Here is a 46,420-nt window from a genome sequence, read left to right as displayed (position 1 = left end):
GCGGCGGGAGAAGCACGTGCTGGCGGCGGCGCTCGACCTCGCCCACGACCTCAGCGAGAGCGGCGGCGAGGACAACGACGCCGTGGCCCACTCCCGGAAGGAGATCGCCCGCCTGCGGCACCGGCACGCCTGACCACGAGTAGCAGACCTGGTCCGGGGACGGTGGTCGACGCCGTTCGATAGGCCCGCCCCCGGACCGGGCAGATCAGCGTGGGTGAGCGCGTGCAGCAGGTTGGTGGCTCAGTTCGTCCCTGCGACGATCGCCCAGAATGTCGTCCGTCCACCCCAGCCGCGCCGCGAGAACGAGCGGACAGAGGCGTCGAAGCCGATGCTCAGGACGAGCACGACGGGAATGTTGTGCGAGGAGTCCAGGAGCGAGTTCTGGCCTGTGCTTTTCTGGCACCCAGCCCCAGGGCGACGACCCGCCCTGCCAGCAGGTGGAACTCGCGGCAGGTGACGATAACGAGAGTCGGCTTCCACCACGTCGGACGGTTCCCGAACCCCCGGGGCACTCCGCGCCGCTCACCTTTGTTCGGGCGCTTTCCTGGCCTGTCCGTCATCCGGTGGGTGGCTGAATGCCTGCCGCCCATCCGCCTCGTGCGGCGGCGTACCCCAGTTGCAGCCTGGTCTCGACGTGGGCGTAGTCGAGCAGTAGGCGAATTCGCCGCTGCACCGTGCGGGCCGAGATACCGAGCTCTCTGGCCACCGCGTCATCGGTCATGCCGGCAAGCAACAGTGTCAGCAGGGTCCGGTCCTCGGGGGTGAGGCCCGCCGCAAGTGAACCGGGCACGTCTACTCCCGGTGGTCCCAGGTCGATGTCCTGGGCGCCGTCCCATACGGCCTCGAACAGAGCGACCAGAGCATCGAGTAGACCGCTCGCGCCGAGGAGGAACGCGCTCTTGACTGGAGCGGTACCGATGCCGAGGGGCACGAGTGCGATCTCCCGGTCGACGATGAACATCTTCGTGGGGACGGTGGCGGCGATGCGCGCCTGACCGCCAGCCGCCTGGGTGCGCTGGATCTCCTGGGCGAGTCGGGGCTCCTCCTGCAACATGGCTCGCTCCAGGACGACGCGATAGGTGACGCCCCGGTTCATGGCGACGTCCTCGGCGCCGTTCTCCGTGCTGCTGATGACGGCAACGGGCGCCTTCACCAGACTGAGAACCTCTCGGCGTGCGTTGAGCTGAATCTGCTGCAGACGCGCCGCGACCTCGTTAGGGCCGTGGACGATGTCCAGGACGGCGTCGGGCATCTGACTGCGTCGGGCCTCCTGGAACGTGGACTCCAAGTCGGCCACGGCGGCCTCCGCCGCACGCAGACCGTCGGCGCGGTCGGCGACCAGGGCTCCCAGTGCCACGGCCGGCCTGACCGCGGCGTACTGCTCGCCGGGCCGGCGGACTGCGAGGTGATGCTTGACCAAGGCTTCCAACAGGTCGAGGGCCTCAGCGTTCCCGAGCTCGAGACGGGTGGCGAGGTCGGCGGCGTTCGACCAGGGGACCTCGGTCAACGCCCGGTACGCGCCTGCTTCGGGATTGGAGAGTCCGAGGACTTCGAGGGACACGGGACTCCGTTCGAGGACGAGGCTTCCGACCCGCCGGGTCGTGAAGCACGACCGTTGCCAGGACGGGGGACGCGGTGACAGGAGCAGCGTAGGCGCGAGGCGCGGCGGAGAGGGCGCGGACCTCGCAACGCTCCTGTCGCGTTCCGTCATGGCCGATTCTCGACGCGCGATGCCGTTGGTCAGCCCCGTGGGGAGCGGCAGAATCGTTGCTGGCGCAGCCGGCCCGCGCACGACGTCCCCCCGATGGCCGACCGGCTGCGCCCCTCTCGCTACTTGCCGCGCCACTCGTCGACGTACTGGTCACCGACGGCGCGAAGGCTGGCTCCGATCTGGTGGTACTGCTCATCGGCGAGGTTGGCGATGGAGATCCGGATGGACCACGCCGGTCCGGCGAAGCCTCCACCGTTGAGGGCGACGATGCCGGTCTGCTCGGCGAGGCGGAACAGGATGTCGGTGGGTTCGTAGTTCTCACGCATCCACTCGGCGAATTTCGGCCCGTAGCTGGCCTCGGCCCAGAGGATCAGGTCGAGCTCGATGTAGTACCCGACACGCAGCGGGTCCTCGGGCAGCTCGATGCGCAGGCCCTCGAGCAGGGCGTTCAGCCGACCGGCCAACAGTCGTTGGGCCTCCGCCTTGTAGGTGTTGTCCGTGTCCAGGAGGCAGTAGGCGGAGAACAGCAGCATCTGGCACTGCTGGGGCAGGGAGAGCCCCGCAGTGTGGTTGAGGGCCACGGAGCGGCTGTCAGCCACGAGGCGGTCGACGAACTTGATCCGCTCCGGGTGCAGGGTGAGCGTGGAGTACCGACGGTCGAGGTGCTGCCGATCGGTCTCGGGGAGTGCTGCGAGGGCCTCGTCGAAGATGTTGTCCTCACCGACCGCGATGACGCCGAGCCGCCACCCGGTGGCTCCGAAGTACTTGGAGAACGAGTAGACGCCGATCGTGTTGCGAGGGATCTCGGCCATCAGGGACCGGAACCCGTTGATGAACGTCCCGTAGACGTCGTCGGTGATCACGATCAGCCCCGGGTTGTCGTGGGCCACGATGCTCTTGACGTAGGCGAGGGTCGAGTCGGCCAGGCGGACCGACGGCGGGTTGGTCGGGTTGACGACGAACAGTGCCTTAATCGACGGATCGCGGAGCTTGTCGAGCTCCTCGTCGGGGAACTGCCACGTGTGGTGGTGGTCCTCAGTCATCGAGGTGGCGTTGAGGTACACGCAGTCGAAGTCGTACTCCTCGAGCTGCGGGATCTCGAGGTAGGGGGTGAAGACGGGCACCATGATCGCGATCCGATCGCCCTTGCTCAGCAACCTGTTCTTGCTCAGGGTGTCGAAGATGTAGCACATCGCCGCAGTGCCGCCCTCGACGGCGAACAGGTCCCACGTGCCGTCGAACCCAGCTGGGCCACCCATCTCCTGCACCAGGTACTCGTGCACGATCTTCTCGGCGTGGGTCAGCATCCGGTCGGGCTCGGGATAGTGGTCGCCGATGATCGAGTCGGCGAGCTCCCAGACGAACGCGTCGGGGTTGAACCCGTACTCGTTCACGCCGTGGTCCAGGAGTCGACGCAGGAGGCTGATCCCGGCGCCGTCCGTCTTGGGGTGGGCCTGGAGCCATGCGCGGAACCGCTCGGAGATGCCATCCTGCGTGGGGATACCGGCGAGCTCGGCGTCCCACTCGTTCGTTCGTCGGCACTCCTCGAGCGCGAACTCACCCAGCGCGAAGAACGCCTCGCGCGGGGTCGTGGCAACGAAGTTGGGGTTGCCACGGCCGGCGTTGAGCATCTGGAACGCGGTCCGGCGCTCGTGCTCGCCGGCGAGCGCTCCCAGGGCAGCTTTCAACTCGAAGGGGCTGAGCGTCTGCAGAGCGGCGATCTGGTCACGGGTCGGGTAGGGCAGAGGCATGGTGGATTCCGTTCACGAGGACGTTCCGGCGGGTGGGGACAGGGTCAGGCGACCAAAGGTCAAGCGAGCAGGGCGACGATGACCGAGCCCCAGATGGTGAGCAGGACGTTCCCCACGGCGTAGGGGACGGTGTAGCCGATGACGGGGACCTGGCTCTTGGCGCGGTCGGTGACCGCACCGATGGCGGCGGTGGTGGTGTTGGCGCCAGCGATGATCCCCAGCAGGATCGGGGTGCTGAACTTGAAGACGTACTTGCCCAGGAACAGGCAGGTCACCATCGGGAACAGCGTCACGACGAGCCCTCCGACGAGCAGGCCCAGTCCCTTGTCCTTCACGCCATCGACGAAGCTCGGGGCTGCGACCAGCCCGACGATGCCGACGAAGAGGCACAGGCCGCCGGTGGACATCAACCAGTTCGCCGCGGGCGGAAACTGCCCGAACGTGGGCCTGCGGGAGCGCAGGTATCCGAACAGCAGACCCAGGATCAGTGCTCCGCCCGAGGTGGTCAGTCCGATGTCGGCGCCCGCGATCGCCATCGTCGGGAGGCCGACGAGGCACCCCAGGGTGATGCCGATCCCGACGTACGACAGGTCGGTCGCGTCGCTCGTGCGGGCCGCGTAGCCGAAGTGGGCGACGATCGCCTCGACGTACTCCTGGGCGCCCTGCACTTCGAGCTCATCGCCGAGGTGCAGCACGGTCGAGTCCGACCAGGGGACCTCGATCGCAGCACGGGTCAGGCTCCGGACGAAGATGCGAGGCCCGTACTGAGCCATCACCTCGCCGATGGTCCGTCCGGCCACGTCCTTGTTCGTCACCACCAGCGGCAGCGTCTCCACCTGGTAGTCGAGGAGGTCGGCGTCGTCGACCTCGACCGCGAAGTTCTCCGGGTGCTCGGCCACCAAGTCGTGCCGCCGGGTGGACACCGTCACGACGTCGTCGACCTGCAGAACGGTGTCCGGGCTCACGAGTGAGACGGCGCCGTCGCGACGCATCCGGTGCACGATGATCGGGTGCCCGTGCTGGCTGACCTCGGCCTCCAGGTCAGCGACGGTCTGGCCGACCAGCGGAGAGTCAGTGAGGCGGTAGGTGCGCCGGACGATCGCGTAGTAGGCCTTGGCGACATCCGGAGAGGTCGCCGTACCCAGCTTCCGTTCGAGCTCGGCGGACTCCTCGGCCAGGTCCTTGGTGCCCACGAGGCGGGGAGCGACCGACGACAGGAAGTACGCCGCGGCAGCAGTCCCGACCAGGTAGCAGACCGAGTACCCCACAGCGATCTGCGACTCGTACGTCGCGATCTGGTCCGGGGTGATGCCAGGGAGCTTCTCGATCGCCGAGGAGGCCACCCCGATCACCGCTGACTGGGTCAGACCGCCGGCCAACAACCCTGCCCCCCAGCCGACCCCGTAACCCAGGACCTGGGCGACCACATACACGCCGAGCAGGCCCACCACGCACGAGATGACCGCCAGGGCCAGCTGTTTGAGGCCGTCGGACCTCAGGCCCGCAAAGAACTGAGGACCGACGTTGTACCCGAGTGCGAAGAGGAACGCGATGAACGCCACCGACTTGATCAGGGGGTCGATCGTGACGTCGACCTGTCCGACGATCACCCCGGCAAGCAGGGTACCGGTGACCGATCCCAGCACGATCGACTTGAAATGCAGCTTCCCGATGAAGAAGCCGATCCCCAGGGTCAGGAAGATCGCGATCTGCGGGTTCTCCCGCAGGGCATCACTGAACCAGTCCCACATCTTCGACTCCTCGCTTCGATGCAGTGGTGCACGTGGAACGAGACCAGGACCGGCCTCGTTGTCGAGCTCGTCCGGCAAAGGTGCCGACCGTCCTCGTGGTGGTGGCGGCGCCAGGACGGTGACGTGCTCACAGGGAGAACGTCCCGTTGCCGATGAGGACGATCCCCAGCATCGCCAGCAGGGAGAGGATGACGCACCCGACCGCCTCGGGCGGCGTGAAGATGCGCTGGCGCTGCTCGCGCCGGGCCACGACGTACAGGATCGCCCCGGGTGCGTAGATGATGCAGCCGAGCAGGAGGTACTTCGGCCCGGCGGCGTAGAGGAGGAAGACCGAGTAGAGGCAGGCCAGCAGGGCGACCGCCAGCTCCTTGCGCCGGACCTTCTCCTCCTCGGGGCCGAATCCCTCGCGGGTCAGCGCCAGCTTGACGGCGTACGCCGCCGCAAGGAGATAGGGGACCAACGTCAGGGCCGTGTCGAGGTCCAGCATGAAGTCGAGCGCGTCCTCGACGACCAGCACGAGCAGCAGGAACAGCTGGACCGACACCGTGGTGGTGATCAGGGCGGCGATCGGCGTGCCTGAAGCGTTCTCCCGGCCCAGGAACCGCGGCATCACGTCTGTGCGGGCGGGCATGAAGAGCACCTCTGCGTTGAGCAAGGTCCAGGCCAGATAGGCACCCAGGACAGAGATGATCACGCCGATGCTGATGAAGGTGGCGCCCCACGAGCCGACCACCGACTCCAGCACGGCACCCATGGAGGGCTGGTCGGCTGCGGCGAGCTCGCGCTGGGGCAGCACGCCGTACGACACGAGCGTGACGGAGGCGAACAGCGCCAGGGTGCTCACGAAGCCCAGGAGGGTGGCGCGGCCGACGTCCTCGCGGCGCTGAGCCAGCCTGGAGTAGACGCTGGCGCCCTCGATGCCGAGGAAGACGAACGTCGTCACCAGCATCGTGTCGGTGACCTGGTCGAAGAGCGAGCCGAGGGTGTGCGACCTCCCGCCCCAGAAGTTGTCGCCGAACGTGCCGGCGTCGAATGACACCAGGGCGAGGACGATGAACACCACGATCGGGAGCAGCTTGGCGATGGTGACGATGCGGTTGACGACCGCGGCCTGGCGGATGCCGCGCGAGATCAGGACGTGGAAAGTCCAGACCCCCACGGACGCGAGCAGGACGGCGAACAGGGTGCTCCCGTCGCCGAGGCCGGGGACGAACTCGCCGATGCTGGCCATGGCGAAGACCATGAAGAAGACGTTGCCGACAACGTTGCTCGCCCAGTACCCCCACGCGGCGTTGAAGCCGGCGTACGGCCCAAAGCCCGCCTGGGCATAGACGTAGATCCCGTTGTCCAGGTCGGGCCGCCGCATCGCCAGCGACTGGAAGACGAAGGCAAGCATGAGCATGCCGAGGCCGGCGACGGTCCAGGCGATGAGCGCTCCCAGGACGCCCGTCGCGCCCCCGAAGTTCGACGGCAGGGTGAAGATCCCGCCGCCGATCATCGACCCGACGACCATCGCCGCGAGGGTGAGGACCCCGACCTTCGGGGCGGCGCTGCTGCCGGCGCGGGCGTCGGCAGAGACGTCGGAGGTCATCGGTTCGGCTTCACCAGCGGGAACAAGATCGTGTCGCGGATGCTAAGCCCGGTGAGGTTCATGACCAGGCGATCGACGCCGAGGCCCATCCCGCCGGTGGGCGGCATGCCGTACTCCAGCGCCTCCAGGAAGTCCTCATCGACCTGCATGGCCTCGGCGTCCCCGGCGGCAGCGAGCAGGGACTGGGAGACGAGGCGCTCGCGCTGGTCGAGCGGGTCGACGAGCTCGGAGTACGCCGTGCCCTGCTCGGCGCCGAAGATCACCAGGTCCCACTTCTCGGCCAGTCTCGGATCGTGCCGGTGCGGTCGGGTTAGCGGGGCGTTCTCTTTCGGGAAGTCGGTGTAGAACACCGGCGTGGTCGTCTGCCCCTCGCAGAGCTCGCCGTAGATCTCCTCGAGCAGGAAGCCCCAGGACGGTTCGAGGTCGTACTCGAGGCCGATCCGGGTGGCGTACCTCTTCAGGTCCTCGAGCGGGGTGTCGGCCGTGACCTCCTCGCCCAGTGCCTCGGAGACGGCCTGGCAGATGGTCCGGACCGGCCAGTCGCCGGAGAGGTCATACTCGACGACCTTGCCGTCGGGGCCGGAACGGCGTGCGATGGGCTCGCCGTAGATCGCGACGGCCGCGTCCTGGATCAGCTGCTGGGTGAGGACGCGCATCGTGTCGTAGTCGCCGTAGGTCTCGTAGACCTCGAGCGAGGTGAACTCCGGGTTGTGCTTGAAGTCGACTCCCTCGTTGCGGAACTGACGCCCCACCTCGAAGACCTTCTCCATGCCTCCCACGAGCAGCCGCTTGAGGTGCAGCTCGGTCGCGATGCGTAGGTAAAGATCCATGTCGTAGGCGTTGATGTGCGTCTCGAACGGCCGGGCGTTGGCGCCACCGTGGACGGTCTGCAGGACCGGCGTCTCGACCTCGGTGAAGCCCCGCCGGTGCAGCGTGTCGCGGATGCTGCGCACGATGGTGGCCCGCTGATAAGCGACGGTGCGGGCGTCGGGGCGCACGATGAGGTCGAGGTAGCGGGTACGGACCCGGGCCTCGGGATCGCTAAGGCCCTTGTGCTTGTCGGGCAACGGGCGCAGGGACTTGCTGGTGATCGTCACCGAATCGGCCAGTACCGTCAGCTCGCCGGTGTGGGTGGTCATCACCTCGCCCGTGACCCCGACGTGGTCGCCGAGGTCGACGCCGTGCGACCACAGGTCCGAGACCGCTGGATCCACCCGCGTGGCGTCCACCATCACCTGGAGGTCACCGCTGCCGTCGCGGAGCGTGGCGAAGCCGAGCGTGCCCATGTCGCGCTTGAGCAGCACCCGGCCGGTCACCGAGACGGCACGACCCGAGGACGTGTCGGGCGCCAGCTCACCGGCCTCCTCGCGCACCTGGGCCAAGGTATGAGTGCGGGGAAAGGACACGGGATAGGGATCGATCCCCTGACTGCGCAGACGCTCAAGCTTGGCCCGACGTACCCGCATCTGCTCCGGCAGGTGCGCGGTGGACAACGCCTCGGCGACAACGTCGCGCGGCGGCGGGATGAGGGCCAGGACAGCGGCGGCGTGCTCCGTGCCACCCGTGTCCAGAGCCTCCTCCTGGCTGTTCTTCGACCGGAACAACGAGATCGACGGCCGGGTCAGGAAGCCCTCGGCACTGCCGGCGGCCGTGCCGACCCGAGGAAGGTCCGAGGCGAACTCGTAGCCCATGTAGCGCGGCTGCCAGTCGGGGAGGTACTTCGCGTTCGACCGGTAGAGGGACTCCAGCTGCCAGGTCTTGCTGGCCAGCAGCAGACCCTGCCGCCAGACCCGGGCGACCGGCCCGGCACCCACCTCGGCACCGCGCTCGAACGCCTCGCGGAACATCGCGAAGTTCAGGGACACGAGCCCGACACCGAGGGTCCCGCGCTGCTCGGCGAGGTTGGTGACCATCAGCTCGATCAGTCCGTTGTCCGCGGTCGGGTCACGTCGCATCAGATCGAGTGAGAGGCCGGTCCGTCCCCAGGGTGCGAAGCTGAGGAATCCGCGCAGGGCTCCGTCGCCGTCGTAGGCGGAGACGAGGACGCACTGCCCGTCCAGGGGATCGCCCAGTCGCCCCAGGGCCATCGAGAAACCGCGCTCGTCGCCGCCGTCCCCCCGCCACCGCCCTGCGGCATCGTTGAGGCGGGCGAAGTCCTCATCGGTCAGCGTCGCGTGCCGCGTGACGGCAACGGAGTACCCGCGACGCTCCAGCCGGGAGACCGACTGCCGGACGCCCCGCATTCCCGGGCCGCTGCGCGAGAACGTCGCCATGTCCACGATCGCCTCGTCGCCGATGTCGAGCATGGTCAGGCCGGCGTCCGCATAGGCGAGGGCGCCGGCACGGCCGGCCCCCATGACGGCCAGCGACCACCCGTTCGTCCTGGCCTCCTGCTTCCACCGGGCCAACGCGTCCGGCCAGTACGTCGGGTCTCCGACGGGGTTGCCGCTGGCCAGGCAGACCGATCCGATCGCCCGGTAGGAGACTCCCGCGCGGGCGGTGGTGACGTCGTCGGTGTCCCAGACCACCGACTTGTCACGCCGGGTGGCGAAGTAGCCCAGCGAGTCGTTCTCGCCGAAGTCCCGCAGCAGCGCTCGGACCTTCGCCTCGTCGGCGACCTCGAGCGTGCGGCTGTCCTTGGACGCGCGAAAGAGCAGGTTTGCTGCGCCCAGCACCACGAGTGCGCCGAACAGGCCGATCACGAGACGAACCCAGAACGGGGCGGTGGCCTCACTGGGGTCGCCACCTCCGCGCCCGACGTCGGCGATCATCGTGTTCCACACGTAGACCGTCGACTCGCCGAAGTCCGGCGAACGGCCGAACTCGTCGACCAGCCACGCTCCTCCGAGGAGCATCGCGGCACCGCCGACGAGGAAGACCGCAAGCGCTCCCCGCAGGCTTCCGGCGACCCGGCGCGCGACGTACTGGGGCCGACTCATGAAGGCGACGACGGCGACGGCCCCGACCACGACGAGACCGACGGCCTGGAGGGCACGGTCAGGTCCGTCCACGATCCCGACGATCCTCCCGATCTCGGGCAGGACGAGCCACCAGACGACCATCACCCACCACCCGGCTCGCAGTCGCCGTCGGAGCGCGACAGCCATCACGAGCAGCAACGCCGAGTAGACGAGGCTCGGCACGATGGGGATGAGCAGCGTGGACACGATGTCGTCGGCCTGGGCGAAGTAGCGGTGCCAGGGCGGGACCAGCGAGATGACGAGCACGAACGTCGCGAGCAGGAGGGCAGCACCCGCGAAGCGGTCCGGCCAACGGTCGTCCTGCGGGAGGTGGATCGCGAGCTCGGTTCGCTCGTCCGACTGTGAGTCGGACGACTCGCCGACCGACGGATCGGCTTCGTCGGTGCCCGTGGTCACGTCGTGCATCGGCAGGTCCTTCGGGAGGGGAGGGAGAGAGCAGGAAGACTAATCAGAGGTCCTAGCCGGAGACTTTCCCAGACCCTGCGTGCCTGGGACAGCCCTACGACTCTCGTCCCAGGCGGCGAAGAGAGCGAGAGTCACGATCCACGCGCTGATGAACAGGATGTGCACACGCTGGCTGGCTCCGACCGCCCAGGCGGGGTCCTGGGTGACGTTGAAGTACTCGAAGAGAACGCTCGCCGCGACGCCGCCCAGCCAGAAGTTCCACCACGCGACTCGGCGGAACCAGCGAGGACCCGTCGACCGCGTCGTGATCCAGGCTGCCGCCACGGAGACGTAGAGGGCGGTGTCGGACACGATGCTGCTCCCGTCGTGGACCGACGTCTGCAGACGGTCCCGAGCGGTGTCGCACACCTGTCCCGGTCCGCAGGGGGTCGCGACGACGGCGGCGACGGTCGCGCCCAGAGCGAACAGCACGACGGCCACGATGCACAGCTCCCGCCACGGGCCGGCGCGCAGACCGCGCCTGACCCAGGGCAACAGCGACACGACCAGGACGGCGCACACGACGTCGGTCACGCGCAGCAGCGACGCGTTGGGTTCGCCGGGCGCCTCCAGCTCGCTGACGATCTCACCCATGCCTGAGAAATCCCGGAGCACCCAGTCGAGGAAGAAGTTGGCGTAGAGCAGAGCGGCGGAGAGACCGACCATCACGAGCACGGCCGGGACACGACGCGCGCTGTTCACCGGACCAGTCTCCCCGACGCGGGCTCGGTCGCCGCCGCGAACTCGCGGGCCGGGCGGCTGGAAAGGGCGAGCAGCACGAGGATCCCGCCGGCGACCGTGGGCAATCGGCTCAGACTCACGGGATCGTCGTTTCCGAGGTCCGTGACGAACGAGGCGGTGGTGGTCACGGCGCAGGCGCTCATCAGGGTCAAGCGTGCCCAGTTGCGAGCGAGATGGACGGCCACCGCCAGTCCCAGGTCGACGACCGCGAAGAGCAGAGCGGCAGCGACCAGCGCCGTCCGGAACGTGTCGTCGTCGAGCCCGGACGCGCTGTCGGTCGGTAGGTCGAGAACGTCCGGCGCAACGACCGCGAGCACGGCGATCGCGACGTACGACAGGCCTCTGGCCATCGCGATCCCGACGCCGAGGACGGTCTGAACGGGCCGGCGCCCGGGCCCTATCGGCGCCGCGCGGACGACCGCCGCCGTCCCGGGCAGTTCCCGAAGATCCAGGACGGGCAGGTGCCCGTCCGTCTCGATGCGGTCGCCCCCGCCGTTGCGGGAGTGGTAGCCGGACGAGAAGTTCGCGATGACCTGGAGCTTGGTCCCCGGGGCGGCCGTCGTCACGCTCCGCACCACGACGTCACGCTCCCGGTCGGTGTCCGGGGCGATCTTGTGAGTGACCTGCAGCGTGAAGAGGGACAGTCCCACGCGCCGGTCGAAGGTGGCCGCCGCCAGGAAGTCCACCGGAAAGCCACCAGGAAGCATCCAGCCGTCCGGGCAGCGCCAGAAGCGGACGTGGTGGCGACGGGAGGGCGTGCCGGCGACCTCGCGCTGGTAGGCGAAGTCCTGGACCCGGTCGAAGAGATGCAGGGGACTGACCGGCGCGGCCGGGTAGCTGCGTCGCCGCAGGGTCGTCCACACGATCCGCCAGGACGAGGCCACCGAGACCTCGTCCGCGCGGATCCAGCCTCCGGCACTCATGACGCGGTGCACCTGGTCGGAGCCGCCGAGGAGAGCCAGATTGACCGGGTCGCCTAGCAGCCCGTCGCTCGTTCGGGCTCGCCCGACGAAGTATCCCGGGACGTAGAGCTGGGTCAGGAGCCGGTGCAGCCGAGGCAGCAGCAGGTAGGAGACGAAGGCCCAGAAGGCGACGAGCAGCAGCGCCTGCCATCCGTGCTGGACGCCGTCGCGCAGCAGGACGTACGCGAGCCACGTCGAGGCGAGGGTCGAGAAGACGAAGAATCCGCCGTCGATCGCGTCGAGGAGGGGACGGCGTCGAGGGGGCCGCCCGATAGCCCACATGGACGCATCCTAGGGACCGTGTCGAGTAGCGTCGCCGCGTGACGTTGGGTCTTCTCATGGCATCCGCGGCGGCGCTCTGCTACGGGTGCGGGTCGGTGCTCCAGGCGATGGCGGCTCGCAGCACCGAGTCGGTGAGCGGACTCGACCCGCGGCTCCTGGTGCGCCTGCTCAAGTCGTGGCGCTACTTGGTCGGGGTCGGACTCGACGGGCTCGGTTTCGTCCTCGGGCTGGTCGCGGTTCGAAGCCTGCCGCTGTTCGTCGTCCAGTCGATCGTGGCGAGCTTCCTCGCCATCACCGCGATCCTGGGCGCGATCCTGCTCAAGATGCCGCTCGGTCGGCGCGACCGCATCGGTCTCGGCGTCGTGGTCGGGGGTCTGGTCCTAGTCGGCATCTCGGCGGCGGAGGACTCCGAGGTAGCCGTCAGCCGGATCGAGCAGTGGGGGGTGCTCGTTGCAGCCCTCGCCCTCGCGCTGGCCTCGGTGCTGCTCGGACGGGTCTCCGGGGCCGCCGGAGCCGCGGCACTCGGGGCGGTCGCGGGACTGGCCTTCGGCGCCACGGCGGTCGCCTCGCGCATGCTCCCCGGTGACCTGTCTCCAGACCGGATCGGCAGCGAGCTCGGCACCCTGCTGACCAGCCCCGCGACGTACGCGCTCGCCGTGGCCGGGGCGGTCGCCCTGCTGGCGTACTCGATCGCCCTCCAACGCGGGACGGTGACCCAGGCGACAGCGCCGCTCGTCGTCGGCGAGACAGTGGCACCGGCCCTGGTGGGCATCCTGCTGCTCGGTGACCACCCGAGGCCCGGATGGGGCTGGATCGCGTTCATCGGCTTCGTCCTGGCCGTGCTGGGAGCCATCAGCCTGGCCCGCCACGGCGAGCTGACCGAGGATCCACCCGGCCCCGCGGTTCGCGGGGGGTAGCGAACGCCGATCGCGCGGTTCGCGAGGGGTAGCGAACGCCGATCGCGCCGTGGAAGGGTTGTGGCCATAGGGCTCCACACCACCTTCCGGGAGGACTCACTGTGGTTGACGCAGGGCAGGGAACGTCGTCGCTCGAGGACGCCGAGCTGGCTGAGATCGACGCGTGGTGGCGGGCGGCGAACTACCTGGCGGTGGGCCAGATCTACCTGCTCGACAACCCGCTGTTGGAGCGTGGCCTGGTCCCCGAGGACATCAAGCCCCGCCTGCTCGGCCACTGGGGGACCAGCCCCGGGCTCAACCTGGTCTACGCCCACCTCAACCGGCTGATCCGTCGGCGCGATGTCAACGCGATCTTCCTCGCTGGTCCGGGGCACGGCGGCCCGGCCGCCGTGGCGAATGCCTACCTCGAGGGCACCTACAGCGAGCTCTACCCCCGGGTCGGCTTCGACAAGGACGGCATGAAGGAGCTGTTCCGCCAGTTCTCCTTCCCGGGTGGCATTCCGAGCCACGTCGCTCCCGAGACGCCGGGCTCGATCCACGAGGGCGGCGAGCTCGGCTACGTGCTCTCCCACGCGTACGGCGCCGCGATGGACAACCCCGACCTGGTGGTCGCGGCCGTCGTGGGTGACGGCGAGTTCGAGACCGGTCCGCTGGCGGCCTCGTGGCACAGCAACAAGTTCCTCAACCCGGTGACCGACGGCGCCGTCCTGCCGATCCTGCACCTCAATGGCTACAAGATCGCCAACCCCACGGTGCCGGCGCGCATCCACCGCGAGGAGCTGGAGAGCCTGCTGCGGGGCTACGGCCACGAGGTCCTGACGGTGGAGGGCGATGACCCGGCCGACGTCCATCGGCAGATGGCGGCGGCGATGGACCGGGCCTACGGCACGATCGCCGAGATCTGGCGGGCAGCCCGCGAGGACGGAGATGTGGAGCGTCGGCCCTGGCCGATGATCCTAATGGTCACCCCGAAGGGCTGGACCGGACCCAAGGTCGTCGACGGCCTTCCCGTCGAGGGGACCTGGCGGGCCCACCAGGTGCCGCTGTCGGGCACCCGGGACAACGACGAGCACCGCGCCCAGCTAGAGGAGTGGATGCGGTCCTACCGGGCCGAGGAGCTCTTCGGCGCCGACGGCGTCCTGGTCGAGGAGCTTCAGCGGCTGGCGCCGACCGGCACCCGGCGGATGAGCGCCAACCCCCACGCCAACGGCGGTCTGCTCACCAAGCCGCTGCGGCTGCCCGACTTCCGGAGCCGCGCTGTCGAGGTCACGGCCCCGGGGGCGTCGATCCACGAGCCGACCCGAGTGCTGGGGGAGTACCTCGTCGACGTCGTGCGGGACAACCCGACGAACTTCCGGATCTTCGGCCCCGACGAGACCGCGTCCAACCGCCTCGACCCCGTCTACGCGGTGACGGACAAGGTGTTCGCCGGCAACATCGTCGACACCGACGAGCATCTGGCCCGCTCGGGTCGGGTCGTCGAGATCCTCTCCGAGCACACCTGCCAAGGCTGGGTCGAGGGCTACACGCTCACCGGGCGGCACGGGCTGTTCAGCTGCTACGAGGCGTTCATCCACCTGGTCGACTCGATGTTCAACCAGCACGCCAAGTGGCTGAAGACGACCCGCGACATCGCCTGGCGGCCCCAGGTCCCGAGCCTCAACTACCTGCTCAGCTCCCACGTGTGGCGGCAGGACCACAACGGCTTCTCCCACCAGGATCCCGGCTTCATCGACCACGTGGTCAACAAGCGGGCCGAGGTCGTCCGGGTCTACCTCCCGCCGGACGCCAACACCCTGCTCTCGACGATGCAGCATTGCCTGGAGAGCCGGCACTACGTCAACGTCGTGGTGTCCGGCAAGCAGCCGTCGTTCGACTGGCTGACGGGCGAGGAGGCGGACCTGCACTGCGCCCGGGGCGCCGGGATCTGGGAGTTCGCGTCCAACGACGAGGGGGACCCCGAGGTCGTGCTGGCGTGCGCCGGGGACGTGCCGACCCTGGAGGTCCTCGCGGCGGTGAAGATCCTGCGGGAGGCGCTGCCGGACCTGCGGATCCGGGTGGTGAACGTCGTCGACCTGATGCGGCTCCAGGACGAGACTGAGCACCCGCACGGCATGACCCACGCCGACTACGACAACCTTTTCGGCACCGACGTGCCCGTGATCTTCGCCTACCACGGCTACCCGTGGCTGATCCACCGGCTGACCTACCGCCGGGCCAACAACCAGCACCTGCACGTGCGGGGCTACAAGGAGGAAGGAACCACGACCACGCCGTTCGACATGGTGATGATGAACGACATGGACCGGTTCCACCTGGTCATGGACGTCATCGACCGCACCCCGAGCCTCGGGTCGCGAGCGGCGTCGCTCCGTCAGGAGATGGTCGATACCCGTCGTCGGGCCCGGCAGTGGACCCGTGAGCACGGCGACGACCTGCCCGAGGTCCGGGACTGGGTGTGGACCCCGGAGGGCGAGGACCCGACGCGGGGGAGGTCCCCGTCGGTCACGGCGGCGGCGACGACCAGCGCCGACTTCTGAGCGGCGCTAGCCGCCGACGAGCGCCACGGCCTGGCGGGCGATCGCCAACTCCTCGTTGGTGGGCACCACCAGCACGGTGACCGGCGAGTCGTCCGCCGAGATCCGGCGCGCGCCGGCGCCCGCCTCGTTGCGGGCCTCGTCGAGCACAATGCCGAGCCGCTCGAGGCCGCGCAGGCAGCCCGCCCGCACCCGCGGGCTGTGCTCGCCCACCCCTGCGGTGAAGGTGACGACGTCGGCTCCGCCCAGGACGGCGAGGTAGGCGCCAAGGTACTTGCGCACGCGGTGGACGTAGACGTCGTAGGCCGCCTTCGCGCGCTCGTCCCTGCGATCGATCGCGTCGAGGAGGTCGCGGAGGTCGGTCGTCCCGGCCATCCCGAGCAGGCCGGACCGGTGGTGCAGCACGTCCTCAAGACCGTCGGAGTCGAGGTCGCCGTGCCGGAGCAGGTGCAGGAGCAGGCCCGGGTCGAGGTCACCCGCCCGCGTGCCCATGACCAGGCCCTCCAGCGGTGTCAGTCCCATCGACGTCTCGACCGGGCGACCGCCGCTGATCGCGGACGCGGAGGCGCCGTTGCCGAGGTGCAGCACGATCTGGTCGAGGTCGTCGATCGGGACGTCCAGGAACGCGGCCACCTCGGCGGCGACGTACTGGTGGCTGATGCCGTGGGCGCCGTACCGACGAAGGCCGGAGGACGTGAGCCCGCTCGGCAGGGCGTACGTCGCGGCCGCCGCCGGGAGGTCGGCGAAGAAGGCGGTGTCGAACGCGGCGACCTGCGGGACGTCCGGGTAGTGGCCGCGGGCACTCCGAATCCCAGCCGCGGCCGGTGGGTTGTGCAGCGGAGCCAGACGAGCGAGGTCGTCGATCTCGGACAGGACGTCGTCGTCCACGACAGTCGGGGCGACCAGGTCCGGACCGCCGTGCACGACCCGGTGACCGATCACGGTCAGCGATGCCGCTGACACGTCGTGGTTCTGGAGGTCAGCCCGCATCAACTCCAGTGCCGCGTCGTGATCCGAGACGTCGCCGGTGCCGATCCGCTCGACAGTTCCACGGACCCGGGCGACTCCCGACGCTGGATCGACGACCTGGTACTTCAGCGAGGAGGACCCGGCGTTCAGGACGAGCGCGAGGGTGCCTCCTGAGGTGCTGTCCTGAACCACCGGCATCCTCTCAGTCGGTCTAGACCTGACGGCACTACTGGAGTGAAGTGTGCCGCATCCGTCCCTGCTGATCGCTGAGCGATAGGTCGCGGTCCCTGATTCCAGATTGCGAACGCAAAGTCAACGCTGGTGATCACGGCTGCTTACTTCTACGGTCTTGCCATCGTGGGAGTGCATCGGGCAGTCCTCAGATGGGAGGCCCTCCCGCCATGCGGCGTCATCACCGCACCCCGGTCGCCTTCCGCCCCAGTCTGTCGCGCGCCCCGCAGCGAGGGCGCCCTCTCAGTTGGGGGGTAGCCCTTGCGGTCTCGGCTCTGATCCTAGTCGGGTGCACGGACGACGAGCCCGACCCCGAGCCTGTGGCGGCGGTCGTGGTGGACGTCCCACGAGTGCTCGACCGCTCGGCCGTCGTCGGCCTCGTCCCGCGCCAGGACTCGTCCAACGACCCCGAGGACCAGCGCTCGATCTCGACGGTCTCCGTCCCCGGCGAGAAGTCGCTCGACGACCGGCTGCGGGCGATCGCGGATGATGCCATCGCGGACTACGAGTCCGGCATCAGTCCAGGGACGGCCAACGAGCTCAACGTCACCTGGGACCCGGTGCTCGCCGCCGGCCCCTTCCTCGGCGTCCTCACGACGGCCCGTCGCTACACCGGCGGGGCGCACAGCACCACGATCAGCCAGAGCGTCTACACCGACGTCGCCTCGGGCAAGACGTACACCTCCGCCGAGCTGGTCGACGACGTTGGCCGGTTGCGGACCTGGGTCGCCGACGCGGCCGAGAAGGCAGAGCTGGGTCGGTCCGGCCTGCCTCGACGGGCCGCCACCGTGCGTGACCTCCGCTTCGAGCCGGACGGCAGCCTCATCATCGTCCTGGCCCAGGGCGAGGCCGGGGCCGAGGCTCTCGGCGAGGTAGCCGTGCGGGTGAACGGCGACGCAGCGGGCGAGGCCTTGAGCAAGGTCGGCCGGCAGGTGCAGGACGCCGCGCTGGAGGGGGATCCCTTCGAGGGAGTCCCCGACCCCGTCGACGAGCCGAGCGCGGAGCCGTCCACGGTGGCTCCCGCGACGGGCGAACCGCAGCCAGCCGAGGCCGACGCCTCCCCGTCCGAGGAGGTCGACTGTGATCGCGAGAAGTGCATCGCCCTGACCTTCGACGACGGCCCCGGGCCGTACACGCAGAAGCTGCTCGACGAGCTCGCGGCTAAGGACGTCAACGTGACGTTCTTCCTCATCGGCGGGAACGTCGCCACCCAGCCCGACCTGGTCCGCAAGGAAGTCGAGGCGGGTCATGCGATCGGCAACCACTCGTGGGATCACCCGCAACTCTCGGCCATGTCCGATGCGGAGATCGCCGACGAGGTCGACCGGACGGCGGCGGCCATCAAGGACGCCGCCGGGGTGACGACCAGCCTGATGCGGCCGCCGTACGGCGCGACCAACGACACGGTCGCGAGCGTCCTCCGGGACCGCGACGACGCCCAGATCCTCTGGAACGTCGACACCGAGGACTGGAAGAACCGAGACGTCCAGATCACGACCCAGCGTGCCCTCGACGGCGCGGCGCCCGGCGCGATCATCCTCATGCACGACATCCACCCCACGACCGTCCAGGCGGTGCCCGGCATCATCGACGCTCTCCGCCGCCAGGGCTACACCCTGGTGACGGTTCCCCAGCTGCTCAGCGGTGAGCTGAAGCCGGGCGAGAAGTTCTTCAACCGCTAGTCCGTCCAGAGTCGAGGAGTCTCATGACCAGCCCCACCGAAGTGCGGACCCGCTCGGCGGCCGCGCGCGCCATCGAGGCTCGCAAGACCTACGGCGAGGGGGAGGCCGCGGTCCACGCGCTCGCCGGCGTGACGGTCGACTTCCCCGAGCACGAGTTCACCGCGATCATGGGACCGTCGGGGTCCGGGAAGAGCACCCTGATGCAGTGCGTCGCGGGTCTCGACCGGCTGACGTCGGGGGCAGCCTTCATCGGCGACACCGACATCTCCAAGCTGAACAAGACCGAGCTGACCCTGCTCCGCCGCGACCGGCTCGGGTTCATCTTCCAGCAGTACAACCTGATCCCCTCGCTGACCGCGCGCGAGAACATCCTGCTCCCGCTCACCCTGGCGGGGACGAAGGCCGACCAGGCCTGGTTCGACGAGATCGTCCGCACGGTCGGCCTGCAGGAGCGCCTCGGAAACCTGCCCAGCCAGCTCTCCGGGGGCCAGCAGCAGCGGGTGGCGGTGGCCCGGGCGCTCGTGCCCAAGCCCGACATCATCTTCGCGGACGAGCCGACCGGGGCCCTCGACTCCCGGACGGGCACCGAGATCCTCAGCTTCATGCGCCGTGCCGTCGACGACACCGGTCAGACGATCGTGATGGTCACCCACGACCCGCATGCGGCGTCGTACGCCAACCGCGTGCTGTTCCTCGCCGACGGCCAGATCGTCGACGAGATGGACAACCCCACCTCGGATCGGGTCCTCGACCGCATGAAGCGGTTCGAGGGCTAGGCGCTCATGATCAAGCTCGTCCTCAGCAGCGTCCGGCACAACCTCGGGCGCTACCTCGCGACCCTGGTCGCGATCGTCGCCGGCGTCGGTTTCTACACCGCCGTCAGCGTCATCTCCGACGGGGTCATCGACTCGCTCGAAGGCAACATCGATGACCAGTACGGCAACGTCGATGTCGCCGTCGTCCCCGACGAGGCCGACGTGGTCGAGCAGACCGGTGCCCAGCCGGAGCCGCTCAAGGTGCCGCAGGCGGCCGCGGACCAGCTCGCCGCCCTCCCAGGTGTCGACGGGAGCGCCGGAATCCTCACGGCGCCCGTGGCCTTCGAGGGAAGCGACGGCAAGCCGTTCGCGACCTCGGCCACCGGGCGGCTGTGGATCACCGACGCCGATCTGAACCCCCTCTCGGTCGTCACCGGAGACGCCCCGGACGCGGCCGGTGAGGTCGCCGTGGACCAGGGCCTGGCCGACGACGAGAAGCTGAAGGTCGGTGCCGAGCTCACCCTGCTGACCCTGGCCGGTCCGCAGCAGGTCGAGCTGGTGGGGATCACCGAGTTCGGCGACTCCGATGCCCTCGACACCGGCGGAACGGTGTCCCTCAGCGAGCAGGACGCCTTCAACTGGCTGAACTCGGGGAAGCAGGAGTACGAGTCGTTCTACCTGCGGGCCTCGGGATCGGCCGACGACGTCGTAGCCGCGGCCGGGAAAGCGACCCCGGATGGCTTCGCCGTCGAGTCGGGGGACGAGTTCCGCGACGACCAGCGCGAGGCCAACGGGTCGTTCGCCCAGACGCTGAAGACCGCCCTGCAGGCGTTCGCCGTCCTGGCCCTGCTCGTGGGTGGCTTCGTCATCTTCAACACGTTCAGCGTGATCGTCGCGCAGCGACTGCGCGAGCTCGCGGTACTCGCCGCGATCGGCGCGACCCCCCGCCAGCTCAAGCGCTCGCTTCGCCTGGAGGGCCTCGTCCTCGGGCTCCTGGGGTCGGTGCTCGGCGTCGTCGCCGGCTACCTGCTGACGCTGGCGTTGCAGGGGATCCTGGCGCTGACCGGCAACGAGCTGCCCGGCGGGATCTCGTTCCGCTCGGCCAACCTCGTCAGCGGCCTGTTCCTCGGCACCGTCATCACCGTGCTGTCGGTGATGATCCCCGCTCGCCGCGCCGGCCGGACAGAGCCGATCGAGGCCATGCGCGCGGCGGCCACAGAGTCCGCGGACCTGGGCCGGGCCCGCGCGGTGACCGCCCTGGTCCTCGCTGCACTGGGCCTGCTCGGCATGCTCGCCGGCTCGGGTCTCGCCACCATCGGGGCGGGAGCGGTGGCGTTCGTCGCCTCCGTGTTCGTCGGCGCGCCGTACCTCGCCAGGGTTGGCGCGCGCGCCGCCCGTCCGCTGCTCGAGCGGTTCGGCATCGAGGGGCGCCTCGCCGTCGACAACTCGGTCCGCAGCCCCAAACGGACAGCCACGACCGCCAACGCTCTGCTGATCGGGGTCTTCCTGGTCACGCTGGTCGCCGTGGCGGGTGCGAGCATCCGGGACTTCGCGATCCAGCAGGTCAACGACGTCCAGTCCGCGGACTACGTCGTTGTCAGCCAGGGCGGCACCATCGACCCTGACTTCGTCTCCCAGCTGAAGGACGTGAAGGACGTCAACGACGTGGTGGCGTTCGAACGGGCGCCCGTCACGATCGACGGTGCCGCTGCGACCGTCTCCGCCGGTGACGTCGCGGAGATGGCCAAGATCGCGAACCTCGAGGTCGACAAGGGAGACCTCGCCGACCTGGCGGACGGAACGATCGCCGTGCTGGACACCGGCGACGGCAAGGCGCCGAACGTCGGCGGCACGGTCACGGTCACGGACTCACGTGGCAAGGACGCCGAGCTGAAGGTCGTGGCGGTCCTGGCGCCGACTCAGGACACCGGTCAGACCGGGAGCATCTTGGATCAGGCCAGCTTCGACTCGCTCGTGGGCGACGTCGCGCCGACCATCGCGTTCGTCGACGTCGCCTCGGGCGCGCAGGGCGAGACCAAGGACGCCATCGAGGACCTGGCCGACCAGCGACCCGACATCACCGCCCAGGAGGGCAACGCCCTCGGCCAGCTCATCCGCACCGTCTTCGACTTCCTCATCAAGGCGGTCACCGGGCTGCTGCTCATGAGCGTCCTGATCGCGTTGATCGGCATCGTCAACACGATGTCGCTCTCGATCCTGGAACGCAGACGCGAGCTGGGCCTGCTCCGCATCATCGGCATGACCGACAAGCGGGTCCGGCGGATGGTCACCCTCGAGTCCGTCCTGATCGCGCTGCTCGGGACGCTCGGCGGGATGGTGACGGGCCTGGTCGTGTCGCTCCTGCTCGTGTTGTCCTTCAACCGGCTCAGCGACGCCACCATCACGCCCAGCATCCCGTGGGTCGAGCTCGTCGCGATCATGGTGCTCGGCGTCCTGCTCGGCGTCCTGGCGGCCCTGCTCCCGGCACGTCGGTCCACCAGGATGGAGGTCCTTGACGCGATCTCCGCCGGATGACGAGCACGGGGGTAGGCACGGCCGAGGCGATCGGCCGCGAATCTACTCACCCGTAACGTAAAGATCCGGCTTAGGCTCTGACCACCTCGGAACAGCCGTGAGGAAGTGCTCCCGACCTCGCACGTACGGCGTCAGCTCAGTCACAAGGAGTCCAGCAGCGTGCTCCACTCGGGTTTCTTGCACCTCCCCTCTTTGTCCCACCGCAGGTGGTCACGTCCGGCATGGACCCGTGCGGCGGCGCTCCTCGCCGTCCTGGCGGCTGTGATTGCGACGTTCCCCGCACTCCTGCTGACACCGTCCCCCGCGGCGGCCGTCGTGCCGGGCGAGGGCGTGCTGACGCTGACCAAGGGCGTCCAAGGTCAGACCGGCACCCCGACGTACGGGCCCGACGCGACGTTCACCTACGCCCTGCGGGTCAGCTGCTCCAACCTCGACGGCCCTGGCTGCGGGGACACGACCGTCGTGGACCAACTGCCCGAACCGCTCGTCGTCGACCCGGCGGGCACCGATCAGATCCAGGTCAGCGGACTCGGGACGACGTACGCAGTCGACGCCACGCCCGGCGGGTCCGAGGTGACGGTCCGGGTCACCCAACCGCTCGGCGACGGTGAGGTCGGCCTGGAGTCCGGCGACGAGGGACTCGTCCTGATCCGCGTCCGGGTGCCGGTCGACGCCTCGGCCGAGTACGCCGGCGCCGTCACCAACACGGCCCGCGTCACGCAGTCCAACGGCGACCCACGCGCCGCCTCGACCCCGGTGGTCCTGGACATCGAGGAGAACCTCGAGGCGGTCGTGGCCAAGACCGTGTCGACGACCGCACCGGCAGGGGAGCCGGTGCCCGCCGTGCCAGGACAGGCGGTGACCTGGACCCTGCGCGCCGGCAACACGTCCAACGGCTCCGTCGACCGCCTGGTCCTGCAGGATCCCGCCGACGGCGCCCCGGACCCCTACGAGTACCTGGCGCTGACCGGGTTCGACACCTTCACCGCACCCACCGGCGCCGACCGCGTCCGGGTCGACCACCGCACCGCAGCCGGCACCTGGGTCACCGGCACCACCGGCGCGTTGCCGAGCGACCCGGCCACCCTCCTGCCTGCCGACCTCTCGACCGTCCACGGCCTCCGGTTCATCTTCTCCGCCGCAGCCGGACGCCTGCCCGCGACCGGGGACGCCCGTCGCGCCGTGATCACCTACCGCACGCAGACCCGTCCCTCAGTGACCGCGATCCCCGCCGGGACGACCGAGACCGTCGTCAACCGTGCCTCGGCCTCGGTCGCCTCCGGCGGCGACAGCAGCCCGGACGTCACCGCCCAGGCCACCGTCGACATCCGTCGCCAGCCCCCGACGGTGGCCCTGGCCAAGACCTTCGCGGCGACGGCCGTCACGGCTGGGCAGTCGACTGTCGCCACCCTCCGAGCGACCGTCGGCGCCACGCCGGTGAGCAGCCTGAGCATCGAGGAGCCGAGCTCGGGCGCGGACCTCGCCGGTCAGGGACTGACCTTCGACGGGTTCACCTCTGGCGTGGACTGGCCAGCCGGCGCGAGCGCCGCCGCCGTCACCTACCGGTACGCCGACGGCGTGCCGGCCGGTGCCGTGTCAACCGGCACCGTCGACACGCTGCCCACCCCGCAGGCAGGTCGACGCGTCGTCGGGTTCACCGTCGACTTCACGGGCACCCTGCCCCGGGGCGCCGTCGCCGAGGTGCCGTTCACCGTCGTCGCCGACCCTGTCGCCGGCAGCGCCGACGTCACCTCGACAAACACCGCCACCGCGCGCGGCACTGCCGTGGACGGCGAGCCGAGCGACCCGGTCGACGCCAGCGATGACCTGGTTCGTCGTCCGCTGCGCGTCGCGGTCTCCGCGGGCAAGAACATCACCCGGGAGTGGATCTACGCCGCGCCCGGTGCCTCGTCGCTGGTCAGCCTGCCCGCGGAGGTCATCAACACCGGACCGAGTCCCGCCACCGTGGGGTCGGAGTACCTCCGGGTCACCGACCCGGCAGCCCCGGCGGCCGCTCCCACCCCGTTCTGGGACCGGTTCGACCTCCGCTCCGTCGGCCCGACCGAGGTCCCGGCGGGGACGACGCTCACCGTCGCCTACTGGAACGGAGCCACCTGGACGCCGTTCACTGCGGCCGACGGTGTCGCAGGACCGGTCGACGAATTCTCGTTCACGCCGACCTCCGGCGAACGGGCGCTGGCCCAAGGCATCCGGTTCACCTACACGCCCACCGCCACCGGTGCACTGCTCCCGCCCGGCTTCGAGGCGATCCCCTACCTCCGCGTCCAGCTCCGGGAGACCCTCCGCAGCGATCCGGGCACCACCGCTCTTCCGACCGCCGACCTCGACCTCACGAACACGGTCGGGGCCGAGGCCGCCAACCCTTCCGCGGTCGACCCGACCGTCACAGACACTGCCGACGACGTCGTCCAGGTCCGACCGGTGCCCTCGGGCGGTGGCCTCGACCTGGTCGACAAGGGCTGGGTCGTCCCCCCGGGTGCATCCGGCACCGAGGTGACCGCGCTGACCGACGACGAGCGCACCGCCCGGCTCAGCTGGAGCACCCAGAACCTGCCCCTGGACCGCGTCACCCTCACCGACCCCGCCGGGCCCGTGTCCGACGACCCCGCCGACCTCGCCGCGTCCGTCTACGACACCTTCGACCTGCACCGCATCGCCCCGATCAGCGACCCGCTGATGACCTTCGACGCCATCGACTCGGTCGAGCTCTACTCAGCGGCTGCCGATGCCTGGGTCGACATTAAGCCCGCCGCCTGCCCCGGGACGAGCTGTGACGGTGGGTTCGCGGGCTACACGCTCACGACCGCCGAACGGGCCGACACCCTGGGCGTCCGAATCACCTACGTCGAGAGCCCGACTCGGGCGGCCCGGATCGGGGGCCCCGATGACCCCGACGTCGGCAGCGGGGTGGCGCAGTCCGGCGGCAACGACCGACGCCTCGACCTGGTCCTCGGACTGCGGCAGGAACGACGCTCGACCGGCTTCCCGGTCCTGGGCGACCAGCAGGGCCCTCCGCTCTACAACGGCTCGACGCGCGGCGAGGTCGTCAACAGCGTGGGCCTCGACGCGACCGGCCCGGGGACGACCTACAGCGCTCAGGACGCCGCCGCCATCCAGATCGTCGACCGGCCCGTCAACATCGAGGTCGCCAAGAGCTTCGACCAGTCCACCCTCGGCCTGCCGCCGGCCGGCACGGACCTCGACGACTATCCGCTCGCGACCGCCACGGTCACGGCCACGAACGACTCCGCCTCCAAGCTCCGGCTGCTGGAGCTCACCGATGCGATCGACAGCCCCGACGACCCCTTCGACCGCCTCGATCTGCACCAGATCGAGGTGAACCCGCCGGCTGGTTCCGAGAACGTCCTGGTCGTCCTGACATTCGACCCGTTCGACCCCGACGTCAGCTACACCGAGGCCCAGGCTGAGGCACTGACTCCCGCCCAACTCGCCGGGGTCACGGACGTGCGGATCCAGGCCCTCGGGCTCATCCCCACGAACGAGACCCTTCGAGCGACGCTGACCTTCCAGTTGCGTGCCACCGTGCGCGGAACCGCAGTGCCCGTAACCGAGGCCGACCAGATCGTCAACACTGCGGAGGGCCTCGGTCTCAACCCCGGTGACGACCAGGCCACCAGCGCCACGGCGACCCTCGACATCGTGGCGCCGACCTACGACGTCGTCGCCGCCAAGGAGGTCGTCCCGGCGTCCCGCACTGAGGTCCAAGCCCGCACCGGCTACACGGTCACGCTGAGCGGTCGACCCTCGGGCACCGTCCGCACCCGTCTGCTGACGCTGACCGACGCCACTCCGACGTTCTGGAACGCCTTCACCCTCACCGGGCTACCCGCGCAGGCCATGCCCGCGCCGGTCGAGCAGGCCCGGCTCGATGTCCTGACGGGCGTGACCTACACCGCCGAACCGGCTCCGGGGGGTGACGCACTGGTCGCGCGCTGCGCCGGTTCGCTCGACCTCACCGCCTGTTGGACGATCGGCGCCTGGACCAACCTGAGCAACGGGACCTGGACACCGACCCTGCCCGCCGGGATCACCGCCGCCGCCGTCGTCGGGACCCGAGTCTCGGCCCGTCGTGCCGACGGGAGCAACTGGGAGCGACCGGCCACCCCGACCGTCCCGTTCCGGTTCACCACCGAACGACGTCAGCTGCTCCGGGTCGGACCCGACGGGGGAGCGAACACCCCGGTGCCGTCCACCAAGCCTGACCTCGACCCGGCACCCGGCGAGTCCCAGCGCGGTACCTTCACCGACACCGTGGAGGTCCACGCCGATGGCGCCTGGGAGAACCAGACCAGCCTCTGGACCGCGGACGACGACGCCATGGCGGTCACCCGGCTCGCCCACCTCCCCAACCGGCTCTCGCTGACTAAGTCACCCGGCAACGGGATCGGAGCGCCGCCGCTCTACGCGCCCGACACGGTCATCCCGTACGTCATGACCATCGAGAACACCGGTTCCTGGCCCCAGACCGGGCTGACCGTCGTCGACGACATCGGGACCAACGAGAACGGCTCGTTCCTCGTCTGGCCCGACGACCCCGACACGGGTGACCCGACCCCGTCGTACAGCTTCTCGTTGACCGGCGGCGACGGGGCCACCAAGCCCACGACCGGGTTCACCGCGGCACTCGACACCGCCACCGGCGAGCTCGCCGTCGCCCTGCCGGCCGGCTTCGTCCTCCAGCCCAGCGACACCCTCACCCTCCGGGCCAACCTTGTCTTCCAGCTCGGTCTCGAACCCGGCACCGGCGTCGTCAACATCCTCAGGGTCAGCAACGACCGGATCCTCGACACCTGCCGCACCACCCGCAACAACCGGCCGGACGGTCAGACCGGGCCCGTCGCCCGGTGCGCGGCCCAGACGGTAGTGGAGCCGAGCCCGCTGAGCCCCATCCGCGCGGTCAAGTCGGTCCGCGGCGTCAGCGCCGGCGTCCCCGGAGCCCCGGCCGGCACCACCAACCATGACGACCTCGGTGTTATCCAGCTCGGCTTCGGCGACGAGTCGTCCTCGTGCGACGCACCCAACGCGCGCAACGGTTTCTACCGCCACCCGTGCGTGCCGATCACCCGCGCCGGTGGGGCAGAACGCTGGCAGCTGTCCCTGACCAACCAGGGCAACATTCCCGTGGCCCGCCTCGCCGCCATCGACGTCCTGCCGCACCCCGGCGACACCGGCACCATCCTCACGGCCGCACGTCAGTCCGCGTGGCGCGCATCGTTCGTCGGCAACCTGCGCAGCAACGTCGACGAGGTCGACAACCGGCAGAAGGCGCTCCGTGTCTACTACGCGACCTCCGTGCCGAACGTCTCGTGCAACGCCGCAGACATTCGCAACGAGGTCATCCGGGCCGGACTGCCCACCTCTGACCCCTGCTACGGAGATGTGACCAACCGCGGCTGGAGTCTGCTCACTCCTGCGACCCCCGGCCCGGTCCTGGCGACGGTCCGCGCCATCAAGGTCGTCATCGACTACGACGAGGTCGACAGCCTGTCCGGGCTGGCGCCCGGGCGCACCATCGACGTCACCTTCGACACCGAGACCCCGGCGTATGCCCCCCGCGCCGTCGCCGCCGACCTCGACCCGATCGCGTACAACTCCTTCGCGGTCGCCAGCCTCGGCACCTTCCAGGGCGACGACGCCGTCAGCAGCGTCGTCGAGCCGCGCAAGGTCGGCGTCGCCCTCTCCACCGGGCGCCTGGAGGCGCTGAAGGAGGTCGACCTCCCGACGGGGGCGTCGTTCCCGCTGCCGGCGTCGTACCCCTTCGACCTGTCCTGCAGCTCTCAGGGGGAGGATGTGCCCATCGCCGACGCCGACGGCGCACCCGCGGCGCGGGTCCGACTCACTCCCGGTGACGTGCTCGGCCTGAACGACGGTGACACGGCCAGCCCGTGGGGCGAGCTCAACATCCCGCGGTACGCCGACTGCCGGCTGACGGAGGTGCCGACGCAGGGCGCCGTCGTGACCTTCGACCCGGCCGGTCCGACGACCGGCACGTCCGCCGACGTCACCGCGGTCCGCGACTACCGCGCGCGCGGCGACGTCGCCAACCCGGCCTACCCCGACGCGGTCCCGCTCGCACGGATCACCGCCACGAACACCTACGCCAACGCTGGCTTCGTTGTCGCCAAGACGGTCGACGACGGCGGCGCCGTCGACGCCGACGGCGATCCCGTCACCTACACCGAGACCTACGACTTCACTGCCTCCTGCACCTTCAACGGCACCGAGGTCGTCCCCCCTGGCGATCGCACCTTCACCCTCGGCGACGGCGACGACAAGACCTTCGATGACCTGCCGGCGGGCGCCGAGTGCACCGTCGCCGAGACCGACGACGGCACCGCTGCGTCCACCACCCACGTCGTCACCGTCGATGGAATCGCGTCGCCGGAGACGAACGGCACGACCGCCTCCTTCACCCTGGCCGCCGACGTGGGGACCACCCACGTCAACCGCGTCGACCTCACGAACCAGTACACCGTCGGCTCGCTCGAGATCACGAAGGCGGTCCTCGGTCTCGGCGCCGACTGGGCCGGCAACGAGTTCCGTGTTCTGGTCTCCTGCACCCGACCCGGTGCAGCCCCGAACCCGGTCTACGAGAACGACACGCTCATCGATCCCCTCGACCCGACCTGGGAGATCGACTACCTCCCGACCGGTGCTGAGTGCACCGTCACGGAGGACCCCGACGAGGACGGCGGCGCGACGCTCACCCTGGTGCTGCCCGAGGAGCCGGTCACCATCGGCGCCGCGGGAGGAGCGGGCGATCCCGTCCAGGTCGACGTCATCAACGGGTTCGGCGCCGGCGACCTCCGCATCACCAAGCAGGTCGAGGGCGACACCGACGAGCTGCCCGCCGCCCTGAGCGGCACCTATACCGTCTCGGTCGCCTGCACACTGCTCATCAACGGCACCGACGTACCCCTCGACATCCCGGGTGGGGCCACCCGGACGCTCGTCGGTGACGGCGCCTCCGCCGTGTACACGGGTCTCCCGACCGACGCCGTCTGCGAGGCCACGGAGACCGGCCAGGACCCGGTCGCGCAGGAGACGACGATCAGCCCCGCCCAGGTCACCATCGGCCTCAACGACACCGTCGACCTGACCGTCACCAACACCTTCCGCCTGGGGTCGGTCGAGGTGACCAAGACCGTGACCGGTCCCGGGGGCGACCGGTACGGCGCTGGCCCGTTCCAGGTCACCCTCGACTGCACCCGTCCCGGCGGATCCGGCGCCCCCGTGGCTGTCGACATCCCAGGCGGCGCAACCCGCACCCTTACTGCGCCCGAGCTCAGCACGGTCTACGAGCTGCTCCCGGTCGACGCCAGCTGCGTCGTCACTGAATCGGACGACGGCGGTGCCGACAGCACCCGCGTGACCGTCGACCCGGACGGTGGCACACCGTCGACCGTCCCGGGCACCTCTGCACCCCTCGTCGTCCTCGACGACAACGCCTCCGGCCCGGCCGCAACCGGCCCCTCCGGAGTGGCCGTCGAGCTCGCCAACCGATTCGACGTGGGTTCCGTTCAGGTCACCAAGCGCGTCGCCGGTCGCGGCGCGGACACCTACGGGACCGGGCCGTTCCAGACCGAGCTCCGCTGCACCACGGCGACCGGCACGGGCCTCGACGTACCCGGAGGACCGGTCCGCACCCTCAGGGCCGAGGACGACTACACCGCCCTCTATGACGACCTCCCACCCGGCGCCGCCTGCACCCTCACCGAGACGAGGACGAATGGCGCCTCGTCGACGGGCATCCAGGTCGTGCGAGGAGCCGTCGGTGCCCCGTCCGACGTCGCAGGCCCCACCGTCACGCTGACCGTCGGCAACGACACCGGACCGAGCCAGGTCGCCGACGCCCCGCCGGGGGTCGTTGCCAGCATCGTCAACCGGTACGACGTCGGCGCTGTCCGGGTTCTCAAAGAACTGACCGGGCCCGGCGCTGACAAGGCGATCGGTCCCTTCATGGTCGCGCTGTCCTGCACGCGGGTCGTCGACGGCCGGCGGGAGCGTGTCTCTGCCCCCGACGGCAACCGCCTCGTGCTCGGTCCCGAGACCCGGCTGCGCGGCCGCTGGACTGACCTGCCCGTCGGTGCACGTTGCGAGGTCACCGAGCCGGGGGACGGCGGCGCTGCCCGGACAACGATTACGCCTCGGGTCGTCACAGTCGAGGGCGGGCCGGTCACCGTGACGGTGCGCAATCACTTCGACCCGACCGTCCCCTCGACCACCGACGACAACGACTCGGTCGGGCCGCCCGACGCGGATCAGGACGCCGGAGAATTGGCCGAGACCGGCAGCTCCGTGCCGCTTTGGGTGCTCCTCGTAGCCGCTCTGGCGATCTTCCTCGGTGCGACCCTGATGGTGGCGGGACGCCAGGGCAGACGGTGACTCGGTGGACCCTCGTGGCCGCTGAGGAGAGCGTACTGAGCGGCTGCGGGCCCGGAGGGGCAGAACCAGCACCGGCAATTCCCCACAGCGGTGTCAATTAGCCCTCGCACTGGCCTAGCTCACCCCCAGTGGGGTGAAGGTGTGAGACGTCAGGATTGACTATTCTGTGGCAGTGGGCGGTGGCTCTGCTCCTTCAGTCGCACGAAGGCTTACCCGCGCTGGCGATGATTATCCGATCTCGGGTATGCGATGTCGATAGAGCTATTAACGGGACGCATCGGATCCGGAAACTCCTATGCTCCTCAAGGGTGTTGGTCATGACGACGGAACGCTGGCGGGTCCGCATCGAGACCTGCCAGGGATGTCGAGGCAGGCTCGTCTACCTGTTCGTCCGCGTTGATGAGATGCCGTGGCAGCTCGACGAAGTCTCCTGTCGAGGAAACGGATGCGAGCTTGCGCCGGGCTCCGATCCACCGGCACTGCCGACGGATTGACGCCCGGACGAGGTCACGCGTCCGATGCAGGCCACGCGCCGCCCACGGCTCGAAATACGTGTTAAGACGTCCGCCTCCCAGCGCGAGCGTCGCATCACTAGTTGGGCTTTCAGTCTTCTTGCAGGCATCGGAAATCCCCAATCAGAATCTGCGGCACGTATGCTACGAAGATTCGTAGGGCGGGTCACCACGTGGTGGCCCGTATCTGCATTTCTAGGGTAATTGACGGCTATTCGTGACGGGTGACGAATATGCGCGGTGGGATCAAGGTCTACCGGGGTTCGGCGAAAGCGGCACGCAACTATGTCGAGGCCGATCGGCCCCGCGCGGACGACTACTACCTGGCCGAAGGCGCCGGCCTCGCCGAGCACCACGTCGCCATCGCTACCGCAAACGGCCCCTCCGTTGCTACAGGAACACCGCTCGATGGCGACGCCTACGAGGCCTGGGTCGCCGGCCTGGACCTAACAGGCGGACCGAAGGGGCGGGTGCGGACCGATGACCAGGCGGTGCGGTTCGTCGAGGTCATCGTCAATGGGCCTAAGACCTGGTCCCTGGCCGCTGCTGTTCATCCTGAGATTGCGGCCGCCTACGAGGCCGCCCAGGATCGTGCCGCGGGCGAGATCATCGTCTGGCTGGCCGCGAACGCGACGACCCGGGTCGGGCCGCGGGGTCGCCAGGTCCAGGTCTCGGTTGAGCGGATCGAGGCCGCGACGATCCGGCACTACACCTCCCGCGCGGGTGACCCGCACCGTCATCTGCACCTGCAGATCAACGCCCGGGTCTGGGCCGCCGGGCGATGGCGCGGGATCCATACGGTCGGGGTCCGGGACAGTCTGGATGCGATCAACGGGATCGGCCACGCGGCCGTGCAGTGCGACCCCGACTTCCGCCAGACGCTGCAGCGACTCGGCTACATCCTGGATGCGAGCTCGGGTGAGATCCGCGAGCTTGTCCCGTTTGTGGGGGAGTTCAGCGAGCGGGCCGCGCAGATCGACCGCAACGTGGCCCGCTACGAGGCCGAGTGGCGCACCACGCATCCCGGCGAGGAACCGGGCCCGCGACTGCGCCAGGCCTGGGACACACGGGCCTGGGCTCAGGCCCGCCCAGACAAGGTCGTCCCCGAGGACGGCGTCGATCTTGCCCGCCGGTGGATCGAGGAGCTCCACGACCTCGGCTTCGAGCAGCCGACTCCACCCGAACCGGATGAGCACCTCCCGGTCGACGCAGGAGGCAGGGTTGGCAGCCGGATGGGGAGCGGGGTCGGTGAGCTCAATCGCGAGGAGATGGTCGAGACGGTGCTGAGCCGGCTCGGGGCACGACGCTCGGCGTGGAACGCCGCCGACATCCGAGGCCAAGTCGAGCAGGCCATCGCCGCCGCCGGGATCGTCACCAACCCGCGGGTGCGGGTCGAGCTGGCCGAAGACCTCACCGCCCGAGCCATCGAGGCGTGTGTCCCGCTCCTGAACCGGGCCGATGTGCCGCGGCACGTGCGGGCCTTGACCTCACCACACGTCCTCGCGGTGGAAGCGGACCTCACCACCCGCCTCGCAGCCCGCTCAGGGCGCGGTGCCCGCCCGGCCGAGCCGACACCAGCGGTTGTGGGGGAGCAGTCGTTGGATCCGATGCAGCGTGACGTGGTTGCCGCGCTGGCGGGTGATGGTGAGCTGGTGGTGATCGAGGGCGCGGCCGGTGCGGGGAAGACCACCACCCTCGCCGCCGCCCGCACCGCACTGACGGACCAGGGACACCGCTTGGTGGTGGTGACGCCGACGTTGAAGGCCTCCCAGGTCGCTGCCCGTGAGCTGAAGACGCCGGCGTTCTCGGCGGCATGGCTGGTCCACCAGTACGGGTTCCGGTGGGACGAGGACGGCCGCTGGACCCGCGACACCCACTCCGACGGCCTCACGACTTCCACGGTCACTCCCACGACTCAGGCGGTGTTGTCGCCTGGGGACGTGTTGCTGGTCGACGAGGCCGGGATGCTCGACCAGGACACCGCCCAGGCGCTGCTACAGGTCGTCGATGAGGCCGGCGCCAGGGTCGCGTTGATGGGCGACCGGCACCAGCTCCCTGCGGTGGGGCGTGGGGGAGTGCTCGACCACGCCACCCGCTGGGCCACCGCTGAGGCCTGCGTGACCTTGGATGCGGTCCACCGGTTCGCCGACGACGAGTACGCGCAGTTGAGCCTGTTGATGCGCAGTGGTGAGCGCAGTGGTGAGGTCTTCGACCGCCTCCACGCGCGCGGCCAGATCCACCTCTACGCCACCGACGTCGAGCAGATCCACGCCCTCACCGAGCTCGCCGCCGACTCGGGGCCGGGGCGCAGTGGTGAGGGGCGGCTGCTGGTCGCCGACACCCGGGTCCAGGTCGACCTGCTCAACAAGATGATCCGCGACCGACGAGTCGCAACGGGCCAGGTCGACGACACCGACGCGGTCCTCGCCGGAAGCGGCGGGAGGGTCGGGGTGGGGGATCGGGTGATGACCCGGCTCAACGACCGTGAACGCGACGTCGCGAACCGTGAGACCTGGACCATCACCCACATCAGCGAAGGCGGCGCCGTGAGCCTGGCCGGCGGCCGCGGTGAACGGGTGCTGCCGGCCGACTACGCCGGCCGACACCTCGCGCTCGCCTACGCCACCACCGCCTACGGCGCCCAGGGCGAGACCGTCACCGAAGCCCACCTCTCGATCAGTGACAGCACCGACGCCGCGTCCGCCTACGTGGCCATGACCCGCGGCTGCCGCGCCAACACCGCCCACCTTGTCGCCGACAACGTCGACGACGCCCGGCGCAAGTGGGTCGAGGTGTTCGGCCGTGACCGCGCCGACCTCGGCCCAGCCCACGCCGCGGGCATCGCTGCCGAGGACATCGACCGCTACGGCCCCGCAGCACCAGCTCGGACGCCGGACGCTGCCGGCCGGCTCCAAGCTGCCCTGCTGCGACAGCGTCACGAACAGACTGGGACGTCGCCGACGCCAGGGTCTCGGCATCAGGCGACACCCGACCTGCGGCCGCGGCGTGGTCGCTGAGCGACGACGGCATTCACCGGGGATGTCCGAAATGCTCTGAGCCCTGTGGCTTTGTTTAGTGCCGCTAGACCCGTTCGCGACACGCAGAGAGGACAACCCGATGAGCAGTATTACGACCGTCTCGATCCCCGACGGTAAGGACGAGGACTTCCTGACCTTGGCCGAGGTCGCCGCGATCCTCCGCGTCCCCGTCAACACCCTGCGCTGGTGGCGCCAGCAAGGCGACGGCCCCAGGTTCTTCAAGATCGGCCGCCACCTCCTCACCACCATCGGGGACCTCCGCGGATGGATCGATGCGCAGAAGGCATCCGACGAGTCGGGTCACTGACCTCGCGCGCGTTCGGGAGTCGAACGCCCCGCGCACGCCGAGCGCTGTCCACAGGTGTGTCGGACCGGCACCAGTCCTCCACAGTTCCGGGTTGTTGGGCGCGAGCGGTCGCCAGATCCGGTTGGGTCAAGACTTGCTCTGGCCGACGTCAGGAGGGGGTGAGCAATGGCGAGCTACAGCGTGGCCAAGAGGCCCAACGGTCGCTGGCGCGCACGATTCCGCGGCCCTGACGGCCGGGAACGTTCCCGCCACTTCGACCGCAAGGTCGACGCCGACCGCTGGGCACGAACTCAGGTCGGTCGCATCGACCGCGGCGAGTGGACCGACCCGAGCCGCGGACGGATCACGATCGGCGAGTACGCGCCGGAGTGGCTCGCCACCAAGGTCCGGATCCGCCCCTCGACCCGGCTCATGTACGACGTCCTGATCCGCAACCAGATCCTGCCGACCTGGGAGAAGACGCGGCTCGACGCCGTGAGGTACGAAGACGTCTCGGTGTGGGTGGCCAAGCTCCACGACGGCGGACTCTCCGCTGCCCGCACTCGACACGCATGGATCGTCCTCTCGCAGATCCTCGACCTCGCCGTCCGCGCCAAGCGGATCCCGAACAACCAGGCGAAGGGCGTCGAACTACCTGCCCTTCCCAGCAAGAGCGAGCGCGACAAAGTCCGATTCCTCGACGAGCGCGAGGTGTGGCACCTCGCCGAGGCCGCCGGAGACGGCGCCCTCACCATCCTGGTCCTGGCCTGGTGTGGGCTGCGCTTCGGCGAGCTCGCCGCTCTCCGATGCGGCAGCCTTGACCCGGTCAAGCGGGAGCTCCGCATCACCTGGACGCTCTCGGAGACCGGAGGCAAGCAGATCGAGGGGCCACCCAAGACCGAGAGCAGCATCCGCACCGTGCCGCTGCCGGCATGGCTGTGCGACCGCCTGATGGCGCTGACGACAGGCCGGCAGGCGGTCGACTACTTGTTTACCGCAGCCAGGGGCGGTCCGATCCGCACCGGCAACTGGCGCACCCGAGTCTTCGACCCCGCCGTCAAGCGGTCCGGCCTGGCATCGCAGGTGAAGGGCGACATGCTCCGACCCCACGATCTCCGGCACACCTGCGCCTCACTGCACATCAAGCACGGCACCCCGCCGAAGGTGCTGTCGGAGATGCTCGGACACGCCTCCGTCGCCATCACCCTCGACCGCTATGGTCACCTCTACCCGGGCGACGTTCACCTGTACGTCGACCGGTTGGGGGAGGTAGCGCTCGCGGCCCGTGCGGACTTTTTGCGGACTAGCGGCACCTCCGGTACCCCGGAGGGTGCGGGGCGGGCGCTAGAAATAGCGTCTGACCTGCGGAAACAGGTACTCGGGGCGGTAGCTCAGTCGGTTAGAGCAGAGGACTCATAATCCTTGGGTCGTGGGTTCGAGCCCCACCCGCCCTACTCATCCTTCTTTACCTTCAGGACCGCCGTTCGTCGGCCGATGCTCAGGGCCGCGCCACACCTCGGCGCGGGTTCCTGCTCCCCGAACGATCGGTTGGTCATGTCCTTCACCGTCCCGAGCCGGAGAGTCGCGGCGCTCGCCGTCGCGGCGTCCGGTCTGGCCACGGTCCTGTCCGGGGCGTTCGCCCCGGCGGCGACCGCAGCCCCGTCCACCGCCACGGCCGCGGCGTCCGCCTCGTCCGTGACGGTCGCCGCCGCGAAGAAGTCGTGGTTCGTCGACCCGCGTACGCCGGCGCAGCGCAAGGCGCAGCTGGCCGTGCCCGGCAAGCCCGAGAAGTACCGCGGCAAGCTCCGCGAGACCCGCGCGGTCTACCGCACGCGCGACGGCGCGCTGGCCGTGCCGATGCGCTACGCGTTCGGCAACCTCGTCTCGAAGGGTCAGGCCCTGACCCTCGACGGTGGCGGCCTGTTCTCGGGTGGCTCGGCCACGCTGACCACCTCGGCGAAGGCACAGATCCGCAAGCTGGCGGACTCGCTGACCAACGCCTCCAGCGTCCGCTGCGAGGGGTACGCCGACTACTCCGGCCCGGCCGGTGAGGCGACGTCGCTGTCCAAGGCGCGCGCGGCGAAGGTGTGCGCGCAGCTGGCCAAGGAGAACCCCGGCCTGAGGACGTCCTCGGTGAGCTACGGCTCGGCCCGTCCGGCGATCGTCGGCGGCGTCCCGGCCAAGCGTGAGCTCAACCGCCGCGTCGTGGTCGAGATGACCGGCACCCGCCCGGTCAAGCCGGTCCCGACCGCCCCGCAGGCCAAGGTCCCCGGCGCGCCCGTGCTCGTGCACGCCGACGGCATCGACGGCGCCGTGCGCTACGGCTTCAACGCCCCGGCGACCGACGGCGGCTCGCCGATCACCGGCTACCAGGTCTCAACCGGTGGCGCCTGGGTCCCGGTCCAGATCCTTCTCGGCCGTCGTACGACGACGTCCGACACCCAGCTCACCCCGTGCCGCGGCTGCGGCCCGCAGGCCGAGTTCGAGGCGAACCTCGGCGACCTGACCCCCGCACAGCTGGTGAACCTGCGCGTCCGCGCGGTGAACAAGGTCGGCGCCGGCGCGCCGTCCAACACGCTCTCGACGACCGTCTACGGCCGTCCGTCCGCCCCGACCGACCTGAAGGTCGTCGGTGACGACGGCGTCCTCACCACGACGTTCGCGGCCCCGGCCGAGAACGGTGGCTCGGAGGTCTACTACTACGAGATCTCCTACGACGGTGGGCAGCACTGGACCTACGTCCCGCTGACGTCCGGCACCACGCTCACCGTGGTCAAGGAGGGCCTCGACAACGGCACGTCGTACGACGTCCGCGTCCGCGCCTGGAACGACTGGGGCTTCGGCCCCGAGGCGTCTCTGGAGGAGAAGACCCTCGTCGCCGCCGTCCCGTCCGCTCCCGAGATCGGCAGCCCGAAGGTGCACGGCTCCGTGGTCAACTTCGCGCTCCAGGCTCCCGAGCGCAACGGCGGCCTGCCGATCAGCGGCTACGAGGTCACCACCGACGGTGGAGAGACCTGGGACGAGCTGGAGGTCGACGAGGACGAGGGCCTGTACTTCTCCCTGGCCGGCCTGACCTTCGGCGACGAGTACGACGTCCAGGTCCGCGCGGTCAACGCCCACGGCAAGGGCAAGGCCAGCGAGTCGCAGAAGTTCACCTACGCCACGGTCCCGTCGGCGCCGCGCATCCGGACGTCCACGGGCGACAACGGCACCATCACCACGGTCGTCGAGCCGGCCGAGCACGACAACGGCTCGGCGATCACGTCCTACGAGATCTCCTACGACGGCGGCGAGACCTTCACCGAGTTCGACACCACGGGCACCGCGCCGTGGACCACGGTCAAGGACGGCTTCCAGAACGGTGTCGAGTACGGCGTCCGCGTCCGCGCCGTCAACGCCAAGGGTGCGAGCCAGAGCTTCGGCGCGCTGGTCTTCGTGGCCACCGTCCCGGACAAGGTGTGGCTCGACGACGAGCCCGTCGTCACCGGCACGCGTGCCTCGTTCACGTTCGAGGCCCCGGAGTTCGACGGTGGCCTCCCCGTGACCTCCTACGAGGTGAGCACCGACGGCGGCGAGACCTGGGGCTCCTTCCCCTACACGCCGACCGTCGAGGGCTTCGCGTTCGACCTCGACGACCTCACCCTCGGTCACGCGTACGGCGTCCGCGTCCGCGCGGTCAACGCCCGCGGCCCGGGCGCGGGCAGCAAGAACCGTGTCGTCACCCCGATCGCGGTGCCGAACGCCCCGACCGACGTGGTCGCGGTCGCCACCGGCACCTCGGTGAAGGTGGACTTCGTCGCGCCGGAGTCCGACAGCGGTCACCCGATCGAGAGCTACGAGGTCAGCATCGACGGTGGCGAGTGGACCGGCGTCGAGGTCTCGAGCATCGCCTACACCTTCACCCTGACCAACCAGACGGTCGGCGTCCACACCTACGCGGTCCGTGCGGTCAACGCCGCCGGTCCGGGTGACTTCGCGAAGTCCGAGGAGGTCGAGGTCGTCGCCGAGCCGAAGCCGCCGGTCGTGACCGGCTACACCAACACCCGCGACGCAGTGACGATCCACTTCCGTGAGGAGGATGTCGACCTGGCCGAGGTCTCGGCCTGGCAGGTGAAGATCGACGGTGGGTCGTGGACCAACTTCACCAACGTGACGACCCCCTGGTTCGGCGGCCTGAGCGGCAGCCTCACCCCGTACCCGTGCGGCGGGCAGCCCTGCTCCGACGTGCTCGGCACGGTCCAGGTGCGGGCGGCCCTGGTTGACGGTGGCTACAGCGACCCGAGCGCGGTCTACTACCTACCCGGCTACCAGTCGGGCGGCATCCCCGGCTGACCACCCGCATCACCGCAGCACCTCTGAACGACGAACGGCCCCGGGCTCGCCCGGGGCCGTTCGTCGTCTCCGCGATCAGTCGGTCGCGCCCCCGCCGTACGACGACTGGTAGGCCAGCAGCGCCGCACGGGCCCGCTCCAGGCTCTCCTCGAGCTCGGGCAGCAGCTCCAGCGCCCCGTCGACGCTCCCGGTGTCGCCGACGAACTCCAGCTGTCGTGCGGCCTCGCCGGCGAACGGGACGCCGAGGTTCAGCGCGCTCCCGGCGAGCTTGTGGGCGGCCGCGCGCAGGGCGGCGGCGTCGTCGCCGACGATCGCCGCGCGGATCGTGTCGACGGCGGAGCGTGAGTTGGCCATGAAGTTGCCGATGGCGCGGTCCAGGTACGTCGTGTTGCCCGGGTCGAGGTCGCGCAGCATCTCGAGCCGTTCGAGGTCGAGGCCGTCGACGGGCGAGGAAGAGGACACGGGGTTCTCCGATGGGGGTGTGGGGGCGGGGGAGTCGGGGGACCCCGGTGGGCCGGGGTCCAACCAGCGGGCCAGGACTGCCCCGAGAGCGGCCGGGTCGACGGGCTTCGTGAGGAAATCATCCATGCCGGCCTCGAGGCAGCGCTCACGCTCCCCCTCCACGGCCGCGGCGGTCATCGCGATCACGGGCACCCGGGTGCCCTGATCGCCCTCCGTCTCCCGCAGCCGGCGGGTCGTCGCGTACCCGTCCAGGCGCGGCATCTGCACGTCCATCAGGATCGCGTCGTACGACGAGCCGCGCAGGATCTCCAGGGCGGCCAGCCCGTCGTCGGCCGTCTGCCCGACGTAGCCGAGCGACTCCAGCAGGCCCATGGCGACCATCTGGTTGACCGGGTTGTCCTCGACCACCAGCACCCGACGGCGACGCGGACCGTCAGGCACCTCGTCCGCCGGTGCGGCCGAGCGCCCGCCCACGCCGGCCAGGTGCTCGAGCAGCACCTGGCGCAGCACGCCGGCGAGCACCGGCTTGGTCAGGCTCGCGGCGATCCCCGCGTCGATCGCGGCGGCCGGGTCGGCGCCGCCGTGCGAGGTGAGCAGGAGCAGGACCGTGTCGGCGAGCTCGGGCACGGCCCGGACGTCGGCGGCGAGGGAGAGACCGTCGCGCTCGGGCATCGCGAGGTCGAGGAGCACGGCGTCGTACGGGTCGCCGGAGCGAAGCCCGTCCTGCAGCTCCGCCAGTGCGTCCGCCGCCGACGAGACGCTCTCCGGCCGGACCTGCCACCAACGCAGCTGCTCCTCGAGGACCAGCCGGTTGTGCGGGTTGTCGTCGACGACCAGGACGCGGTGGCCGCTCAGCCAGGTCCGGGCGTACTCGTCCTCGATGTCCGAGATGGTCCCGGCGGCGGCCTCCAGGACCGCGGTGAAGGTGAACACGCTGCCGCCGCCGGGGTTCGGCGCGTAGGTCAGCTCGCCCCCGAGCGCGTCGACGATCTCCCGCGAGATGGCCAGGCCCAGGCCGGTCCCGCCGTACACCCGGGTGGTCGAGGCATCGGCCTGGGTGAACGGCTCGAAGAGGGCCGCGACCTCGGCCTCGTCGATGCCGACCCCGGTGTCGGTGACGTCGATGCGGAGCACGGTGCGCCCGTCGGGGCCGGGGGAGGCCGTCGCCCGCACGAACACCTCGCCGCGGGCGGTGAACTTCACGGCGTTCGAGACCAGGTTGGTCAGGACCTGCCCGACCCGGGTGGGGTCACCGGCGAGGACCTCGGGGACGTCGTGCGCGCACGAGCTCGCCAGCTCCAGCCCCTTCGACCGGGCCGTCTCGGCCAGCACGCCGATGACCTGGTCCAGCAGCGGGCGCACCTCGAAGTCGAGCACCTCGAGCTCGAGCTTGCCGGCCTCGATCTTCGAGAAGTCCAGGACGTCGTTGATGACGCTGAGCAGCGCCCGGCTCGCGACCTGGACGCCCGAGGCGAGGCGGAGCTGCTCGGGCGCCAGGTCGGTGCGCAGCAGCAGGTCGTTGAGCCCGATGACCCCGTTGAGCGGGGTACGGATCTCGTGGCTCATGGTGGCCAGGAACTCCGACTTCTGCCGCGACGCCTCCATCGCCTGGTCGCGGGCGTCGGCGAGCTCGCGCTGGTATCGCTCGCGCTCGGCGACCCGGCCGAGCTGGACGGCGACCTGCTCGACCATCGACTGGATCAGGTCGAAGCGGTAGAGCGGCGGCGCCGAGGTGATGGTCAGCACCGCCCGGACCTCGTCGTCGAGCAGGACCGGGAAGGCGATCGTCAGCATCGTCTCGGGGTCCCACACCGACGCCCGGCTCCGGAAGGCCTGGTTCGCGAGGTCGAGCTCGCGCGCGGTCTCCTCGGGCGTCGCCGCGTCCTCGGCCCGCTCCTCGTCCAGCAGGTGCAGGGGTACGACGCCCTCGCCGTCCTCGGCCGGCACGAAGGCCCGCCCCCGCTCCCAGTCGTCGTGCAGCAGCACCAGGGTGCGGGCGTGCCGCAGCACGTCGGCCAGGGTGACCGCCTCGTTGGCCGCGCTCGCGACGGTCTGCATCAGGGTGTTCTGGGTGACCTGGTCCTCCAGGGCGATCTCGGCCTGTCGGGCCTCGGTGATGTCCTGGTGGGTGCCGGACATCCGCACCCGCCCGTCGGCGTCGTGGTGCACCACGCCCCGGCCACGGGTCCACACCCAGTCGCCCTCGCCCCATACCCGGGCGACGAACGCCAGCTCACCGGTGCGCTCGAGGGCGTCGTCGAGGGCAGCGCGCACCCCGGCCCGGTCGTCCTCGTGGACCGCCTCGAAGAAGGCGTCCAGGCCGACGGTGGTGCTCTCCGGCGTCGCGCCGTAGAGCGCGAAGAGCTCGGGGGAGCCGGACACCTCGCCGGTGGCGACGTCCCACTCCCAGCTGCCGATCCGCGCGATCCGCTGGGCCTCGGAGAGCCGGCGCTGGCTCTCCTGCAGCTCCTCGACGACGGCGCGGCGGGCGCCGTACTCCATGAAGCGGTGCAGGATCGCGACGACCTCCCCGTGCTCGTCGCGGAGCACGCTCTCCCGGACCAGCGCCCACAGCGTCGACCCGTCGCGACGGACGAAGTGGACCTCGACCTCGCCCTCGTTGACGTGACCGGAGCGCACCTGGGCGAGGTGGGCGGCGAACTGCTCGCGACCGGGCTCGTCGAGGGTGTCGAAGACCGTCAGGTCCGCCGTGTCCTCGGGCGGCACGCCGTACATCTCGGCGATGGCGGCGTTCGCGAAGAGGGTCCGGCCCTCCAGGTCGAACACCCAGATGCCGTCCGGCGACGTCTCCACGATGTCCCGGTACAGCCCCGCCAGATCCATGCCCGACCTCCTGGCGTCACGATAGGGCCTCAACCGACCGAGTCGCCGCCCGAGATCAGGTACGTGTCGTCGTCCTGGAGCTCCAGGTCCAGCCGGATGGTCTCCCGCCGCGAGCCGCCCTGGTCCAGCTGGTAGCGGTAGGTGTAGGTCACGGTCATCGCGTCGGGGTCCGCGTCGGTGACGTCGACGTCCTGGATGCGCCGCACGGAGCCCCAGAAGCTCTCGTAGCCCGGCAGCCCGTCGCTCTCCTCCTGGTACGCCGACGTCAGCATCGCGAACCCGGCCTCCGGGTCGGCGGCCGCCGTGTCCAGGTACGTCGTGACGAAGGCCGTCATCCCCTCGGCGGTGGGCTCCTCGACCGCCGCTGGCGCCGACGACGACGAGGTGCCGGGGGAGGAGGACGCGCCGGGGTCGGACTCGTCGTCGCCGCTCGTGCCGAGGACGTAGCCGACCACGGTCAGCAGGACCACGACGGCGGCGCCGACCAGCACGGGCAGCAGGCCGCGCCGCCGCTTGGTCGGCTCCGGGTCGGGGGACGCCGGGGCCGCGGGGACCGCGGCCAGCGCCGGTCGCGACAGCACCTGCGTGCCGTCGAGGTCGTGCTCGGCGGTGTCGGTACGGCGGAGCGGGAGCGGCGCCGGCAGCGGCGCGCCGGCGCCGGAACGCAGGAAGTCGCGCACCTGCTCCATCGTCCAGCGCTGAGCGGGGTCACGGGTCATCGTCGCCTCGAGCAACGGGCCGAGCCATCCGGGGGAGGCGAGCCGGGGCGGCTCCTCGTGGACGATCCGGTAGAGCGCGCCCAGCAGGTTGTCCCCGACCTCGTACGGCGGCTTCCCGGACAGGGCGTGGAAGAGGGTGGCGCCGAGCGACCAGACGTCGCTCGCGTCGGTGGCGGGGCGTCCCGAGGCGACCTCCGGGGCGAGGTACGCCGGCGACCCGGTGACCAGGCCGGTCTGGGTCAGGGACGGGTCCGCCTCGGCCTTGGCGATGCCGAAGTCGGAGAGCTTCACCTGGCCCTCCTCGTTGACGAGGATGTTCGAGGGCTTCACGTCGCGGTGCACGATGCCGGCGGCGTGCGCGGCCGTCAGCCCGTCGGCCGCCTGGCCGACCACGCGGGCGGCCTGGTCGGGATCCAGCGCTCCCCGGTCGCGGACCAGCTCGGCGAGGGTGGAGCCCTCGACGTACTCCATGACGAGCCAGTGGGCGTCGCCCTCCTCGACGAGGTCGAAGACGGCGACGACGTGCGGGTGACTGAGCCGGGCGGCGAGGCGGGCCTCCCGGGCCGCACGCTCGACGTCGGGGGCGCTCGCGCCGGGGGCCGTCCCGATGCGCTTGACGGCGACGGCGCGACCGAGGACCTCGTCACGGCCGAGCCAGACGGCGCCCATCCCGCCCCGTCCGACCTCGCGGTCGAGCGAGTACCTGCCTGCGATCAACGTCCGTCCCTCCCGTGCCACCGCCACTCTAGAACGTGCCGATGAGACGACCCGGTGGGCGTCGTTCCGGGGGATGCGGCAGGCTTGGCCCGACGGTACCCACTGCACGGAAGGCGCATCGTGTCCCTCGACCCCACCCTCCTCGACGACCTCGAGTGGCGCGGACTCATCGCGCACTCGACGGACCTCGACGCGCTGCGCGAGGACCTCGGCGAGGGGAGCGTCCACTACTACGTGGGGTTCGACCCGACCGCACCCAGCCTGCACATGGGCAACCTGCTGCAGATCGTGACCGCCATGCGCCTGCAGCGGGCCGGCCACACGCCGTACGTCCTCGTGGGCGGCGCGACCGGGCTGATCGGTGACCCGCGCGACTCCGGTGAGCGGACCCTCAACTCCGCGGAGACGGTGCGCGACTGGGTCGAGCGGGTACGACGCCAGATCGAGCCGTTCCTCAGCTTCGACGGCGCCAACGCCGCGACCATGGTCAACAACCTCGACTGGACCGCGGGACTGTCGACCATCGACTTCCTGCGCGACATCGGCAAGCACTTCCCGGTCAACCGGATGCTCGCGCGCGACACGGTCAAGCGGCGCCTGGAGTCGGGCATCAGCTACACCGAGTTCAGTTACATCCTGCTGCAGTCCCTCGACTACCTGAACCTCTTCCGCACCCACGGGGTCCGGCTGCAGTTCGGCGGGTCGGACCAGTGGGGCAACCTCACCGGCGGCGTCGAGCTGGTCCGCCGCTCCGAGGGAGCGACGGTGCACGCCTTCGCCACGCCGCTGGTCACCAAGGCCGACGGCACGAAGTACGGCAAGACCGAGGGGGGCGCGCTCTGGCTCGACCCCGAGATGATGTCGCCGTACGCCTTCTACCAGTTCTGGCTCAACGCCGAGGACGAGAAGGTGGGCGAGCTGCTCCGCATCTTCACCTTCCTCACCCGGGCCGAGATCGAGGCGCTGGAGGCCGAGCACGCCGAGAGGCCCTTCCTCCGCGCCGGCCAGCGCACCCTGGCCCGCGAGGTGACCACGCTGGTGCACGGTGCCGACGAGACCGCGCGCATCGAGGCCGCCTCGGCCGCGCTGTTCGGCGGCGGCGACCTCCGCGCCGCGGGGGCGCGCACCCTGGACGCCGCGCTCTCGACGGCTCGCCCGATGCTCGAGGTCGAGTCCCTCGGCGCGACCATCGTCGACCTGCTGGTCGACGCCGGTCTGGTCAAGAGCAAGGGCGAGGCTCGGCGGGCGGTCGCCGAGGGCGGTGCCTACCTCAACAACGAGCGCGTGGAGGACCCCGACCTGGTGCCCGGTCCGGGGGACCTGATCGACGACCAGCTGCTCGTCCTGCGCCGCGGCAAGAAGAGCTTCGCGGGCGTGCGGGTCCGGTGAGCGCCGACGCCCGCTGGCTCGCGGGGCTCGAGGACCGTGCGCGCGGACTCCTGCCCGCGCCCGTCCTGGAGTACGTCCTGCAGGGCGCGGGCGACTCGGTCTCGACGGCGGAGGCCGTCGCGGCGTGGCAGCGGGTACGACTGCTGCCGCACGTGCTCCGCGACGTCACCCAGCTGGACCTGGGCGTCACCGTGCTCGGGTCGCGGGTCGAGCTGCCCTGGGGGGTGGCGCCGACGACGCTCCAGCGCGCGGTGCATCCCGACGGTGAGCTCGCGATGGCCCGGGCCACCGCGGAGGCCGGCGGCCTGATGGTGGTCTCGAGCAATGCCGGCACGACCTTCGAGCAGATCGCACAGACCGGCGTGACCTGGTGGCTCCAGGCCTACCTGCCCGCGGACCGGACGCTGGCCGAGCCGATGCTGGCGCGGGCCGTCGACGCGGGAGCCGGCGCGGTCGTGCTGACCGTCGACACACCGGTCGTCGGGACCAAGCACCACGTCGGCGAGCGGGTCTGGGACGTCGTCGACCCGGCGCTGCTCCGCGTCAACTTCGACGAGGGCCACGACCAGCAGCCGGGGGCGGACAAGGCGACCGACCTCGGCCCGCACGACCTGGACTGGCTGGCCGAGCGCACCGGGCTTCCCGTGGTGGTGAAGGGAGTGCTCCGGCCCGACGACGCCCGACGGTGCGTGCAGGCCGGCGCCCGCGCGGTCTGGGTCTCCAACCACGGGGGGCGCCAGCTCGATCGGGCGGTCGCCACGGTCGACGCCCTCGGTGCCGTCGTCGACGAGGTGGGGGAGGACGCCGAGGTGTACGTCGACGGCGGACTGCGGACCGGGCTCGACGTCGTCACCGCCGCCGCGTCCGGTGCGGACGCGGTATTCCTGGGACGCTCGCCGCTCCTCGCGCTCGCGGAGGGGCAGGAGGGCGTGGCCCGCCTGCATCGTCTGCTGCGTGAACAGTGGGCCGAGGCGCTGCGTCTGACCGGCTGCCGGAGCGTCGCGGACACGCGTGGACTCACTGCCGCACCGGCCCCAAACAGCCTCTGACCTGCGCAAACCCGCCTGTGGCCCGAGTCACGGCACCTCGATTTGTCTCGGTGAGCACGATCCCCTAATGTTCTCCGAGTCGCCAGGGAGCGGCGGGGAGCAAGACCAGTCGGTCGGGCTCCCGGCCCCGGAGCGACCACCCCACCATCTCGATCCAATCCGGTCGATGAGCGTGCGCCCTGAAGAGGGGCCCCTCAAAAACCGAGGCAGTTCGGCGCGTGGAAAAGGTGAGTGGCGCGAATTGCCCCGAATTGCACGGGGGAAAACAAGCCGCTAAAGTAGGACAAGTCCGAAAGGGCCGGAAGCCGAAAGGCAAAAGGCCAGATTGGGCAAGTGGCTCGAAAAGCCCCGAATTGCACGGGGAACGAAAAGCCGCTAAAGTTTGAAAAGCCCCGCCGGGCCAGGCTGAGAAGCCGAAGCCCACGGAGTGCGCTTGATCCTTGAGAACTCAACAGTGTGTCATAGTCGACGAATTAGTTTGTTATGCCCCGTCGGCTGATCTGATCCTGCTTCGGTAGGTGAGGTGATGTCAACGGTTTCTTTGGTAAGACAATGATTCTGACAATTGTCAGTATCGTCTTGTCAGGCATCTCTTTTTCCATGCATCGGCCTTTGGGTTGGTGTGTGGGTGTTGTTTTCAACGGAGAGTTTGATCCTGGCTCAGGACGAACGCTGGCGGCGTGCTTAACACATGCAAGTCGAGCGGTAAGGCTCCTTCGGGAGTACACGAGCGGCGAACGGGTGAGTAACACGTGAGTAATCTGCCCTCCACTTTGGGATAAGCCTCGGAAACGAGGTCTAATAC

At 70.0% G+C, this 46,420-nt stretch carries 22 protein-coding genes, 1 tRNA gene and 1 rRNA gene; 14 read left to right on the top strand and 10 right to left on the bottom strand.

Translation table 11 applies throughout. From position 1 onward, the window contains the following. Positions 1-556: 556 nt before the first annotated feature. From BLT76_RS25110 to BLT76_RS25080, 7 genes are all read right to left on the bottom strand, one after another. The gene (locus tag BLT76_RS25110; protein WP_090861060.1) at positions 557-1,561 is read right to left on the bottom strand and encodes a hypothetical protein; all 1,005 of its coding nucleotides are present in this window, start codon (positions 1,559-1,561) and stop codon (positions 557-559) included. Between the two features lie 269 nt (positions 1,562-1,830). Continuing rightward, positions 1,831-3,462, bottom strand: a complete 1,632-nt coding sequence (gene aspD, locus BLT76_RS25105; RefSeq protein ID WP_090861059.1) for an aspartate 4-decarboxylase — start codon at positions 3,460-3,462, stop codon at positions 1,831-1,833. Positions 3,463-3,521: 59 nt separating this feature from the next. Then, positions 3,522-5,213: an aspartate-alanine antiporter gene (gene aspT, locus BLT76_RS25100; RefSeq protein ID WP_090861058.1), complete on the bottom strand. Its 1,692-nt coding sequence runs from the start codon at positions 5,211-5,213 to the stop codon at positions 3,522-3,524. A gap of 127 nt (positions 5,214-5,340) precedes the next feature. Further along, complete coding sequence (locus BLT76_RS25095; RefSeq protein WP_090861057.1) at positions 5,341-6,804, bottom strand: basic amino acid/polyamine antiporter; 1,464 nt, start codon at positions 6,802-6,804, stop codon at positions 5,341-5,343. Next, on the bottom strand, positions 6,801-10,190 hold the full coding sequence (gene lysX / locus BLT76_RS25090) for a bifunctional lysylphosphatidylglycerol synthetase/lysine--tRNA ligase LysX (RefSeq protein ID WP_090861056.1): 3,390 nt from the start codon (positions 10,188-10,190) through the stop codon (positions 6,801-6,803). The genes BLT76_RS25095 and lysX overlap by 4 nt, the downstream gene beginning before the upstream one ends. Positions 10,191-10,229: 39 nt before the next feature. Further along, a complete protein-coding gene (locus BLT76_RS25085; protein ID WP_244509574.1) occupies positions 10,230-10,895 on the bottom strand; it encodes a DUF998 domain-containing protein in 666 nt (221 codons plus the stop codon). A gap of 32 nt (positions 10,896-10,927) precedes the next feature. Further along, positions 10,928-12,214, bottom strand: a complete 1,287-nt coding sequence (locus BLT76_RS25080; RefSeq protein WP_090861054.1) for an LssY C-terminal domain-containing protein — start codon at positions 12,212-12,214, stop codon at positions 10,928-10,930. A 56-nt stretch (positions 12,215-12,270) separates the two neighbouring features. Between BLT76_RS25080 and BLT76_RS25075 the strand changes: the two genes are divergently transcribed. Beyond that, positions 12,271-13,131 (top strand): hypothetical protein, encoded by an 861-nt coding sequence (locus tag BLT76_RS25075; protein ID WP_090861053.1) that lies wholly within the window; start codon positions 12,271-12,273, stop codon positions 13,129-13,131. Positions 13,132-13,232: 101 nt separating this feature from the next. Continuing rightward, positions 13,233-15,671 (top strand): phosphoketolase family protein, encoded by a 2,439-nt coding sequence (locus tag BLT76_RS25070; RefSeq protein WP_090861052.1) that lies wholly within the window; start codon positions 13,233-13,235, stop codon positions 15,669-15,671. 6 nt (positions 15,672-15,677) lie between these two features. Here BLT76_RS25070 and BLT76_RS25065 read toward each other — a convergent pair whose 3' ends face one another. Then, on the bottom strand, positions 15,678-16,829 hold the full coding sequence (locus BLT76_RS25065) for an acetate/propionate family kinase (protein ID WP_244509572.1): 1,152 nt from the start codon (positions 16,827-16,829) through the stop codon (positions 15,678-15,680). 374 nt (positions 16,830-17,203) lie between these two features. On the opposite strand from BLT76_RS25065, the gene BLT76_RS25060 reads away from it, so the two are divergent. The 9 genes from BLT76_RS25060 to BLT76_RS25020 all read left to right on the top strand — a co-directional run bounded on the left by BLT76_RS25060 (position 17,204) and on the right by BLT76_RS25020 (position 38,435). Next, complete coding sequence (locus tag BLT76_RS25060) at positions 17,204-18,550, top strand: polysaccharide deacetylase family protein (protein ID WP_170867256.1); 1,347 nt, start codon at positions 17,204-17,206, stop codon at positions 18,548-18,550. Between the two features lie 23 nt (positions 18,551-18,573). Beyond that, entirely contained in the window at positions 18,574-19,326 is a 753-nt protein-coding gene (locus BLT76_RS25055; protein ID WP_090861049.1) for an ABC transporter ATP-binding protein, read from the top strand. A 6-nt stretch (positions 19,327-19,332) separates the two neighbouring features. Beyond that, positions 19,333-21,840, top strand: coding sequence for an ABC transporter permease (locus BLT76_RS25050; protein WP_090861048.1), 2,508 nt, complete (start codon positions 19,333-19,335; stop codon positions 21,838-21,840). Positions 21,841-22,101: 261 nt separating this feature from the next. After that, positions 22,102-30,267 (top strand): DUF5979 domain-containing protein, encoded by an 8,166-nt coding sequence (locus BLT76_RS26655; RefSeq protein WP_139175869.1) that lies wholly within the window; start codon positions 22,102-22,104, stop codon positions 30,265-30,267. A gap of 745 nt (positions 30,268-31,012) precedes the next feature. Next, positions 31,013-33,796, top strand: coding sequence for a MobF family relaxase (mobF, locus tag BLT76_RS25040; RefSeq protein WP_090861046.1), 2,784 nt, complete (start codon positions 31,013-31,015; stop codon positions 33,794-33,796). Between the two features lie 100 nt (positions 33,797-33,896). Next, on the top strand, positions 33,897-34,124 hold the full coding sequence (locus BLT76_RS25035; protein WP_090861045.1) for a helix-turn-helix domain-containing protein: 228 nt from the start codon (positions 33,897-33,899) through the stop codon (positions 34,122-34,124). Positions 34,125-34,289: 165 nt separating this feature from the next. After that, entirely contained in the window at positions 34,290-35,522 is a 1,233-nt protein-coding gene (locus BLT76_RS26725; protein ID WP_090861062.1) for a tyrosine-type recombinase/integrase, read from the top strand. Further along, positions 35,484-35,557 (top strand) — tRNA-Ile (locus BLT76_RS25025). The genes BLT76_RS26725 and BLT76_RS25025 overlap by 39 nt, the downstream gene beginning before the upstream one ends. A 100-nt stretch (positions 35,558-35,657) precedes the next feature. Further along, the gene (locus BLT76_RS25020) at positions 35,658-38,435 is read left to right on the top strand and encodes a fibronectin type III domain-containing protein (RefSeq protein WP_090861044.1); all 2,778 of its coding nucleotides are present in this window, start codon (positions 35,658-35,660) and stop codon (positions 38,433-38,435) included. A gap of 75 nt (positions 38,436-38,510) precedes the next feature. Here BLT76_RS25020 and BLT76_RS25015 read toward each other — a convergent pair whose 3' ends face one another. Both BLT76_RS25015 and BLT76_RS25010 read right to left on the bottom strand, forming a co-directional pair. Next, positions 38,511-41,741 (bottom strand): response regulator, encoded by a 3,231-nt coding sequence (locus BLT76_RS25015; protein WP_090861043.1) that lies wholly within the window; start codon positions 41,739-41,741, stop codon positions 38,511-38,513. 29 nt (positions 41,742-41,770) lie between these two features. Further along, positions 41,771-43,177, bottom strand: a complete 1,407-nt coding sequence (locus BLT76_RS25010) for a serine/threonine-protein kinase (RefSeq protein ID WP_139175867.1) — start codon at positions 43,175-43,177, stop codon at positions 41,771-41,773. 120 nt (positions 43,178-43,297) lie between these two features. Here BLT76_RS25010 and tyrS point away from each other — a divergent pair, with 120 nt between their 5' ends. The 3 genes from tyrS to BLT76_RS24995 form a co-directional block, all read left to right on the top strand. After that, positions 43,298-44,566: a tyrosine--tRNA ligase gene (tyrS, locus tag BLT76_RS25005; RefSeq protein WP_090861041.1), complete on the top strand. Its 1,269-nt coding sequence runs from the start codon at positions 43,298-43,300 to the stop codon at positions 44,564-44,566. Further along, on the top strand, positions 44,563-45,615 hold the full coding sequence (locus tag BLT76_RS25000; RefSeq protein WP_211753237.1) for an alpha-hydroxy acid oxidase: 1,053 nt from the start codon (positions 44,563-44,565) through the stop codon (positions 45,613-45,615). The genes tyrS and BLT76_RS25000 overlap by 4 nt, the downstream gene beginning before the upstream one ends. Before the next feature lie 637 nt (positions 45,616-46,252). Continuing rightward, positions 46,253-46,420: ribosomal RNA gene (locus tag BLT76_RS24995) — 16S ribosomal RNA — on the top strand; the annotation flags it as partial.

The organism is Nocardioides lianchengensis, from assembly GCF_900101465.1.
Classification (GTDB): domain Bacteria; phylum Actinomycetota; class Actinomycetes; order Propionibacteriales; family Nocardioidaceae; genus Nocardioides; species Nocardioides lianchengensis.
This window is presented reverse-complemented; position numbering and strand designations above follow the sequence as displayed.

Excerpts from the sequence above, each read along its gene's own strand:
- mobF (WP_090861046.1), top strand. The coding sequence starts at position 31,013 with ATGCGCGGTGGGATCAAGGTCTACCGGGGTTCGGCGAAAGCGGCACGC.
- lysX (WP_090861056.1), bottom strand. The coding sequence starts at position 10,190 with ATGCACGACGTGACCACGGGCACCGACGAAGCCGATCCGTCGGTCGGC.
- aspT (WP_090861058.1), bottom strand. The coding sequence starts at position 5,213 with ATGTGGGACTGGTTCAGTGATGCCCTGCGGGAGAACCCGCAGATCGCG.
- BLT76_RS26725 (WP_090861062.1), top strand. The coding sequence starts at position 34,290 with ATGGCGAGCTACAGCGTGGCCAAGAGGCCCAACGGTCGCTGGCGCGCA.
- BLT76_RS25095 (WP_090861057.1), bottom strand. The coding sequence starts at position 6,804 with ATGACCTCCGACGTCTCTGCCGACGCCCGCGCCGGCAGCAGCGCCGCC.
- BLT76_RS25075 (WP_090861053.1), top strand. The coding sequence starts at position 12,271 with ATGGCATCCGCGGCGGCGCTCTGCTACGGGTGCGGGTCGGTGCTCCAG.
- BLT76_RS25055 (WP_090861049.1), top strand. The coding sequence starts at position 18,574 with ATGACCAGCCCCACCGAAGTGCGGACCCGCTCGGCGGCCGCGCGCGCC.
- BLT76_RS25020 (WP_090861044.1), top strand. The coding sequence starts at position 35,658 with ATGTCCTTCACCGTCCCGAGCCGGAGAGTCGCGGCGCTCGCCGTCGCG.
- BLT76_RS25085 (WP_244509574.1), bottom strand. The coding sequence starts at position 10,895 with ATGGTCGGTCTCTCCGCCGCTCTGCTCTACGCCAACTTCTTCCTCGAC.
- BLT76_RS25050 (WP_090861048.1), top strand. The coding sequence starts at position 19,333 with ATGATCAAGCTCGTCCTCAGCAGCGTCCGGCACAACCTCGGGCGCTAC.
- BLT76_RS25080 (WP_090861054.1), bottom strand. The coding sequence starts at position 12,214 with ATGTGGGCTATCGGGCGGCCCCCTCGACGCCGTCCCCTCCTCGACGCG.
- BLT76_RS25035 (WP_090861045.1), top strand. The coding sequence starts at position 33,897 with ATGAGCAGTATTACGACCGTCTCGATCCCCGACGGTAAGGACGAGGAC.
- aspD (WP_090861059.1), bottom strand. The coding sequence starts at position 3,462 with ATGCCTCTGCCCTACCCGACCCGTGACCAGATCGCCGCTCTGCAGACG.
- BLT76_RS25015 (WP_090861043.1), bottom strand. The coding sequence starts at position 41,741 with ATGGATCTGGCGGGGCTGTACCGGGACATCGTGGAGACGTCGCCGGAC.